Annotated in this window: 49 protein-coding genes; 28 read left to right on the top strand and 21 right to left on the bottom strand. The window is 68.8% G+C overall.

The features are described 5' to 3' along the window. The first annotated feature begins 194 nt into the window (after positions 1-194). Positions 195-1,316 carry an arginase family protein gene (locus QHF89_RS41700; RefSeq protein ID WP_136972033.1) on the top strand — a complete coding sequence of 374 codons (1,122 nt, stop codon included), beginning with the start codon at positions 195-197 and terminating at the stop codon, positions 1,314-1,316. Positions 1,317-1,439: 123 nt separating this feature from the next. Beyond that, a complete protein-coding gene (locus tag QHF89_RS41695; protein ID WP_284721624.1) occupies positions 1,440-2,084 on the top strand; it encodes a sodium/glutamate symporter family protein in 645 nt (214 codons plus the stop codon). Between the two features lies 1 nt (position 2,085). On the opposite strand, the gene QHF89_RS41690 is transcribed toward QHF89_RS41695, so the two are convergent. Beyond that, a complete protein-coding gene (locus QHF89_RS41690) occupies positions 2,086-2,481 on the bottom strand; it encodes a hypothetical protein (protein WP_136972035.1) in 396 nt (131 codons plus the stop codon). 348 nt (positions 2,482-2,829) lie between these two features. After that, positions 2,830-3,462 (bottom strand): hypothetical protein, encoded by a 633-nt coding sequence (locus QHF89_RS41685; RefSeq protein ID WP_284721623.1) that lies wholly within the window; start codon positions 3,460-3,462, stop codon positions 2,830-2,832. A gap of 128 nt (positions 3,463-3,590) precedes the next feature. On the opposite strand from QHF89_RS41685, the gene QHF89_RS41680 reads away from it, so the two are divergent. From QHF89_RS41680 to QHF89_RS41660, 5 genes are all read left to right on the top strand, one after another. Next, positions 3,591-7,160, top strand: coding sequence for a MopE-related protein (locus QHF89_RS41680; RefSeq protein ID WP_136972036.1), 3,570 nt, complete (start codon positions 3,591-3,593; stop codon positions 7,158-7,160). Next, complete coding sequence (locus tag QHF89_RS41675) at positions 7,157-8,602, top strand: MopE-related protein (protein WP_284721622.1); 1,446 nt, start codon at positions 7,157-7,159, stop codon at positions 8,600-8,602. The genes QHF89_RS41680 and QHF89_RS41675 overlap by 4 nt, the downstream gene beginning before the upstream one ends. A 33-nt stretch (positions 8,603-8,635) precedes the next feature. Beyond that, a complete protein-coding gene (locus QHF89_RS41670) occupies positions 8,636-9,469 on the top strand; it encodes a maleylpyruvate isomerase N-terminal domain-containing protein (protein WP_136972038.1) in 834 nt (277 codons plus the stop codon). A gap of 37 nt (positions 9,470-9,506) precedes the next feature. After that, a complete protein-coding gene (locus QHF89_RS41665) occupies positions 9,507-10,274 on the top strand; it encodes an SDR family NAD(P)-dependent oxidoreductase (RefSeq protein WP_136972039.1) in 768 nt (255 codons plus the stop codon). An 86-nt stretch (positions 10,275-10,360) separates the two neighbouring features. Then, positions 10,361-10,519: a hypothetical protein gene (locus QHF89_RS41660; protein WP_284721621.1), complete on the top strand. Its 159-nt coding sequence runs from the start codon at positions 10,361-10,363 to the stop codon at positions 10,517-10,519. A gap of 161 nt (positions 10,520-10,680) precedes the next feature. Here QHF89_RS41660 and QHF89_RS41655 read toward each other — a convergent pair whose 3' ends face one another. The 3 genes from QHF89_RS41655 to QHF89_RS41645 all read right to left on the bottom strand — a co-directional run bounded on the left by QHF89_RS41655 (position 10,681) and on the right by QHF89_RS41645 (position 12,722). Beyond that, positions 10,681-10,899 (bottom strand): hypothetical protein, encoded by a 219-nt coding sequence (locus QHF89_RS41655; protein WP_136972040.1) that lies wholly within the window; start codon positions 10,897-10,899, stop codon positions 10,681-10,683. Continuing rightward, positions 10,896-12,062: an acyl-CoA dehydrogenase gene (locus QHF89_RS41650; protein ID WP_136972041.1), complete on the bottom strand. Its 1,167-nt coding sequence runs from the start codon at positions 12,060-12,062 to the stop codon at positions 10,896-10,898. The genes QHF89_RS41655 and QHF89_RS41650 overlap by 4 nt, the downstream gene beginning before the upstream one ends. Before the next feature lie 153 nt (positions 12,063-12,215). Then, positions 12,216-12,722 carry a hypothetical protein gene (locus QHF89_RS41645; protein ID WP_284721620.1) on the bottom strand — a complete coding sequence of 169 codons (507 nt, stop codon included), beginning with the start codon at positions 12,720-12,722 and terminating at the stop codon, positions 12,216-12,218. A gap of 259 nt (positions 12,723-12,981) precedes the next feature. Between QHF89_RS41645 and QHF89_RS41640 the strand changes: the two genes are divergently transcribed. From QHF89_RS41640 to QHF89_RS41630, 3 genes are all read left to right on the top strand, one after another. Further along, positions 12,982-13,110: a hypothetical protein gene (locus QHF89_RS41640; protein WP_284721619.1), complete on the top strand. Its 129-nt coding sequence runs from the start codon at positions 12,982-12,984 to the stop codon at positions 13,108-13,110. 28 nt (positions 13,111-13,138) lie between these two features. Then, complete coding sequence (locus QHF89_RS41635) at positions 13,139-13,729, top strand: GDSL-type esterase/lipase family protein (protein ID WP_284721618.1); 591 nt, start codon at positions 13,139-13,141, stop codon at positions 13,727-13,729. A 315-nt stretch (positions 13,730-14,044) separates the two neighbouring features. Then, the gene (locus tag QHF89_RS41630) at positions 14,045-15,223 is read left to right on the top strand and encodes a hypothetical protein (protein ID WP_136972044.1); all 1,179 of its coding nucleotides are present in this window, start codon (positions 14,045-14,047) and stop codon (positions 15,221-15,223) included. Between the two features lie 25 nt (positions 15,224-15,248). Here the strand turns inward: QHF89_RS41630 and QHF89_RS41625 are convergent, their stop codons facing one another. Further along, on the bottom strand, positions 15,249-15,911 hold the full coding sequence (locus QHF89_RS41625; RefSeq protein ID WP_136972045.1) for a hypothetical protein: 663 nt from the start codon (positions 15,909-15,911) through the stop codon (positions 15,249-15,251). 136 nt (positions 15,912-16,047) lie between these two features. Here QHF89_RS41625 and QHF89_RS41620 point away from each other — a divergent pair, with 136 nt between their 5' ends. From QHF89_RS41620 to QHF89_RS41610, 3 genes are read left to right on the top strand one after another with little or no spacing between them, the layout of a single operon-like run. Further along, positions 16,048-17,736, top strand: a complete 1,689-nt coding sequence (locus tag QHF89_RS41620; RefSeq protein WP_136972046.1) for an amidase — start codon at positions 16,048-16,050, stop codon at positions 17,734-17,736. 45 nt (positions 17,737-17,781) lie between these two features. Further along, positions 17,782-19,035, top strand: coding sequence for an ABC transporter permease (locus QHF89_RS41615; RefSeq protein ID WP_136972047.1), 1,254 nt, complete (start codon positions 17,782-17,784; stop codon positions 19,033-19,035). Continuing rightward, a complete protein-coding gene (locus QHF89_RS41610) occupies positions 19,035-19,688 on the top strand; it encodes an ABC transporter ATP-binding protein (RefSeq protein ID WP_136972048.1) in 654 nt (217 codons plus the stop codon). Before QHF89_RS41615 ends, QHF89_RS41610 begins: the two co-directional genes overlap by 1 nt. Here QHF89_RS41610 and QHF89_RS41605 read toward each other — a convergent pair. Beyond that, a complete protein-coding gene (locus QHF89_RS41605) occupies positions 19,621-20,721 on the bottom strand; it encodes an acyltransferase family protein (RefSeq protein ID WP_136972049.1) in 1,101 nt (366 codons plus the stop codon). The two genes, QHF89_RS41610 and QHF89_RS41605, sit on opposite strands and share 68 nt — an antisense overlap. Then, entirely contained in the window at positions 20,721-21,692 is a 972-nt protein-coding gene (locus tag QHF89_RS41600; protein ID WP_136972050.1) for a hypothetical protein, read from the bottom strand. The genes QHF89_RS41605 and QHF89_RS41600 overlap by 1 nt, the downstream gene beginning before the upstream one ends. Positions 21,693-21,908: 216 nt before the next feature. Between QHF89_RS41600 and QHF89_RS41595 the strand changes: the two genes are divergently transcribed. Beyond that, the gene (locus QHF89_RS41595) at positions 21,909-22,253 is read left to right on the top strand and encodes a BPSL0067 family protein (RefSeq protein WP_136934359.1); all 345 of its coding nucleotides are present in this window, start codon (positions 21,909-21,911) and stop codon (positions 22,251-22,253) included. 186 nt (positions 22,254-22,439) lie between these two features. Here QHF89_RS41595 and QHF89_RS41590 read toward each other — a convergent pair whose 3' ends face one another. Beyond that, the gene (locus tag QHF89_RS41590; RefSeq protein WP_136972051.1) at positions 22,440-23,912 is read right to left on the bottom strand and encodes a flavin monoamine oxidase family protein; all 1,473 of its coding nucleotides are present in this window, start codon (positions 23,910-23,912) and stop codon (positions 22,440-22,442) included. Positions 23,913-24,151: 239 nt separating this feature from the next. Here QHF89_RS41590 and QHF89_RS41585 point away from each other — a divergent pair, with 239 nt between their 5' ends. After that, positions 24,152-24,514 (top strand): cupin domain-containing protein, encoded by a 363-nt coding sequence (locus QHF89_RS41585; RefSeq protein ID WP_136934361.1) that lies wholly within the window; start codon positions 24,152-24,154, stop codon positions 24,512-24,514. Between the two features lie 3 nt (positions 24,515-24,517). Here QHF89_RS41585 and QHF89_RS41580 read toward each other — a convergent pair whose 3' ends face one another. From QHF89_RS41580 to msrB, 3 genes are all read right to left on the bottom strand, one after another. Continuing rightward, the gene (locus QHF89_RS41580) at positions 24,518-25,213 is read right to left on the bottom strand and encodes a DNA-binding protein (protein ID WP_284721617.1); all 696 of its coding nucleotides are present in this window, start codon (positions 25,211-25,213) and stop codon (positions 24,518-24,520) included. Between the two features lie 47 nt (positions 25,214-25,260). Next, positions 25,261-25,929, bottom strand: coding sequence for a hypothetical protein (locus QHF89_RS41575; protein WP_136972052.1), 669 nt, complete (start codon positions 25,927-25,929; stop codon positions 25,261-25,263). A gap of 143 nt (positions 25,930-26,072) precedes the next feature. Then, positions 26,073-26,465 carry a peptide-methionine (R)-S-oxide reductase MsrB gene (msrB, locus tag QHF89_RS41570; protein ID WP_136972053.1) on the bottom strand — a complete coding sequence of 131 codons (393 nt, stop codon included), beginning with the start codon at positions 26,463-26,465 and terminating at the stop codon, positions 26,073-26,075. A gap of 143 nt (positions 26,466-26,608) precedes the next feature. On the opposite strand from msrB, the gene QHF89_RS41565 reads away from it, so the two are divergent. After that, positions 26,609-27,220 (top strand): Uma2 family endonuclease, encoded by a 612-nt coding sequence (locus QHF89_RS41565; protein ID WP_284721616.1) that lies wholly within the window; start codon positions 26,609-26,611, stop codon positions 27,218-27,220. Between the two features lie 6 nt (positions 27,221-27,226). Here QHF89_RS41565 and QHF89_RS41560 read toward each other — a convergent pair whose 3' ends face one another. From QHF89_RS41560 to QHF89_RS41545, 4 genes are read right to left on the bottom strand one after another with little or no spacing between them, the layout of a single operon-like run. Beyond that, the gene (locus QHF89_RS41560) at positions 27,227-28,387 is read right to left on the bottom strand and encodes a homogentisate 1,2-dioxygenase (RefSeq protein WP_136934364.1); all 1,161 of its coding nucleotides are present in this window, start codon (positions 28,385-28,387) and stop codon (positions 27,227-27,229) included. Further along, entirely contained in the window at positions 28,384-29,538 is a 1,155-nt protein-coding gene (locus QHF89_RS41555) for a 4-hydroxyphenylpyruvate dioxygenase family protein (RefSeq protein WP_136972054.1), read from the bottom strand. The genes QHF89_RS41560 and QHF89_RS41555 overlap by 4 nt, the downstream gene beginning before the upstream one ends. Before the next feature lie 58 nt (positions 29,539-29,596). Next, positions 29,597-30,256 carry a maleylacetoacetate isomerase gene (maiA, locus tag QHF89_RS41550; protein WP_136934366.1) on the bottom strand — a complete coding sequence of 220 codons (660 nt, stop codon included), beginning with the start codon at positions 30,254-30,256 and terminating at the stop codon, positions 29,597-29,599. Beyond that, positions 30,253-31,230 carry a fumarylacetoacetate hydrolase family protein gene (locus tag QHF89_RS41545; RefSeq protein ID WP_136972055.1) on the bottom strand — a complete coding sequence of 326 codons (978 nt, stop codon included), beginning with the start codon at positions 31,228-31,230 and terminating at the stop codon, positions 30,253-30,255. The genes maiA and QHF89_RS41545 overlap by 4 nt, the downstream gene beginning before the upstream one ends. Before the next feature lie 255 nt (positions 31,231-31,485). On the opposite strand from QHF89_RS41545, the gene QHF89_RS41540 reads away from it, so the two are divergent. Then, entirely contained in the window at positions 31,486-31,956 is a 471-nt protein-coding gene (locus tag QHF89_RS41540) for a hypothetical protein (protein WP_136972056.1), read from the top strand. 57 nt (positions 31,957-32,013) lie between these two features. Next, positions 32,014-33,579 (top strand): serine hydrolase, encoded by a 1,566-nt coding sequence (locus tag QHF89_RS41535; protein WP_136972057.1) that lies wholly within the window; start codon positions 32,014-32,016, stop codon positions 33,577-33,579. An 87-nt stretch (positions 33,580-33,666) separates the two neighbouring features. On the opposite strand, the gene QHF89_RS41530 is transcribed toward QHF89_RS41535, so the two are convergent. Further along, complete coding sequence (locus tag QHF89_RS41530; RefSeq protein ID WP_136972058.1) at positions 33,667-35,904, bottom strand: DUF3160 domain-containing protein; 2,238 nt, start codon at positions 35,902-35,904, stop codon at positions 33,667-33,669. 522 nt (positions 35,905-36,426) lie between these two features. On the opposite strand from QHF89_RS41530, the gene QHF89_RS41525 reads away from it, so the two are divergent. Together QHF89_RS41525 and QHF89_RS41520 are read left to right on the top strand one after the other, a co-directional pair. Further along, positions 36,427-37,980, top strand: a complete 1,554-nt coding sequence (locus QHF89_RS41525; protein ID WP_136972059.1) for an HNH endonuclease — start codon at positions 36,427-36,429, stop codon at positions 37,978-37,980. A gap of 337 nt (positions 37,981-38,317) precedes the next feature. Then, a complete protein-coding gene (locus tag QHF89_RS41520; protein WP_136972061.1) occupies positions 38,318-38,998 on the top strand; it encodes a hypothetical protein in 681 nt (226 codons plus the stop codon). Here the strand turns inward: QHF89_RS41520 and QHF89_RS41515 are convergent. Further along, positions 38,963-40,327: a cytochrome P450 gene (locus tag QHF89_RS41515; RefSeq protein WP_284721615.1), complete on the bottom strand. Its 1,365-nt coding sequence runs from the start codon at positions 40,325-40,327 to the stop codon at positions 38,963-38,965. The two genes, QHF89_RS41520 and QHF89_RS41515, sit on opposite strands and share 36 nt — an antisense overlap. Positions 40,328-40,428: 101 nt before the next feature. On the opposite strand from QHF89_RS41515, the gene QHF89_RS41510 reads away from it, so the two are divergent. From QHF89_RS41510 to QHF89_RS41490, 5 genes are all read left to right on the top strand, one after another. Then, positions 40,429-41,442 (top strand): NADP-dependent oxidoreductase, encoded by a 1,014-nt coding sequence (locus QHF89_RS41510; protein ID WP_136972063.1) that lies wholly within the window; start codon positions 40,429-40,431, stop codon positions 41,440-41,442. Positions 41,443-41,534: 92 nt separating this feature from the next. Further along, positions 41,535-42,842, top strand: a complete 1,308-nt coding sequence (locus tag QHF89_RS41505) for an efflux RND transporter periplasmic adaptor subunit (protein WP_136972064.1) — start codon at positions 41,535-41,537, stop codon at positions 42,840-42,842. Continuing rightward, positions 42,835-43,545 (top strand): ABC transporter ATP-binding protein, encoded by a 711-nt coding sequence (locus QHF89_RS41500; protein ID WP_284721614.1) that lies wholly within the window; start codon positions 42,835-42,837, stop codon positions 43,543-43,545. Before QHF89_RS41505 ends, QHF89_RS41500 begins: the two co-directional genes overlap by 8 nt. Further along, the gene (locus tag QHF89_RS41495) at positions 43,545-44,750 is read left to right on the top strand and encodes an ABC transporter permease (protein ID WP_136972065.1); all 1,206 of its coding nucleotides are present in this window, start codon (positions 43,545-43,547) and stop codon (positions 44,748-44,750) included. Before QHF89_RS41500 ends, QHF89_RS41495 begins: the two co-directional genes overlap by 1 nt. Then, complete coding sequence (locus tag QHF89_RS41490) at positions 44,743-46,281, top strand: TolC family protein (protein ID WP_136972066.1); 1,539 nt, start codon at positions 44,743-44,745, stop codon at positions 46,279-46,281. Before QHF89_RS41495 ends, QHF89_RS41490 begins: the two co-directional genes overlap by 8 nt. 3 nt (positions 46,282-46,284) lie before the next feature. Here QHF89_RS41490 and QHF89_RS41485 read toward each other — a convergent pair whose 3' ends face one another. Beyond that, positions 46,285-47,331: a hypothetical protein gene (locus QHF89_RS41485; protein ID WP_136972067.1), complete on the bottom strand. Its 1,047-nt coding sequence runs from the start codon at positions 47,329-47,331 to the stop codon at positions 46,285-46,287. A 315-nt stretch (positions 47,332-47,646) separates the two neighbouring features. On the opposite strand from QHF89_RS41485, the gene QHF89_RS41480 reads away from it, so the two are divergent. The 3 genes from QHF89_RS41480 to eutB are packed head-to-tail and all read left to right on the top strand — an operon-like array spanning position 47,647 to position 52,520. Continuing rightward, positions 47,647-48,873, top strand: coding sequence for a CehA/McbA family metallohydrolase domain-containing protein (locus tag QHF89_RS41480; RefSeq protein WP_136972068.1), 1,227 nt, complete (start codon positions 47,647-47,649; stop codon positions 48,871-48,873). A gap of 13 nt (positions 48,874-48,886) precedes the next feature. Next, on the top strand, positions 48,887-50,308 hold the full coding sequence (locus QHF89_RS41475; protein WP_136972069.1) for an ethanolamine ammonia-lyase reactivating factor EutA: 1,422 nt from the start codon (positions 48,887-48,889) through the stop codon (positions 50,306-50,308). Positions 50,309-50,321: 13 nt separating this feature from the next. Beyond that, on the top strand, positions 50,322-52,520 hold the full coding sequence (eutB, locus tag QHF89_RS41470) for an ethanolamine ammonia-lyase subunit EutB (protein ID WP_136972070.1): 2,199 nt from the start codon (positions 50,322-50,324) through the stop codon (positions 52,518-52,520). Positions 52,521-52,526: 6 nt separating this feature from the next. Here the strand turns inward: eutB and QHF89_RS41465 are convergent, their stop codons facing one another. Together QHF89_RS41465 and QHF89_RS41460 are read right to left on the bottom strand one after the other, a co-directional pair. Next, entirely contained in the window at positions 52,527-53,096 is a 570-nt protein-coding gene (locus QHF89_RS41465) for a hypothetical protein (RefSeq protein WP_284721613.1), read from the bottom strand. 105 nt (positions 53,097-53,201) lie between these two features. Further along, positions 53,202-54,758, bottom strand: a 1,557-nt coding sequence (locus QHF89_RS41460; protein WP_284721612.1) for a WGR domain-containing protein, incomplete at its 5' end; no start/stop codon positions are given.

The raw sequence follows: 54,758 nt of genomic DNA, 5'->3' as shown, positions 1-54,758 counted from the left end.
CGGCGACCCAAGCTCGACCACGGGCTCGAAGACCCAAGGGGCCACGGTCTACCGCGCCCTCTGCCTCCAGACCCCCGAACCCTAGCGCAGCCTTCAGATACAAGGGGGCGGACAGCCCCCCGCGGGGACCGGGGCAGCGCCCCGGCGAGACCCAAGTGCGCGCCTGGGCCTTCTGGCCTACGCTAGGCCCTGCCATGACGCCGATCGAAGAGCTCGCCGTTCTCCTTCGGCCCGCGGGGGGCGGGCTCCACCTGGTCTCGACGGGGCGTGCCGAACAGCTCGCCTTGCAACGTGCGCTCTACCAGGTCGCGAGCGACGAGGCTGTGCAGGCAAAACACCTCGACGCGCTCGCGCGGATTCCGACGGCGCGGGTCGTCGTGCTCGGCGTGCCCTCGGATGTTGGCGCGGGGTTCCGGCGGGGGGCGAACCTCGGCCCCCAGGCGATCCGCTCGCGCTTGCTCGAAGAGCAGCCTGATTTTCCGGTGCGTGCGGCTGAACGCGGCGTCGTTGACATCGGCGACGTTTTCGTCGTCCCGCAGCTCCTCTCGGATGACATGCTGAACGAGGCGCAAAAGGCTGCCTCGCGGAAGGCGCTTTACCCGAACGTCCCCGCGGCTGTGGCCGAGCGCCTGCCTGTCTCGCCGCTCTCGATCGCCGAGCGTGCGCTCGATCTCGTCTTTCAGATGAACCCCACCGTAAAACCCTTCGTCATCGGCGGGGATCATTCGACGGCCTGGCCTGTCGCTGCTGCGCTTGCGCGTGTTCGTCCGCCGGCGAAGGAGCGCTGGGGCATCGTCCAGCCGGATGCGCATACCGATCTTTTGCCCGAGCGCCTCGGGGTTCGGATGTGCTTCGCGACCTGGTCGTACCACGCGAATGAGCTCTTTGGCCGGGATGGACGGCTCGTGCAGGTCGGCACGCGGGCCTCGCGGCACGAGCGTGGCCACTGGGAGCAGGGCCTCGGCGTGCGGCAATTCTGGGCGGACGAGTGCCTCGCCAAACCCGAGGCTACGCTCGACGCGCTCCTCGCGCACCTCAAATCGCATGGCGTCACGGGCGTTTATTTCTCGAATGACATCGACGGCACCGACGAGCGGTTCGCCGATGCGACGGGGACGCCCGAGCCTTTTGGGCTCGAGCCGGATTTCGTGGTCGAGCTGATCCGGCGGCTCGGCCGCGAGGTGGGGATCGTCGCGGGGGACGTGATGGAGGTCGCGCCTGTGCTTGGCCCGAGCCCGGAGAGCCAGCGGCGCACGGTGGGGCTCGCGGTGCGCTATCTCGACGAGACGCTCCGCGCGATGCTCGCGGGGGCCTGAGGCCATTCCTCGCGGACCCGTTGACAGCTTTACGTCGCTGCTGTCTCCTCCCGGAAAGTCGGAGGGTCCATGAGTCGTCGTAACAAGGGTTGGAGCGCGGTTCCCGTCGTGATGGTCCTGGCCATGGGATCTTGGGGCTGCGCGCACCTGCCCAAGACGGGCACAGAGTCCACGGGGGAGCCGCTCAACGTCGAGGTCCGCACCGAGACGCACACGTACGTCACGCAGGCGAAGGTCGGCGAGGTGCAGCACCGCGACTCCTCCGGCCGGCTCGTCGGGACGTCGTCGCTCTACGAGAATCAGGTCGGCTCGTACGACGTCACGCGCTGGCAGGTGTTCCAGGGCGAAATGAACATCGACGATCAGGACTTTTACAGCATCGCGGGGGACGCGGATGCGGCGGCGCAGATCGCCGACTACCGCTCCACCGGCGTGACGATGAACCGTGTTGGCATCGGGCTCGCGATCGCTGGCGGCGCGGCCATGCTCGCGGGGATCATCCTCGGCTCCTCGCTCTCGACGAAGGACGAGTATGGCATCGCGTCGCGCCCGACGTGGACGACGGCGGCGGCGACGGGTGGCATCATCATGGGCCTCGTGGGGGGCGGCGTGGCGTGGGCCGGGTATGCGCGGACGAAGCGCGAGCACCCGATCGACGACCCGCAAAAGGCGGCCAACGCTGCGCGCCGGTACAACAAGCAGATCGGCGAGCAGCCCGAGCCTGAACCTGAAGAGGAAGTGCGCCCGCGCCGCAAGCGGCGGCGGTGATCTAGGGTTGAACTTTGCCGGCGAGATCGAACACCGGCGCGTAGAGCCCGTAGAACGAGAGCCCGACCGCGCCGAGGGCGAGCGCGATCCCGCCGCAGAGGAGCGCCACTGCGAGCCTGCCTCTGCCTCGTTTGCGTACAAACATTCCCGCCACGGCGAGCGCGATCGCTCCCGCGGCCCCGCCGAGCGGGGTCACGTGGGCGACCACGGCGCGCGTCACGAGCGGCAAGACTGCGTTGCTGCCGAACTCGTCGTACATCTTTGCGAAGGCCGGGAGCACGAGCCTGTCGAGCAGCACGAGGGCCGTCGCGAGCGAGGCGACGACCAGCGCGAGCACGAAGTCTACGGGGTTCAGGCCCACCACGCGGGCTTCCTGGGGTTCTGCCGGAGTCGTCACGTTCGTTCGTCGCCTCGGGCCGGGGAGTGTACGCGCCCGCCTGCCTCGCGCGCGAGGCCCGCGCCCATGTCGGACCCCCTCCGGGTCTCGCCGACGAGACCCGCGCCCATGTCGGACCCCGCCGCTTGCCTCGCGCGCGAGACCCGCGCCCATGTCGGACCCCCGCCGGGTCTCGCCGACGAGACCCGCGCCCATGTCGGACCCCCGCCGGGTCTCGCCGACGAGACCCGCGCCCATGTCGGACCCCGCCGCTTGCCTCGCGCGCGAGACCCGCGCCCATGTCGGACCCCCTCCGGGGTCTCGTCGACGAGGCAAACGGGTGAACTTACGTTGTGTTGAGATGTAGGCCTAACAGCCGCCTTCGACCGCGAGCGCATCGACGTCGAAGGGCTCGCTCGCCGGGACCCACGGATCTTGGGCCTCGAACGAGAGCGTGCCGTGGAGCGAGATCGAGCAGGGGAACGTCCCTTCGACCACCAACGTTCCGGCGCCGGAGACGGCCGGCGCGGCGCTCATCGGTTGCGGGGGAAAACCTCCCGGCGTCGTGCAGTCGCTCGCCTGGTTCGTGACGTCCGCCTGCGAGATGACCCACGGGGCCGTGGCCTCGATGGCGATCGTCGAGGTCGTGCCCATCTCGACGAAGAGGCGGAAGCAGACGTTTCGCGTGGCATCGGCCTTGAAGATGATGAACCGCGGGACGTGCGTGAAGAGGTTCGACGCGGAATAGCCGTCGCCTCCTCCGCCCGCGCCGCCGCTGCCGCCTTCGCCGCCGCTGCCGCCTTCGCCGCCGCCGCCGCCTTCGCCGCCGCTGCCGCCTTCGCCGCCGCTGCCGCCTGCGCCCCCGCTGCCGGTTCCGCTGCTGGTCCCGCCCCCGCTTCCGTGGGTCGTGTTCGTGACTTCGGTCCCGCAGGCGAGCAGGGCCAGGGCGAGGGCGGCGTTCGCCATGAGAAACCGCGTGGATCGAAAGGAAGAAAGGTGCATCGAAGATCCTCCGGCTGTTCCTCGCCGATGATACGCCGCGAAGCGAAGGGCGTCACTGTCGCGACGCGATCACGCGGCCCTTCCACCATGGACAAGGGGACGTCGTTTCTCTAGATTGCTCTGTTGGCATGTTACGCTTTCGCGCTTTCGCGTGCGCCTTCGCTGCGCTCGCCGTCCTCCTCCTCCTCGGCCCGCGTGCTCTCGCCGCGGACCTGATCCTCAACGGCAGCGCTGCCGGGCCCGCGGTGTGCCCCGACGGCGGAACGGCCGTGGATCGACTCTGCCAGGTCAACGCGACCGCCGCGCAGAACAACGCCTGTCGTTACGGCGGCGAAAAAACGTTCGGCGTGGTGTCGTTGACCAACGGCGCCCTCGTCTGCGTCGCGCCCTATGACGGGACGAGCAAGACGAACACGGGCAACCTCATCCTCAAGGCCAACCAGATCACCATCGACGCAACCTCGCGGATCCTCGCGAAGGGCGCGGGCTACCGCGGCCTCCTTTGCAACGACGGCGAGGGGCCCGCGACGTTCCCGCTCTCCGGCGGGCGCGGCGGCTGCTCGGTGCTCGACTCCGGCGGCGGCGGCGCGCATTTCGGGCAGGGCGGGCGCGGCACGAAGGACTGCCAGATCATGGGATCGGCGACCGCGTGCGAGTTCCCGCAGGAGTGGGAGGAGGACTGCGGAAACCTCAATGCGGCCGGCAACGCCTGCGTCGCGGCGAACGATCCGAACAAGGCCGTCTGTTACGGCACGACGAACAGCGCGAACGGCGCGGGCGACGGGTTCCCCACGGTCGCGGGCCAGCCGTATCGGCACAGCATCTACGAGGTCGAGTTCGGCGCGGCCGGCGGCGACAAGGGGTGTCGCGACGGCTACGAGGCGGGGCTCCGCGCGGGACGCGGCGGCGGTCGTATCGTGCTCTTCGCCGCGACGGCGGCGCAGGATGGCAAGATCGACATCGCCGGCGGCGTCAGCTCCGACGGGCACCGCGGCTGCGCCGTGGGCAACGACTCGGCGGGCGGCGGCGCGGGCGGGTCGATCCTGATCATCGGCGATCACGTGAACGTGCAGAGCTCTGCGCGCATCAGCGCGCACGGAGGCCGCGGCGGCGACTCGCAGCCGAAATGCCTGCCCTGCACGGCGAACGGCGACTGCGAGACCGGACAAACTTGCCAGGCGGGCCGCTGCGGCCCCTGCAACTGCACGCCGTGCACCTCGAACGCGCAATGCAACACGCTCCTCGGGCAGACGTGCAAGAACCTCGGCGGCCAGCTCGGCATGGTCTGCGCGAACGCGTCGAACCAGTGCACGCCCGTCGACCCCATGGACAACGAGGTCGAGTGCCGCGCCACGCAGAACAACGGCACCTGCGACGATTGCGCGGGCGGCGGCGGCGGCGGCATCATCAACGTGCAGTCGCGCATCGGCACCATCCACCCGCAGGCGATCTTCGACGTGCGCGGCGCGAACGGCGGCATCTGCCCGATCTGCGCCGGCGAGGCGGGCGGCGGCGCGGGCGAGCTCCAGATCGACAGCGCCTACGTCGGCGAGATCTGCGACGGCTGGGACAACGATTTCGACGGCATGGTCGACGAGGACCTCGGCGTGATCCCCTGCCCGGACGGGTCGATGATCCAGGCGTGCTTGAACGGCGTCCCGCAGATCTGCAACTACGATCCGGCGCAGTGCCTCGTGCCGGCGTCGGATGCGCGTCCGCGCTTCGCGCTCGTGCTCGACACGTCGGGCTCGATGCTGAACGACCTCGCGGGCAACCCCACGTTCGGCGACGGCTCGGCGGCGCACCCGGGCGTCGACACCGGCAGTGATCCCGACACGCTGGCGGGCAACAACGCGCGCCTCTTCATCGCGAAGCAGGCGCTCACGCAGGTGCTCAGCGCCTTCCCGGAGAGCGATTACGCGCTCGCCCGGTATTACCAGGACGTCGGTGTCAACCGGAGCTGCCAGTCCGCGGCGAACTTCGAGTGCGCGCAGAGCTGCTGCTCGTACGACGATCCCTCGGACAACCTCCCGCCGCCCTACCCCTCGGTGTACCCGGACAACCAGTGTGTCCTCTCGCAGCTCTATCCGGGCGCGGGGTACCCGAACAACGCGACGTTCACCGGGAACATCCCGATCGGCTGGCCCCAAGAGGCGATGGAGATGACGCCGACCTCGGACTGCATCAACTACGCTGGGTCCTGCGGGCCTCCGCGGCGCGGCGCGCAGTTCCTCGTCGGGTTCAACCAGCCCGTCAACCGGTATTTGCGGTGGCTCGACGGCGTCGAGGACGCCGACGCGATGTTCGACGCGAGCACGCTGGAGGGCAACCACTGCGCCATGGGCAACTGCGAGGTGCGCGGCTCGGGTCCGACGCCGCTCGCCGGCGCGCTCCAGGCGACGCACGATTACCTCAAGCCCGTCGTCACCTGCGACAGCGCCGCTGCGTGCCGCTCGTACGCCGCGATTCTGCTCACGGACGGCGCCGAGAGCTGCCAGGGCAACCCCCAGGCGGCCGCGGCGGCGCTGCTCGCCGGCATCAATGGCAAGCCCATCCCGACCTACGTGATCGGCTTCTCCGTGCTCGCGAGCGAGCAAACGCAGCTCAACCAGATCGCGGCCGCCGGCGGCACGGGGCAGGCGTTTTTCGTGTCGTCGAAGAGCGAACTCGCGAACGCCCTCGCGCAGATCATCGGGCAGAACCAGAAGTTCGAGCTCTGCAACGGCCTCGACGACGATTGCGACAACCTCATCGACGAGGATTTCCCCGAGAAGGGGCAGCCCTGCACGGACGGCGAGATCGGCGCTTGTCTCGGCGTCGGCACGTACGTCTGCAAGGCCGACGGCTCGGGCACCGAGTGCGGCATCACGGATCCGGGCGCTTCCCCGATGACCGAGGTCTGCAACAGCATGGACGACGATTGTGACGGCCTCGTCGACGAGGACGCCGCGGGCCTGCCGCTCGATTGCCCGAGCTGCATCCCTTCGCCCGAGATCTGCGACGGCGTCGACAACGACTGCGATTTCAACATCGACGAGGAGCCGGACGTCTCGATGAACCAGCCGATGGTCTTCGGCGTGCCCTGCGGTGAGCTGACGGCGCCGAACGATCAGAGCCCCTGCCAGCTCGGCACGGTGCTCTGCATCAACGCGATGCCCGTGTGCGTGGGCTTCGTGGGACCGAAGGAGGAGCTCTGCAATGGGCTCGACGAGGACTGCGACGGCGTGGGTGACAACATGGCGCCGTGCCCCGGCGACAGCAAATGCATCGAGGCGCAATGCGCGATCCCCTGCACGGGCGGCGAATTCCCGTGCCCGCCGGGCCTCTCGTGCAACGACGACGGCTATTGCCTCAAGGTGACGTGCGACCAGGTGAACTGCGGCCCGGGCCAGGTCTGCATGGACGGCGTCTGCTACAACGCGCCCGACGGCGGCATGGGCGGTTCGGGCGGCGACGGCGGTTCGGGCGGCAGCGGCGGTTCGGGCGGCAGCGGCGGGGATCCCACGAGCAGCTCGGGCAGCGCAGGCGCGTCGAACGACGACGCGTACGGGTTGGCCACGGGCGGCGGCGGCTGCACGTGCGGCATCGCGGCCGACGAGCGGCAAAACGCGTGCGTTTTCGCGGGGCTCGTCGCCCTCGCGGCGCTGGGTCTCGGTCGTCGCCGCGGCGCGCGCGCGTCGCGCAAGGAGGCGGCATGAACACGGGACGAACGAAGCGGCTCGGGGTGGCCCTTGCCTTGGTGCCGGCGATGTTCGCCGTCCTGCTCGGGAGCGGCTGCGTCGACGACGCGTTCTGCTTCTCGTGCGGCGCGGAGCCCTCTGGCAGCGGCGCCTCCGGCGGCATGGGCGGCGTGGGCGGCGAGGGCGGCGAGGGCGGCATCGGGTTCGGCGGGTTTTCGCAGGTGGGCGGCGGCCCGCCCTGCGACGCCGACCTCTTGAACGACGTCGACAACTGCGGCGCGTGCGACAACAAATGCCTCCTGCCGAGCGCCTTCCCGCGCTGCGAGCAGGGCGTCTGCGTCGTCGACACGTGCGTGGCCGGCGCCTACGACGTCGACGGGGATCCGAAGAACGGCTGCGAGTACGCCTGCCCGGTGCCGGTCCTCGGCCCCGAGCAATGCAACGGCATCGACGACGATTGCGACGGCAAGGTCGATTCGGCCGACCCCGATCTCGTCCCGCCCTCGAACCTCTGCACCGTGACGGCCGGGACGCCCTGCGAGGGGACGATGGTCGTCTGCAACGGCTCGTCGGGCTGGTCGTGCGTGTATCCGCCCGAGGTCGAGGTCGTCTCCGGCTTCGTGCGGATCACCGAGACCCGCTGCGACGGCGTCGACGGCAACTGCGACGGCAGCGTGGACGAGTGGTTCCAGGAGCTCGGCTCGGCCTGCGACGACGGCGGCCTCGGCAAGTGCGCCGATGTCGGCGTGGTCGTCTGCGACCCGACGAACCCGGCCACGACGACCTGCGATCTCTCGGTGCTGCCCGACGCGCTCCCGCCGACGGCCGAGTCATGCAACGGCGCCGATGACGATTGCGACGGGTTCATCGACGAGGAGTTCGATCCTTCCGCGTTCGACATGGATCCCATTCCCGGCTCGAACCCGCCCGCCTTCGTGGATCGTTACGAGGCCTCGCGGCCCGACGCGAACATGCAGGCGGCCGGCATCCTGGAAACCGTGGCCTGCAGCAAAGGCTCGGTCTTGCCCTGGACCGGCGGGTCGTACACCGAGGCCGCGGCCGCATGCGCGGCGCGTGGACCGGGCTTCCGGCTCTGCTCCGCCGTCGAGCTCGAAGCGGCCTGCCGTGGCCCTGCGAGCATGTTGTATCCGTATGGCGCGACGTACGACGGCATGGCCTGCCTCGGCGTGGACAACCCCGCGGCCATGGGCGGGGCCGCCGCGACGGGCAGCCTCGCCGCGTGTGTCTCGGGCGCGGGTCCGCGGGATCTCTCGGGCAACGTGACCGAATGGACGCGCACCCAGACGAACGCCGCGGCCGCGCCGAACCGGATCTTCCAGCTTCACGGCGGTTCGTACCTTTCTCCGCAGCTCGGCCTCGCCTGCACCATGGAGCTCCCGGCCCGCGCGGCCGAGGGGACCCTCCTGCCGAACATCGGCTTCCGCTGCTGCCGGCAATAGTTTTCCCCCGACGAGCGGGGTAGAGTCGCGTCCGTGACGCCTCTGCCCCCCATCGCCACCAAGCACCTCTTCCGTGACGTCTCCGCGGCCCTGCACGAGCTGCTCGGTTCGCTCGGCCCGGACGACTGGAGCAAGCCGACGGTGCACGCGACGCGGGACGTGAAGGACCTGGCGGCGCACCTGCTCGACGGCTCGTTCCGGCGGCTCTCGTTCCAGCGGGATGGGCAGTTCATCCCGGCGCCCGAGATCCGCTCGTTCGAGGCGATGGTCGAGTTCATCCAGCGCCTCAACACCGAGTGGATGCTGGCGGCGCGGAGGCTCTCGCCGCGCGTGCTCATGGACCTGCTCCGCCGCGCCGACGAGGAGGTCGCCGTGCTCTTCGACGGGCTCGATCCGGAGGGACCGGCGATCTTCAGCGTGGCCTGGGCAGGCGAGGAGTGGTCGCAGAACTGGTTCGACGTGGCGCGCGAGTACACGGAGAAGTGGCACCACCAGCAGCAGATCCGCGACGCCGTAGGCCGGCCGGGCCTGAAGGAGCGGCGCTACATGCACCCTGTGATCGACGCCTTCCTGCGAGGCGCCCCGCACGCCTATCGCAATGTCCCGGCTGCGGACGGCGCGGGGGTCGACTTCGTGATCACGGGCGAAGCGGGCGGGACGTGGCACCTCGCGCGCGCAGCAGATCGGTGGGAGCTCGTGACCACACGGGAGACGCCGGCGCAAACGACGGTGGAGCTCGACGCGGACAGCGCGTGGCGGCTCTGGACGAAGGGTCTCGACGCGGAGAAGGCACGGGCACAGGCTGTGGTGCACGGGGACGAGGCGCTCGCGGCGCCGATCTTCCGGATGGTCACGATCATGGCCTAGCGTGCATCTGAAGCACACTCGTAGTAAGGCCTCGGCCATGCACGTCGCGATCACGGGTGCGTCCGTTGGCATCGGGGAGGCCTTGGCGCGCGCGTTCGCCGCGAAGGGCGCGGTCGTCTCGCTCGTCGCGCGGCGCAAGGAGCGGCTCGACGCCATCGCACGGGAGCTCTCGGGCCAGGCCTTCCTCCACCAGGCCGACCTCTCGCGCCCGGAGTGCGCGACCGACTGGATCGCGCCGGCCGAGAAGGAGCTGGGTCCCATCGACGTGCTCGTGAACAACGCGGGCGTGCAGACCGTCGAGCCGACGGAGCTTGCCGGGGTCGACGCGGGCGAGATGCTCCTACGCTTGAACGTGCTCACGCCGCTGCGCCTCACGCGCGCCGTCCTGCCGGGCATGCTCGCGCGGCGGAGCGGGGCGATCGTCGACATCGCCTCCATGGCAGCCATCACGCCCATGCCAGGCATGTATTATTACAATGCCTCGAAGGGCGCGCTGGCGAATGCCTCGGAGGGCCTGCGGGGCGAGCTGCGCGGCACGGGCGTGCACGTGGTCACGGTGTATCCGGGCCCGGTCGACACGGACATGGGGCGCAAGGGCTACGAGAAGTACGAGCCCTCGCTCACGGCACGGCTCTCACCGGTGGGCACGGCAGACGGGCTCGCGCGGCTCGTGGTGCGCGCTGTCGAGCGGAAGAAGGCGCGCGTCGTGTACCCGCGTTCCTATGGCGTGGCGCTCTGGTTCCCGCGGATCGCGCGGTGGGTGACGTCGCGGTTCTCGCCGCCGATCAAGCGGCTCTCGGCTTAGCTGGGGCCGCTGCGCCGGGGCGCTGCCCCGGACCCCGCGGGGGCTGTCCGCCCCTCGACCCGGACCAGGCACGGCCTGGACCGAAGGTGGAAGAACTGCGCGATGCGCAGTTCTTCCAACGGGCCGGTGGCAAGACCATGGAGGTGGGTTTCAAGCCGGCGACGTGCACGCTGCCGGTTGAACCTGCAGCGCCGCGCTTTGCGTTGGCAGGGTCGTCGCAGGTCTTGACCCTGGCCGTTCGATGAACTGCGCATCGCGCAGTTCATCGACCCCGGGTCCAGCGCCTCGCTGGTCCGGGTCCAGGGGTGGACAACCCCTGGGTTTGGGGCGTAGCTCGGCTTGCCGAGCGTAGCCCCATCGTTGACCAGACGGGGCCCGGGGTGAAACCCCGGCGCTACGCCATCTCTTAGAAAAAACCGCCTTCGAGCATCGAGGCGAGCAGCTCCTCGTCCTCGGGGGATTTGTCCGTGCGGGCTTCGGCTGTGGACGGGTCCTTCGACGGGGGCGTGTCTGCGGGGGGAGCGGGCGGGGGCTCCCGGAAGTTGGGGCAGCCCCGCGTCGCGCACTCCACCGTCAAGACCCCCACGTAGGTCACTCGCGCGCCGCAGCGGGGGCAGACGGTCATCCCTTCACCTCGTACTCGCTTTGCAGGAGCTTTGCGATCGTGGCGAGCTGCATGTTCGACGTGCCTTCGTAGATCTTCCCGATCTTCGCGTCGCGGAAGAACTTCTCTGCGGGGTACTCCTTCGTGAAGCCTACGCCGCCGAAGAACTCCACGCAGAGCGACGCCGTCCGCTCGGCGACCTCGGACGAGAACAGCTTTGCCATCGCGGCTTCTTTCAGGAAGGGCAGACCGGCGTCCTTGCGGCGCGCGGCGTTGTAGACCATCAGCCGCGCGGCTTCGATCTCCGTCGCGACGCGGGCGTACTGGAACTGCATCCCTTGGAAGCTTGCGATCGACTGACCGAACTGCTTGCGCTCGAGCATGTACCGCATCGCTTGGTCGAACGCGCCTTGCGCGAGGCCGATCATCTGTGCGCCGATGCCGATGCGACCTTCGTTCAGCGTCTCGATCGCGATCTTGTAGCCCTTGCCGACCTCGCCGAGCACGTTCTCTGCGGGCACCTCGCAGTCCTCGAGGACGAGCTCGCACGTGCTCGACGCGCGGATGCCGAGCTTGTTTTCCTTCTTGCCCACGGAGAAGCCCGGGAAGTTGCGCTCCACGAGGAAGGCCGTGATGCCGCGGTAGCCCTTGCTCGGGTCCACGTTTGCGAGGACCAGGAAGAGCGAGCTCTCGTTGGCGTTCGTGATCCAGAGCTTGCGCCCGTTCAGCACCCAGCGGCCGTCCTTCTGCGTCGCGCGGGCTTGGAGGGCGAACGCGTCGGAGCCGCTGCCGGCTTCGCTGAGCGCGTACGAGCCTACCCAGTCCTTGCAGAGGCGGGGCAGGTACTTCTCCTTCTGCGCGTCGTTTGACCAGCGCAGCAGCGCGTTTGCGACGAGCGTGTTTTGCACGTCCACGAGCACGCTCACGCTTGGGTCGACGACGGCGAGCGCCTCGACGGCGAGGATCGCGTTGAAGAAGCTCGACCCGGCGCCGCCGTAGGTCTCGGGGATCTCGACGCCCATGAGGCCGAGTTCGAAGAGGGACGGCAGGAGCGCGGGATCGAGCGCGCCTTTCTCGTCCATCTCGCTGACGAGCGGCGCGACGCGCTTCTTCGCGAAATCGAGCACTGAGTCGCGGAAGAGCGTCTCTTCCTCGGACAGGTGCGTGAGGGGGGGATGCGACACGTGTGATCTCCTTGGTAGCCCCAGGCGTCGAGGGGTCGGGGGCTCGGGGGCTCTGCTCGGCTTGGCCGGGTGGAGCCCCTGAACGTTGAAAGCGGGGGCGGATTATGGGGGGGCGTGTGCGGGGTCGTCAACCGAGCCGACGGGGCGGCGGGATTACCATTGCCAGCGCAATCGCACCATCGTCCCGGGGACGAAATGGAACGTCTTCTGGCCGTTGATGGGGGCGTCCTTCTCGTCGAGCACGGTGACTTCGACGCTCTTGCCTTGGACCCAGGTCTCGCCGACCTCGCCTTCGGCCACGAGCAGCCAGTCGCTCTCGGCGCCGTTTTTGCCGATGACGCGGAAAATCTCGGCCTTGTTGCCCTTCTGCGGCACGGTTTGGCTCGTCGCCACGAGGGGCTCGATGAGCAACTTCTTGCCGGCCTTCAGCTTGACTTTGCCGTGGATTTCCGCTTGGTGGATGACGATCTCGGTCGTGTACTTGCCGGGGGGCGGCTCGGGGTTCGCGGCCGTGGCGGATGGCGTGGCCTTGGGCGGGGGCGGCGTGGGGGCGGTCGCGACGGGCGGCGGGGGCGTGACGTGCGGCTGCGGCGGGGGCGGGGGCGGCTGCCCGCCGCCGCAGGCTGCGACGCCCAGCGCGAGCGCGAGGGAAATCCTCATTGAAAAACTCCACGTCATCGGTCGCATCTTCGTCCCTCGCCTCCCCGCGGCTCTGTGCCAGCGTCCTTGGTACAGCAAGTCGGGCGGGCCACGCTAGCAGGATTTTGACCTCCCTCGGGTGACGCAACGGCAGGTGGGAAGAGCGTGGATCAGAGTCGATTCGTTGACGGATCGAGGCGCCGCGTCTCGACGGCGCTGGGGCCGTGATAGAAGGCGATTCCATGCGTCGCCTCCGCTCCGCCTCGATGTTCGTCGCTGCGTGCGTTTGTTCTTCCGGCTGCGCGGAGAGCGCCTCGAATCCGAAGACATCGCCCAGCGCGGAGAGCGCGCCTGCGGCCGCTTCTGCTTCCGCCTCCGCTTCCGCTTCCGCCTCCGCGCCGCCTCCTGATTCTCGCCGCGCCTACATTGTCGCGGCGATGGGCGATTCCCTCACGGATGCCCGCTCCCACGGCGGCAAGTTCCTCGACTATCTCCACGCGCATTGCCCCGAGAGTCGATTCGACAATTACGGCATCGGCGGACAGATGGTGAACCAGATGCACCGCCGCTTCGCGCGCGACGTGCTCGGCGAGCCCCCGCCTTCGGACAAACTGGCGTACACCCACGTCATCGTCTTCGGCGGCGTGAATGACCTTTACAGCGACGAGACGGCCTTCCGCACGCCCAAGCTCATCCAGAACGACCTCGCGGGGATGTATACCCTCGCGAAGGGGCGCAAGATGCAGGTCGTCGCCTTGACCGTCGCGCCCTGGGGCGGTTTTTCCAAATACTGGAACGACAAGCGCGCGGCGGCCACGGCGCAGGTGAACGAGTGGATTCGCGCGCGCAAGGCCGCGGGCGAGGTCGATCACGTGGTCGACGCTTTTGTGTTGCTCTCGTGCGGCAATCCGAACCGGCTTTGCCCCGAAGATGCGGCGCCCTTCAAGGACGGGCTGCATTTCGGGCCGAAGGGACATGAAAAGCTCGGCGAGGTGCTTTTGCGCGAGGTGTTTGCGGATTGCCGCTGAGGGAAGCGCGCCAGGCCCCTCGAAGAAACGGAGAGCCCACATCTCCCCTTCGCGACCCCCGCGAAGCCGTCCCGCATCGAACGAGCCCGCTTCCCGACCCCCGTGAAGCCGTCGCTCTGTGTGCGGAACTACGGACCGGCCGCCGCGAAGCCTCTCCGTGACGTACGGAACGCCGTCGCGGGCGTCGGTGTCGCGTCCTCTTCTCTACGTCACGCCCGCGCGACGCGTCCGGGCTGGACACGGTCGGGCCGTGGCGCGTGAGGTTCCTCTCTCGAACGAGGCGTGGGCGCATCGGATCACGTACATTGCCCCCGCATGGGGTTCGTCGAGGAGCTGAAACACGGACGGCGTGGCGTTCGATTCGCCGTGCCGCAGGGGTTCGAGGTCTCGGAGGAGACCGACCGCTCCGCCCTGCTCGTCGACAAGGCCCGCGGCTTTTCCCTCTCGCTCGGGGTGTTCACGCACCGCCTCGACCTCCTGCCCGCGCACGACGCGCTCCTCCGCCGCGACGTCGAGCGGCACGCCCGGGACCTCTTCGAAACGTGCTTCCGATCGACCCCGCCCGCGGATCCAAAGGCGCGTCCCCGCACGGACGACAAGGCCTGGTCGCCGGTCGTCGAGGTCGCGCCGGTCACGATCGGCGCCGCCCGCGCGCTTCGCGTGGTGCATCGCCTCTGGTACGAGCCGGGCCGCGAGACGTTGATGGGCCACCTCCTCGTGCCGCTCGCGCGGGGCCTCTTCGAATGCCGCGTCCTGCCGCCCACGTCGCGGCTGACCGGCGTCCGCGAGGCGGCCGTGGCCGATCGCGCGGCCGCCTCCCTCGCCGGCACGGATCCCGCGGCCTTCTTGCGGGCCATCGATCAACGCGCCTCCGACGATCCCGCGCTCGACGCCTCGTTCCCGCGGCATCCGCTCAGCGTGGCGCGAAAGGGACTTCAGCTCCTGCTCGAAGAAGCCGCGCTCGAAATCCTCGAGCCCGACGTGGCGACGCGCCCCGGCGAGGTCGAGATCACGGCCGCCGGATTCGCCGTCACGCCGCCGCCTCGGTATCGGCTCGTCGAGAAGGATCCGCCTTCGCCGAAGCTCGCGTCGTGGAGCCGCGTTTCTTTCTCGGGGACCGATGGAATCCAGCTCCTCACGGTCTCGCGGACGGGGACGCGCCTGCCCGCGCGCAAGGGTCGACAGCTCGCGCGGATCGCGGAGGAGCTCACGCGCGCGTCCGTGCCCGCGGGCGCCGAGGCCGTACGCGTGAGCGCGGTCGCGCTCCCGGACGAACGCGGGCGTTCGCATGCGGAGACGTATCACGCCTATTCGAAGGGCGCGTCGCGGCAACAATCGCTCTTTCGCTGGTTCACCGAGCCCGATGGCGAGGTCGTGATGATCGCGCTCGGCGCGGCGATGTGCGTGCCCCTGGACGAGCTCGCGGAGGACGCGGAGGCCGTGGTGCGATCGTTCCGGCGGCTCGGGGCGAAGAAATGGTGGCAGATTTTTTGAACCGCCGGCCTTTCGGCCATGCGCATCAATCCGAGCTGGGGCACGAGAGGGAGAGGTTTCCGTCTTCGTCCTGCATGCAGATCGGGCACATCGCCAGGTCCTTCCAGCAGGTGCAGTCCTTCGGCATTCCTTGCGGCTGGCATTCGGCGGGCAGGGTCACGCACGCGTACGAGAAATAGACGGGATCGTTCGTGCAAGCCTCTTGCCCGACGGCACAGAAGAACGGTCCACACGCGAAATGCCCCGCGGGCGCCGCGCAGGTGCCCGTCGTGCCGAGGTCGACCCCCGCGGCGCGCGCGGCGCATGCGTCGGGATACACGGTCCCGTCGCATCCGCACACGGGCTTTGCGTCGGGCGTGCACGGGGGAACCACCTTGCACTCACTCTTCTCGCCCTCGGACCCGCAAGCGCCGAAGCTGTCGTACGCGCAATAAGACCCGTCCGCGCAAGGGGCCTCCGGGCCGCATTGTTGTCCACCGGGATCGCCGGGGTCGAACCCGCCGCCGCCTGCGCCGCCTGCGCCGCCCGTGCCGCCCGTGCTGCCCGTGCCGCCCGTCGCTCCCGATCCGCCCGCGGAGCTGCTCCCCGTGGACGCAGGTTCTACCTCCGGCGCACACGCCCCGATCGTCGCCGCGCTTCCCAGGAGCCAAACCAGCCACGTCGCCCCGATGCATCTCGCGTATCGCATGACACCCTCTTCCCGCGGATAAAGTAGCGCGGATCCTTTCGAGCGGGACGACGATTCGGAGGCCCCCACGACGGACCTGTTGCGCACCGCGGTTCGAGGACACTACGATGCGTCCCTCGCTCCACCGCGTTCCGCCATGACGTACGATCTCAAGACCGCCAATGCCCCCCGCATGACGGGCCTCGCGCTCGAAGCCGCAGCGCTCGCCCTCGAAAACCCGGCCACGGGGCACCTCCTCGGGCAGAAGCTCCTGAAGGACCTCGGCATCCTGGAGCTCCGGTACTCGCTCCTCCCCGAGGCGCCCTCCGTCGCGCCGACCCTGCCGCGCCCCGCGAGCTTTTCGGCCGCGGCCGCGCCGCCCGTCGACCTCGAAGGCCTCGCGCGCTCCGCCCGAAAGACCCCGGGGTTCGCCTTCGAGTCGGCCGTGGACTTCGTCGCCGCCTACCGCGAGGGGCGAACCGATCCGGTGGAGGTCGCCGAGCGTTTCCTCGCGGCGGCTCTGCGTCTCGACACCGGCGAGCGCGCGCTCCGGGTGTTCATCGAGCGAAACACCGATCGCCTGCTCGCCGCGGCGCGCGAGAGCCGCGAGCGCTATCGCAAAGGCGCGCCCCTCGGCCCGCTCGACGGCGTGCCCGTGTCCGTGAAGGACGAGCTCGACGCGGAAGGGTATTGCACGACCGTCGGCACGCGGTTCTTGAAGCTCCGGCCGACCGAGGACGCGACCACGGTCCGCCGCCTGCGCGAGGCCGGCGCGTTGATCCTCGGCAAGGTCAACATGCACGAGATCGGGATCGATACCTCGGGCTTCAATGCCCACCACGGGACGCCGACGAACCCGTATGCGCCGGGGCATTACACGGGCGGCTCGTCGAGCGGATCGGCCGCCAGCGTCGCGGCCGGGTTTTGCCCGATCTCGATCGGCGCCGACGGCGGCGGCTCGATCCGCATTCCCGCCGCGCTCTGCGGCATCGTCGGGCTCAAGGCCACGTGGAGCCGCATCAGCGAGCACGGCGCTTATCCGCTCTGCGCCAGCGTCGGCCACGTCGGCCCGCTCGGCGCCACGGTGCGGGACGTCGCCCTCGCGTATGCCCTCATGGCCGGCCCCGACGCAAAAGATCCGAATTCGCTCCATCAGCCGCCCCATCACCTCGACGGCCTCGGCCGCGAGGACCTCGAAGGCGTGCGCATCGGCGTGTATCGCCCCTGGTTCGAGCACGCCACGCCCGAGATCGTCCGCGCCGCGGAGGGCGCGATCGAGCTTTTCCGCTCCCGGGGCGCGAGGATCGTCGAGGTGGAGATCCCCGAGCTCGAGCGTGCGCGCGTGGCGCAGGGCGTCACCATTCTCTGCGAAATGGCGTCGGGCATGGCGCGGCTCGACGCCGAGCACCGGAAATCGTTCGGGCTCGGCGTGCGGATCAACCTGGCGATGGGGCGGGCGATCGCGGGCATCGATTACGTGCAAGCGCAGAAGGTGCGGACGCGTTTCTCCGAGCACCTCGCCCGGGTGTTCCAGGCGGTGGACGTGATCGTCACGCCGACGACCGCGCTCACGGCGCCGCGCATCGCGGACGACGTGTTTCCGCGCGGCGAGAGCAACCTGGAGGTGACGAGCGGGCTCATGCGGTTCGTATATCCGGCGAACCTCACGGGCAACCCCGCGCTCAGCGTGCCCGGCGGGTATGGCGCGAGCGGGCATCCGATCGGCATTCAGCTCCTCGGGCGTCCCTGGGAAGAGCACCTCCTTTTGCGTCTGGGGGAGGTGCTGGAGCAAAACGTGCCGCGGAGGGCGCCGTCGATTCACGTGCGGCTGCTCGAAGGGGCCTGACGCGCATTGACAACGAGCCCACGCCCCGGAGACGATGCCCCGCGCATGGAGGCAGCCCCGCTCCCGCGTTCGCGCTCTCGCCTCGGGCCGCTCCTCTTTCTCGCCCGAAAGAGCCTGCTCGGGAGCCGCTTCACGTTCGCGCTGCTCGTCCTTTCGGTCGCCGCGGGCGCAGGGTTTCAGATTCCCAATACGGCGAACCTCGCCGGCTTCTCCGAGGCCCTGCTCGAAGAGGAGCTGCGGCACGGGGGCGGTGACGTGCGCGTCGAGCCACGGGAGAAGCGGCACTTCGAGGACGGCGCCGCCGCGGCCGCGCGGGTGTCCGAGGCCGCAGGCGCGTCCGTCCGCGCCGCCGTGCCCGTCCTCGTCCTGCCTGGCGCGGTCGGCAAGGGCGGCCGGTTCCAGAATGCGCTCGTCTACGGCTACGACTTCCCCGGGGAGCCCGCGCTGCGGCCCTTTCACTTGACGAGCGGCGCGCTCCCCGCGCCCGGCGATACGAACGGGGTCCTGCTCGGCACGTCGCTCGCGAACCGGCTCGGTGTGAAGGTCGGCGACGCCGTCGACCTGCGGATCATCCTCGGCGGCCCGCCCGGCGGCGCCGGCGAGGCTGTGGGCGGTCCGCCCGGCGGCGCCGGCGAGGCTGTGGGCGCGACCGTCATGACCGTGCGGGGCCTCGTCTCGGGCAGCGCCGGCGCCTACCGCAGCGCCTTCCTCGACCGCGCCTCCCTCGCCGAGAAGACCGGCGCCCGGGCCGCCGCCTCCGCCATCCACGTCCACCTCGACGACCACTTCGCCGCCTCGGACCTCGCCCCGCGCCTCGAAGCCCGCCTCCCCGAGGCCCGCGCCGTCGGCTGGAAGGAGGACGACCCCTACGTCACGAACTACCTCGCAGCGAACCGCACCATCAACGCCGTCTCCTACGCGATGGTCGTCGCGGCGATCAGCATCCCGGTCTGGGCCCTCTTCCACATCCACGTCCTCGGCCGCCGCCGCGAGATCGGCATCCTCGCGGCGCTCGGCTTCTCCCGCCGCGAGATCTTCGGGCTCTTCCTCCTGCAGACCCTCGTCGTCGCGCTCGCCGGGCTCAGCGCGGGCGCGGCGCTCGGCTACGGCATGTTGCTCTACTTCGACGCCTACCCGATCTTCTCGTGGGAGGCGCTCGTCGTCCGCCCCGTCGTCACGGCGGCCGTGCTCGCCGGCCCTTGCCTCGCCGTCCTCGCGACGACGTTGCTCGCCGGCAGCGTCCCGGCCTGGCGCGCGGCCCGCACCGACCCGGCGCGGGTTCTCCGAAGGATCGACTGATGCCGAAGGTTCTGCGCTGCGAGAGCCTCGTGCGCCGTCTCGGCGGGCATGACGTCGTCCGCGGCGCGTCGCTCGACCTCGACGAGGCCGAAGCCGTCGCGCTCGTGGGCCCGAGCGGCTGCGGCAAGACGACGTTGCTCCAGATGATCGGCTTGCTCGATCGACCGAGCGCCGGTCGTGTCGTCCTCGCTGGTCACGACGCCTGGTCACTCGACGATGCAGTGCGCGCCGAGGTGCGGCTCGCGTGGATCGGGTTCGTGTTTCAACAGAACAACCTCGTCGAGGCGCTGAGCGCGCGGGAGAACGTGGCGCTGCCCGCGTGGCGGCTCGGCTCGTCGCGCCGCGAGGCCGAGCGCGCGGCGGACGCGCTGCTCGAACGGTTCGGCCTCGCCGCGCGCCGCGACGCGCCTGCATCACAGCTCTCCGTGGGCGAGGCGCAACGCGTGGCCATCGCCCGCGCGCTCGTGAACCGCCCGCGCCTCGTGCTCGCCGACGAGCCAACGGGCAGCCTCGACAGCACGTCGGCCGACGTCGTGATGGAGGCGCTCGCCGCGGCCTCGGCCCTCGGCGCGGCGCTGCTCGTGGTCACGCACGATCTGCGGATCGCGGCGCGAGCGGGCCGGACCTTGGAAATGCGCGACGGGCGGTTCTGAGGAGCAGGAACGCGGCGAGACAAATGGCCGCCGTGAGCGTCACGACGCCCGTGTACTTCAAGGGACCCGGCCACGCGAGGCGTGCGGCGGCGATCTGGAGGAGGACGACGATCGGCAGGTGCGTGACGTACACGAAGTACGACGCATCGGCGAGCAAGCGGACGAGCGGGCGCGCGCGGGTGACGAGCCGGCCGCACGTGCCGAGAAAAACCGCGACGGCGAGGCACGAGAACGCCGCGCTCGTGACGAGCGCCCACGCGGGCGCGCGCGCAGGGGCGCCCGCCGCCGTGCTCGCGAGGAGCGGGGGGACGAGCGCGGCGAGCAGCACGAGCGCGAGCCCCACGAGCCACGGGAGCCTGCGCGTATACGCCGCGAGGCCTTCGGGATCGAGCAGCCACCCCCACGCGAAAAATACGGCGAAGTAAGCTGCGATCTGCGGTTCGACGAGGAACGAGAGCGGCGTGTCGAGCTGGAGCTTGCCCGCGACGAGCAGGACGACCGACACGGCGGCGATCGCGATCGCGGGCAAGGCGAGGGGCGCGCGCGCGGGGCGACGGGGCAGGACGGCGGCGAGCGTCGAGAGCAGGAGCAGGTAGTAGAGGAACCAGAGGTGCGCGAGCGTGACGGGGAGCTCGGAGGCATGCAGCGCGGGCACCTGGCTGCCCACCGCGGCGCGGCCTTCGAGGGTTCGTCCGTGGTCCCAGAGCGCGTTCATCGCCGCGGAGACCGGCACGAGCGCGAGGAGCAACGGGACGAGCACACGCGTGGCCCGCTCGCGGGCAAACCCCCGGAGGCCCCGGCGCGTGACGATGCCGCGCGAGACCATGCCGGAGAGGAGGAAAAAGACCGGCATCAGGAACGCGCGGCCCACCCACACCACGAAGTCCGCGGCGAGGTGCGTCGACCGATCCTTGATCGCCCAGCCGATCGGCGTCTCCAGGAACGAGAGCAGGCCGTGCAAGAGGACGACGAGCCCCGTGGCGAAGGCGCGCGCGCCGTCGAGCGCGTGGATGCGCCCCTCCTCGCGCTCCATCAGCCGCGCGGCCCCTGGGGGCGTTCGGCGTGCTCGCAGAGCAGACCTCCGAGCAGGTGATACTCGAGGTAGGCCCGCGCGACGTCGATCGCGCCGTCCATCTTGGCGCTCTTGCCGCCGAGCCCGATCTCGCCTTCGCCTTTCTGGAAACGAAACGCGAGCGTCTCACCCGCGCAAAACCCGCGCGTCATCACGGGTTCGAGCAGCGGCTCTCGATCGAGCCCGAACAGGAACAGATCCCGCTGCACGATCGACGAGAGTTTGTCCGAGAGCGCCGTGAGCGAGAGCTCCCACGCGCCCTCGCGTAGCATCGCGGCGACGGAGCCTTGGCGGATGAGGTCGGCGTTTGCTCCATCGAGGGATCGCAGCTCCGCGCGCACGAGCATCCAGGCGAGCCCGAGCGCGCCGAAGCCGAGCGAGAGATCCGCGACGCGATAGCCTTTCCGGTGCGGATCCTGAAACGAGCCGCGCGTGTTGTCGCGCATGGCCATGAGCGCCTTCACCACGCGATGCGCGATCGATGGCGCACGCACGAGCGCGCGCGCGCGTTCTTCCGTGTAGACCGTCTCGGGCCGCGGTCCTCCCTCGACGACGACGTCGAAGGGCTCGAAATCGGCGTCCGCGAGCGGCTCCTGTGTGCGCAGGTGCCGGTGCAGATCGAGCGACAGCGCGTCGCCTTTCTTGAAGATTTCGAGGTGGATCGCGATCGGCGTGCGCGCGCCCGTCGTCGTCGTGCCGTCAGCGAGGAACTCGAGATCGGCGATCAGCGTCTTTTCCAGGTAGCGGCGCGTGTTCTTCACCGTGATGCGCCGCGCGCGCCGATCGATCGTCACCTCGGTGTCGTCGTTCTCCAGCGCGAGCCGGTTGCTCTCGTTCGCGCCACGTCTGCCGACGCCCGCGAGCGGGCAAACGATGCGGCCGGGAAAATATCGTACGCCGCGTCTCCCATGGGTCTCGATGTCAGGCAACATTACGATGGTCCGGCTGGAATCATGCCGCGAGCGTGGTCCTGATCGTGTCGAAAAGCATAACGCACCTTGTCGAAGTTGTGTCGGTGTTAGATGTCTAACGAATAAATCGTTATCGAGGCGCGCGCGCGGCTTGTGGGTCGGCTTTGATCGCTTGTAACCTTTTCAAGTTCCGTGGCGCCATGTAGCGCCACCACAAACTCAAGAGAGGAGCCCTTCATGGCGTATCGCACGAACACCCCGGAGCTTTACGAAGGCAGGCATTACGGCGAGAGCGAGCAGTGCGTCGCGCTCGTCAAGTTCGCCTGCGGCGCGCCCCACACCTCGGCGTGGAAGAAGGGCGCTCTCGTTCTCGGCAACGCGGCGATCCTGCCCGGCACGGCGATCGCGTGCGGCTGGGAGGACGGTCGTTACATGAGCCGCGCGCGTGGCAACCACGCGGCGATCTACCTCGGCCAGTTCGGCAACACGATCGAGGTCGTCGATCAGTGGTCGGGCGAGCCGGCGAAGCGCCGCTACAAGACGCACAAGCCCGAGAAGGCGTACTACATCATCGAAGGCTGAGAGGTGTATTCCCCAGGCTGCTGCGCGGCTCGATGCGTCGGTCGGCCTCGCTCGACGTACAGAGTACGCCTCGCTCGGCCTTCCTAGCCTCGAGCCGCTCGCGACGCCTGAGGAATACCCCTGGAGACGAAAGCCCGCTCGTGCTGGAAGGCGCGAGCGGGCTTCGTGTTTTTCCGGGGCGGGCGATCAAGCCTTCTGCAGGATCTCGTCCGCGGCGCGTTTGCCGCTCTCGATCGCGCCCTGCATCCAGCCGGCCCAGATCGAGGTGTGCTCGCCGGCGAAATGGATCCGGCCCTCCGACCGCGGGATCACCGCCATCATCCACCACTGGTTCGGCAGGATCTCCGTCCACGCGCCCTGCGACCACGGATCCTCGGCCCAGACCTTCATGTGGAACGAAAGCTTCTCGGCCTCGATGTCCGGGAAGAACTTCGCCATCTCAGCCTGGATGTACGCCTCGCGCTCGGGCGCGGCGAGGGCTGCGAAGTCGTCGGCATTCTCGCTTTGCATGTACGCGAGCAGGAGGCCCGTGTCGCCAGGCTGGGTCGCGCTCAGATCCCAGACGCGCTCGGCCTTCGTGTCCGTCTTCGCGAGCTTGAGCCCGCCGAGCTCGCCGAGCGGATCGTTCTTCCAGAATCGCGTCTTCGTCTGAAACATGGCGCGCGACGCCGTCATCATGTGGACCTCGTCCATCGCCTTCTGCTTGTCGTCCGGCAGCGCAGGCGAGAACGCGACGTCACGCAGCGGCTTGAAGGGGATCGTGCAGACGAGGTAATCGGCCTCGTACGTCTCCGACGTACCCTTTGCGTCGACCGTGACCGAGACCTTCGTGTCGTCCTGCGTGATCGATTTCACGACCCGCTCGAACTTCACCTTGCCGTCGAGTTTCTCGGCGAGCTTCTGCGCGATCTGATCGTTGCCGCCCTGGACGTGGTAGGTGAGGTCCCAGTCCTGGTCCGCGACCTCGAGCGCCATCCACGCGAGGCAGCCGATCTTGTAGACCTCGGTGCCGTTGTCCGACACGTAGAGCGGGAGCCACGCCTCGGTCGCGCCCTTTTCCTTGAGGAAATCGGTCATGACCATTTTGTCGTATTGCTCGAGGATGCCCTCGCGCGGGAAGCTCCCGTCTCGGGGATTGCCGAACGCCTCGAAATTGGCCGCGATGTACGTCGACCACATGCCGAGGCCTTCCATGGCCTCCTCGGGCGAGAGGCCCGCGAGCGGCCAGGGCGTGCCCTCCGTGTGAACGAAGCGTTGGCCCCCCAGGTAATACAGCGGCGTTCCGCCCGGGAACTCTTCGAGCTTCAGGCCGAGCTCCTCGACGTAGGCGATCGTGTGATCGTGCACGTCTGGAATACGCGTCGCCCCGAGCTCGGCATACTGGCCGTTCTCGAAGCCATCGCGCTGGGTCAGGACGCGGCCGCCGGCGTGGGCTTGCGCCTCCAGCACGGTGACGTCCCATCCCTTCTTTTGAAGCTCGTACGCCGCCGAGAGCCCGGCGAGACCGCCGCCGAGGACGAGCGCCTTTTTCGTCGATGCAGGCGGATTCGCCGGCGGTTGCCCGTCGTCCGACCCGCAGCCCGGCAGGTACACGGCGACGCCGGCCGCAGACAGGAGCTCGAGGAAGCGACGGCGATCGAACCTGGTCTTGCTTTTCATGAGGACCTCTTTGCGTTGCGCCGCATCCGCGCCGGGCGCCACGCGACCTCCCCCATGCCCCAATCCCGTCCCTGCGGCAATCAGGGTCGCACGGTATCGGCGTATCCACGAACGCTCCTATGTGTTCAAATTTACTAGGTAATTGTACTGCGCCAAACGCATGGCGTGAGCGTGGTTCCCCCTCTCACGTCGTCGCGAAAGGATTGACGCGGATGTGCGTCTCGGTTTACGCCCCTCGTATGCCGACCTTCATCGAGAAGCCGAGCCGCATCGAGGCGGCCGGGAACAAGCCGAAGCTCATCGACGAGTACGTGGGGCGCATCAACACGCGGACCGAGGGCGCGAGCGTGGCCCACATGCGGAGCCCCGGAGGCTGGGTGGAGCCCGGCCAGCGGCCGGCGTTCGACGAGTTCACGGTCGTGCTGCGCGGGTCGCTGCACGTCGAATACGAGGGAGGAGCGGTCGACGTGCGCGAAGGGCAGGCGATCATCACGCACAAGGGAGAATGGGTCCGCTACAGCACGCCCGGCGACGAGGGCGCGGAGTACATCGCGGTCTGCCTGCCGGCCTTCTCGCCCGCGACGGTGAACCGCGACGCCTGAGCCTCAGGGAGAGGGCGGCGGCACGATCACGAGATCCACCGCGCCGCGCGGGGCAATCTCGTACCTGTCGAGGTATTGCTGGGCAAACCCCGTGATCTCCACGGCGGTGCCCTTCGTGAGCTTCGTCGTATCGATGAGGGGTTTGTTGCCCGCAAAGCACACGTAAATCTCGACCTCGCCGGAGCCGTCGTCCACGTACGCCTTGATCCCATAGGGTTTGTCCTCGACGATGGGATTCGATACGATGCCCTTCACGCGGACGAGCAGGCCCTCGGTTGATTCGTTCACCTCGCCCGTCGCGACGTCCTTCGGCGTGACGGCCTCGATTCCCTGCAGGAGCTCGGGGCCGGTGACATTCGTGACGAGCACGGTCTGCTTGGAGACCTGCGCGATTTTGCCGATGACGCGGATCTTCGCCCCGATGAGGATCTTCAGCTCCTCGTAGAGGCTGACATAAATGCCGCCGGTATCGTCCTGGATCGCGAATCCGAAGTCCCCCGTGGCCGTGACGAACGTGCCCGCCGGGACGCTGACGAACCCCTCGATCTGCGTGTATTCATCCACGGGCAGGGCGCGGGCTTCGGCGATGGGGACGACCTCCGGAGCGGGGAGGGGCTCCGACGTCGGGAGCTCGTCGGAGCCGCAGCCGTTGAGAAGCGCGGCGAGGGGAACCACGAGGAGGAGAGCGCGGGGGTGCATCCGCAGGATCTACCGCGCCGGGGTCGTGCCGCGCAAGGCAGAGGGCTTCAGGGATAGACGGGGCAGCGCGGCGCGGTGTATTCGCCGTTGGGATTGGCAGCCCAGAGCGGGCCCGTGAGCTCGATCCGGAAACGCACCTCGGTGTCGTCGATCGAGAGGATTTCCAGCGTGCCCGCGCCGATCGACCCGCCGCCCCACGGGCAATCCTCGGGGTTCGGCGAGTTCATGTCGCCGGTCTCGGACATGTAGCTGTACGCCAAAAGCTCCGGGCTCTCGAGGTCGTAGACGCCGACCTGCTGCAGCGCCGGGGGGAGCGCGATGCTGAGCTGAAAATGACCGCCGCAGGTCAGGTCCGTGGTGGGAGAGCCGCAGGAGGTGCCGAGGTCGGAGATGCGAAGGAAGAGGTCGTCTGGATTCAGCTCCGGCTCAGCGCCCGAGCTGACGGAGGTGCCGCCGGTCGGATCCTGGTTGGCCCAGTATTCGTCCCAAAGAACTTCGAGCTGCGCGCGGGTGAGGGCGACCGCGGGCTGCGCCGGATCGGGGGTGTCGTCGCCGCTGGAGGTGCTGCCGCCGGCACCGCCGGCACCGCCGGTGCCGCCCTGGCCGCCGGTGCCTTGGCCGGCGTTTTTCTCATTGCTGCCACCTTGGACGACGTAGTTGCCGCAGGCGGCGAGGAGGATGGGGAGGAGAACGAAAGGAAGGCGCTTGAGGTTCATGCCCGCGACATGAGCACGTTCCGGGCCAGGCTGGAGAGCTTGGGATTTCGCGGCTTTGTGGGGATCTGTGCCAGGTGTGTCGGCACATTGTGTCCAGGTGTGCCGAGATGGGACGGGAGAGGTGGGCGCTTGGCCCAACCGCTTTACCGCGGCACGAAATCCAGCGACGCCGAATTGATGCAATAGCGCATCCCCGTCGGAGGCGGGCCGTCGAGGAAGACGTGTCCGAGGTGGGAGTCGCATTTCGCGCAGCGGACCTCGGTGCGGTGCATGCCGTGGCTCGTGTCTTCGATCTCCTTGACGATGTCCTTCGCGATCGGGGCCCAGTAGCTCGGCCAGCCGCTGCCGGAGTCGTATTTGGTGGTCGAATCGAAGAGCGGCTCGCCGCAGCAGACGCAGACGTAGCGCCCGTCGGCCTTGTGGTTCCAGAACTTGCCCGTGAAGGCCCGCTCGGTGCCGCCGCATCGGCTGACGCGGTATTGCTCGGGAGAGAGGCGCTCGCGGTAGGGATCCTCGCGCTCGGGTTGGCTCGACATGAGAAAGGTCCTCCGGCCCGCATCCTAGCGCGAGGCGCCCCGCCGTTCGAGCCCCGCCGAACGAGCAGGGCCGAGGCGCGCTTGACGGGCCTCGGGGGAGGCTGTAGCGGCTAGGAGGCCCCTGCTGATGGAGGTGTGACGCCGTGGCTGCCAAGATGCCCCTCGTGACCGAGGACGAGTACATCGAGCGCGAGCGCAAGAGCCTGGTCAAGCACGAGTTCTGTCGTGGTGTGATCACGGCGATGGCCGGCGCCTCGGCGCGGCACAACGCGCTCTGCGCGAACATGATCGGGCTCCTCTTCGGCGCCCTTCGTGGAGGCCCATGCGCCGTCCTGACGAGTGATCAACGCGTCCACGTCGAGGCGACGGGGCTCTTCACCTACCCCGACGTCGTGGTCGTCTGCGGCGCGCCGCAGTTTCACGCGAAGTACCGCGAGAACCTCTTGAACCCCCGGGTCCTCGTGGAGGTCCTCTCGCCCACGACGGCGCGGCACGACCAGACGTCCAAGTTCTCCCATTATCGGATGATCCCCTCGCTCGTCGAGTACGTGCTCGTGTACCAGGACGAACGACGGATCGAGCACTACCGGAAGCTTCCCACGGGGCAATGGTTGCTCACGGAGTGCACGGGCGAGGAGGCGAGCGTGGAGCTGCCCGCGCTCGGATGCACGATCCAGCTCACCGACGTGTATGCAGGGGTCGACCGGTTCGCGCCGGAGGCAGAGCGCCAGGGAAATGAGGGGAACGAGCCCTGAGCGGGCTCACCCCTCGACGAAGCTGTCCTGATACCCCGGATCCTCCGCCCCGAGCGCGGCCTCGGTCGGGAGGAGCGGATCAAACGTATCGATCATGACCGCGAGCTCGCTCGTCTCCTTCGTGCCGATGCTGGCCTCGTAGGAGCCCGGGTGCGGGCCGTGCGGGATGCCCGCCGGGTGGTGGGAGATGCTGCCCGGTCCGACGCCGCGGCGGGACGTGAAGTTGCCGCGGCAATAAAAGAGGAACTCGTCGCAGTCGTACGACGAATGCGGGTACGGGCAGGGGATCGCCTGCGGGTGGAAATCGACGACGCGCGGGACGAAGCTGCAAATGAGCGCGCCGCGCGCGGCGAAGGTCCCGTGCCAGTCGGGCGGCAGGTGCACGAGGCCCGCCCGCGGCTGGAAGTTCAGGATCGGGAAGACGAACGGATAAACCGTCCCGTCCCAGCCGACGACGTCGAGCGGCGAATGCGCCATCGAGAAGCCGTGGAAGCCGCCGTCGCGCTTGACCACGAGCTTGCGGATCCCCTCGTCCATGGGCCCGACGAAGCTCGGCTTCTTGAAGTCGCGGTGGCAGTACGGCGCGTCCATGCGGAGCTGCCCGACGTCGTTGCGCCATTTCGAGGGGATGTGGATCCCGCCGATGGCCTCGATGCACAGCCACGATTGCAGGCCCGCGTCGGGGATGAAGCGATAAAAGAGGCCCCGCGGGACGTAGATGTAATCGTCCTTCTCGTACCGGAGGTCGCCGAGCATCGTCCGCAAGAGGCCGCTGCCCTCGAAGACGTAAAAGAGCTCGTCGGCGTCGGCGTTCGAGAAATAGACGGGATCGGGCGCGTCCGGGCGGGCGATGCCGAGGACGACGTCGCCGTTGTAGAGCAGAGGGACGCGCCCGTCGATCTGCGGGCCGCTCGGCGTCGGGACCGAGGTCGATCGATAATGGCGCTTCGCCAGGGGGCGCTGCGGGGCCGGCGTCGGGAGCGCGAACCCGTGTTCGGCGGGCGCGACGCGGTGCTCGTGCGGGCGCCGCTCGTGATACGCAATGGTGTAGGGCCCGTCGAACCCGCGACGCGTCAGGCACTCCTCCCAGCGGAGCGCGCCTTTCGCGTCGCGGAGCACCGTGTGGTGCTTCGGCGGCAGCTCCCCGAAGGCGAGGCGCTCGATCACGCGACCTTGCCTTCCGTCTTCTGCTGCCGCTCGATGCTCTCGAAGAGCGCGCGGAAATTGCCGCCGCCAAACCCGCGATCGCCCTTGCGCTGGATGATCTCGTAGAAGAACGGACCGGCGTGCGGATCCCCGTGCGTCCCGGAGGACTCCTTGAGGAAGATTTGCAGCAGGTATTTGCCCTCGGCCTCGCCGTCGACGAGGACTTCGAGGTTGCGCAGCACGTTCACGTCCTCGTCGATCTGCTGGACGCCGAGCGACTTCAGCCGCGCAGGCAGCACGTCGTAATACGAGCCCGGCGTCGGCATGAACTGGATGCCGAGCTCGCGCATGTGCTTCACGCTGGTGAGGATGTCCTTCACCGCGATCGCCGCGTGCTGGACGCCGTCGCCGCGGTGCTCCTCGTTGAAGATGTTGATCTGCGAGCTCTTGAAGTACGGCCGATACGGCTCGTTGTTCGCGAACTTCACGCCCGAGGCCGGATCCCACATGACGGCCGAGCGCAGGCCGGAGCCGTGATCGCCGCCCTTCTTGACGTCCTCGGTGTGGAACTGGATCTCCCAGAACCGCTCGAACCCGAGCACGTGCTCCATCCAGAGCAGCGCGGGCGCCATCGTCTGGAAGTTCGTCGTGATGTGATCGAAATGCGTGAAGCCGAGTGAGTTCTTGCCCCCGCGCGGCGTGTCGTAATGCACCGCGCCCGGGAAGAGCTTGCGATACCCCTTGCGCTCGACGAAGCGGAACGTCGTGTCGCCGAAGGGCGACGTGACCGAGAACGAGGCGAACTCGCCGCCGTCCTCCTTCACGCGTGTGATCTCGTCGATGGGCGTGCCGCCACGCCCGTCGAGCAGGCGGAACGCGCGCTCGATGTCCTCGACCTCGAAGATGAGCGTGCCGACGCCGTCCGGGTGCTTGCGGAGGTACCGCCACGCCCGCCCGCCCTCGCCGAGCGGCTGCGAGCACATGACGATGCAATCGCCCGCGCGGAAGACGACCGAGCGCTGCTTGGCCGCCTCCTCGAGCTCGGGGCTCGAATGGGCGATCTCCTCGAAATCCAGCTTCTCCGTGTAGAACTTGCGGCTCCGCTCGAGGTCGCGGACGTAGTAGTGAAGCGCCTCGAGGCGCTTGATCCCGATGGATTCCACCTTCGACATGATTTCGATGTCTCCTTCAGCCATGCAACGTTCGGGGGCTACGCTCGGACGAGCCGAGCTACGCCCCCGACCCCCCGACGACGGCATCAATCTGCTTGTCCGGATGAGCGGCCTGGAAGGCCGGTAACGACGCGCATTGCTCCTCGATGCGCACGAGCGAGGGGAACGTGGTGACATCCACGCCGAAGCGCCGCGCTGCAAAAAGTTGGGGCACGAGGCACGCGTCCGCCACCGTGGGCGTGTCGCCCACGGAGAATCGACCCTGGACGGGCTCGGCGAGCGCCTGGAATGCGGCGAGGCCCTTCTCGATGAAGCGGCGCGCGAACGCCTGCTCGTCGCCGCCGAGTTCGGTCTTCACGAGCTTGAGCACCGAGAGGTTCTGGAAGGGCTGGATGCCGGCGTTGATGGTCTCGGCGAGCTGCCGCGTCCGCGCGCGGAGGAACGAATCGGCCGGCAAGAGCCGCGGCTCGGGATATCGCTCCTCCAGCCATTCGATGATCGCGAGCGATTGCCCGAGCTCGTGCGTGACGCCGCCTTCCTCGACCACGAGCGTCGGCACCTGGGCCATCGGGTTTTTCGCGCGGTAGTCGTCCCGGAACTGCTCGCCGCCGTCCTTGACGAGGTGGACGGGGATATACTCGAAGGGGACGCCTTTGAGGTGAAGCGCGATCCGCGCGCGATAGCTGCAGGAGCTACGCCAGTATCCGTAGAGCTTCATGGAGAGACCACCTTCTGCTCGATGCGGCCAAAGATGTCGCGCCCGTCTTCGCCCCGCATCTCGATGGCGATGGTGTCACCGGGCTTCATGAACGGTGTCTTCGGCGCGCCCTCGTCAATGGTCTCGATCATGCGGCGCTCGGCGAGGCAACTCACGCCGCGCGCGCGATCGACGTTGGAGACGGTGCCGCTGCCGAGGATCGTCCCGGCGCCGAAGGCGCGGGTCTTCGTGATGTGCTCGATGAGCTCGAAGAACGAGAAGTGCATCTCGGGCCCCGCCTCGGGATCACCGATGAGCGCGCCGTTGTAGGTCGAGCAGAGCCGGAGATGGACGCGGCCGTCGCGAAACGCGCCGCCGAGCTCGTCGGGCGTGACCGCGAAGGGCGAGAACGCCGTGGCGGGCTTCGATTGGAAAAAGCCGAATCCCTTGGCGAGCTCGGCAGGGACGAGGTTTCGCAGGGTGATGTCGTTCGCGAGGCAGAGGAGGCGCACGAAGCGCCCGGCGTCTTCCTTTTTGGTGCCGAGCGGGACGTCGCCGAGGATCACGCAGACCTCGGCCTCGAAATCGAGCCCCCAGCGCGCGTCGTGGAGGACGATGTCCTCGCGCGGGCCGAGGAGCACGGAGGAGCCGCCCTGGTAGACGAGCGGATCGGTGCGGAGCGTCTCCGGCGGCTCGGCGCCGCGGGCTTTGCGGACGAGGACGATGTGGTTGATGTACGCGGAGCCGTCGACCCACTCGGAGGCGCGCGGCAGGGGCGACGCGAGCTTCGTGAGGTCGAGGGGCTCGCCGGGGATCTCGCCCCGATCGAGGCGGGCGGCGAGGTCCCGCAGGCGCCCCTCGCTCTCGTCCCAGCGATCGAGCGCGGCCTGCATCGTGGGGATGTCAGCCGGCGCTGGGGTGAAGACTGCGCCGTCGCCTCGGACGACGATGAGCGTGCCGTCCCTTCCCGGTCCTCGTAGGCTCGCGAGCTTCATGCGTTCCGTTCTCTCCGCCGTGCTTGGCGTGGGTCGGGTAGCACGAAGGGGGAGGGAGGTTCAACCCCGGAGGCGGGGCCCTTGCAACCGTGTGGCGGGCATCCCGAGACCGTCGCAACCGTGGGGCGGGCATCCAGCGACCCTCTCCAGGACCCTCCAACCATCTGCAATTGCGTTCTCCGACCGTGTCGGGTAGGTCGCGTGCGCACGTTCGGGGGGCGGTCCCCGAGCCAAAGCACCAGGAAGACGACGGACATGAACAAGCTCGTTTTTGCATTCGCAGCGCTCGCACTCTTCGGTTGTGGCAAAGAGGAGGCGGCCCCGAGCCCCGCCGCCGGCTCGTCCGCGAAGGCCGCCGCCCCGGCTGGCTCCACCACGCCTGCGACGGCCGGGGCCACGCCGGAAGCCAAGCCGGAAGCCAAGCCCGCCGCGCAGAAGGGCCTCGAAGCGGGGCAGGTCGTCCTCGGCTACCTCCGCGACCCGAAGGACGAGGGGCAGTGTGCCGCCCTCGTGGCGCCCGAGGCCGAGAAGGCGAAGTTCGACGAAGCCAAGATCGCCGATCTCGCCAAGACGCTGAAGCTCGACGTCGCGAAGTCCTGCCCGAGCGAGGGCGTCGTGGGCGTGTGTTATGCGATGGGGATGCTCGTGAATTACAGCGGGCCGCAATACACCAAGGAGTCGGCCCAGGCGGATTGCACGAAGGGCCGCGGCAAGTTCATCGAGTGAGGTTCGTGCCGCCGAAGGGGCTATCGCCACGCCCACGGCGGGTTTAGGGTCGGGGGCGTGTTGCGCCGCTCCGCGATCCTCGTCTCCGCCCTCCTGGCGTCGGCCTGCGCGTCCGCGCCGCCGCCCCTCCCGCCTGACAAACCCGCGCCGCCGCCGCCCGTCGAGGCCTCGCCCGCGCGCGTGGATCCGCTCGCCGGCCTCGACGTGTACGCGGCGGAGACGCTCGCAGCTTGGAAGGCGCCGGGCATGGCGATCGCCGTCGTGCGCGGCGACGAGGCGGGGGGCCACGTCGTGCTCGCCCGCGGCTACGGGACACGCGAGCTCGGCGGTACGGCGCCGGTCGACGCGCACACGCGTTTCCCCGTCGCGTCGCTCACGAAGACCTTCACGGCCGCGGCCGTGGGCAAGCTCGTGGAGGACGGCAAGCTCGGCTGGGACGACCCGATCAAGCGCCATTTCCCCGGCTTTTGCGTGAAGGACCCGCACGTCGGGGCCACGCTCTCGATCCGGGACGCGCTCGCGCACCGGAGCGGGCTCGAAGAGTCCGCGGATCTCTTGTGGCTCGGCACCGGGTTCGACCGCGGCGAGGTGATCCGGCGCCTCTGCGAAGTGGGCCAGGAGGCGCCGCTCCGCGCGAAGTTCAGCTACAGCAACGTGCTTTATACCGTGGCCGGCGAGCTTTCGGCGCGCGCGTCGGGGCAGACCTGGGAAGAGCTCGTGACCTCCCGCCTGCTCGACCCAGCCGGGATGCGCGAGAGCGGCTTCGGCGCGCCCGCGCCGGGCGGCGAGAACAGGGCGAGCCCCCACGCCGAGCGGGACGGCGTCCTCGCGCGGATCGCGCCGCGCGACGTCACCAACATCGGGCCCGCGGCAGGGCTCGTGACGAGCGCACACGACCTCGCGCGCTGGCTCTTGCTTTTGCTCGGACGCGGCGCGATCGAGGGCAAACGTGTCCTCGCGGCGGAGGTCGTCGATGCGCTGTTCACGCCGACGACGATGGTCGGCCTCCGGCCCTGGCAAAAGGAGCTCTACCCGGAGAGCCATTTCCTCGCGCAGGGGATGGGCTTCATGCTCCAGGATTACCGCGGCCGGCTCGTCGCCTGGGGGACGGGCGGGATCGACGGGTATTCGTGCTCGATGGCGCTCCTCCCCGAGGAGAAGCTCGGCATCGTGGTCCTCACGAATGTCCCGTTCACGGGGTTGCCCGAGGGAATGGTGTTCCGGCTCGTCGACGCGCACCTCGGCGCGCCGCCGAAGGACTGGAGCGGGAAACGCCTCGCCTTGTCGCTCGCGAGCCGGGCGCGGGGCGCAGCGGCGCGCAAGGAGCGCGAGAGCAAACGCGAGACGACGGCGTTCCCCGTGCCCATGGAGAAGTTCGGAGGGGTGTACGCCTCCCCGAGGTTCGGCGACGCCGTGATCGAGCCTCGGGACGGGGGGCTCGGCTTGCGCTTCGCGAAGGCGGCGCGCGCGACGCTCGAGCCCTTTCGGCCCGGGGCGCTCCTCGCCCGCTTCGAGGACGCGGACCTCGGGACGTCGCTCGTGACGTTCACGGTGGATGCGCGTGGCGTGGTGACGAGCTTTTCGCTGGAGGATCACGGGGCGTTCACGCGCGTCACGCGGTGAGGGGGCGCCGTCCGCGCCGGATGTGCCGCCGTGTGCCGCCCGGCGTCGAATCCGGGCGGCCACGTCAGGGCAGGCGGGAGGCGTCTCTCAGCGGGAGACGAGGTCCGTCATCCACGGCACGTCGGCGGGCGTCGCGCCCTGGAGGCCCTGCGCCCATTCTTCGTCGGTCATTCGCTCGAAGTTCGACGTGATCTTCTCGAAATAGGACGAGGCCAGGCCCACGAAGGCCCGCGGCGTGCCGCACGGGTCCGCCGTCACGACCATGAGGCGCGGCAGGCCCGTCCCCACGTGCAGGACACGGCCGACGGGGTTGCCGACCTCGTCGGTCGGCTGCGTGTGCACGTCGGCGATCGTCGGATCCTCCTGGACGCTCTGGAAGTTGTCGAAGAACAGGTTCGCATACCAGCCCGTCGCGCCCTCCGGATCGCCGCAGCCCATTTGCACCTTCACGGCCTGGTTGATGAAATCGAGGTGCTCTTGCGTGAGCGGGATGCCCTCGCGCTCGTTCTTCGTCATCTCGCCGAGCTTCTGCGCGATGTCGCGCAGCGTGGCGAAGTATTCCGGCAGCCGCTGGGCGAGGTAGGCGCTGCTCGAGAGATCGAGGGTCCCGACCATTGCGGAGCCGTGCTCGGCGAGCTCGGCGATGCGGGCATAAAAGCCCGGGTACGGGTCCACGAACGCGTCCGGGAACTGGCACGAGGCGCCGCCCGTGTACGATTGCTTCGCGTAGAGCAGCGTGTCGTGCCGGAGCTCGGCCCAGGACGCGAATTGCGTGTTCATGAGCCTGCGGCCCCAGGCCTCCGTCTTCGCGACCCCGGGCAGGCCCGCCGTATCGCCCTCGAGCGTCTTGTTCGGCGAGAGCTCGCGGAGCGAGACGAGCCAGCGGTTGTAGAGGTTGTCGTTCCAGAACGATTCGGGGTGCGCGTCGACGAGGACGCGCATCATGTGGAGGTCCGGCGCGTACTTGAACTGCTCGAGCTCGGGGAGCAGGAGCTGCCCGGCCTGATCGTTGCCGAGCGCGGCGAAGCCGACGTCGAGTGGGTTCGGCATCATCCGCTTGACGGCGCCCTTCTGCACGCGGTCGTAGACCACGTTCGAGAAGACGTGCGAGTCGACCACGTACCGCTGGCCGAAGAGCGCGAAGCTCGACGAGAGCGGCAGCGTGCCTTGCCCGAGGCCGTTGATCATGATGTGGCTCGAGATCCGCTGCGTGCCGTAGCCTTTTTGCAGCACGGTCTGGGCGATCTTGGCGTCGTCGAGCCCGGCGAGCCCCGCGGCGTCGGCCACGCCGAGATCCACGAGCAGCTTGTCGAGCTGGGGCAAGGTCATGTAATCGCTTTCGCCCACGAAGGAGCGGATCGCGTTGTCGATGCGGCTGTGGCGCTTCTGCTGCTCGCCCTGCGCGAGGGCGTGGAGGACGTAGGCGCCTTCGAGTTGCCTGCGCTGGAAGAGCTGCGAGCCGTCGCTTTGGGTCTCGACGATGCGGAAATCGATGCGGCCGAGCCACATCATCGCGCGGAAGTAACGCTCGAGCTCGGGCGAGTCCGTGTAGTGGCCGCGCGGCTCGAACTGCGAGTAGTCCACGAGCCGATCGCTGCCGAAGAGGCGCGTCTCGCCCATTCCCTGGTGGGCCTTCGCGCCGTCCACGAGCGCGACGATGTTCGACTCGTTCGCGCCCGCGACGGGCGGGACCGCCTGGTCGGTGAGGAGCGAGAGCGCCACGGCCGTGAAGAGGTCCGCGTCCGCGCGTGCCTCGACGCCGAGCGCGGAGCCGCCGCCGGCCGCGAGCTCGGCGCGCATCGATTCGAGCAGCGTCTTCAGCTCGGGCGCGAGGGACGCGAGCTCGACGGCCTTCAGGATCGCGTCGTAGGAGCGGTGGACGGCGTAGAGGATCGAGTCCGCCGACACGTAGAGCGGCAAATCGAGCGCATAAATGCTCTCGTAGCCGTACACGAACGTGGGGAATTTTTTCTTCTCCGAGATGACGAAGCCATTCTTCTGGAGCTTCTGCATCTCGTCGGCGTCGAGGCCGAGCGAGGAGGCCTGGATCAGCGGGAGGCCGTCGGCCTGCGTGGGATCGTAGGAGAGGCCATTCGTGAAGGAGACCGCGTATTGGTTCGTGAAATCGGCGGCGGTCATGTTCGCCGATTTTTGCGCCTCGGCGAGGAGCGCGTCGAGCTCGGCCTGTTGATCCGGCGCCATCGGCGTGGGCGGGATGGCCGTTCCGTCGGGCTTCCTGGGTTGATCTTCGAATGTCGTGAAGCAGGCGGTGGCGAGGACCGCGAGGAGCGGGACGGAGCACAAGCGAAGCAGCGGCGTGCGCATGTTGGATTTCCCCTTTCGCGGCGGCTCGAATCGCCGCGCGCGCCGTGGGCCTAGCAAGGCGCGTGCCCCGCGCGCTCGCCTGGTATGTTCAGCTTGAACCGATCTTCGCCTGGCAGCGCACCGGACCCCGCGTGCGCGTGTTGCAAACGCGGATCGCGGCGCGTCGGACCCCGCGTGCACGCGTTGCAAACGGGTTTTCGACCGTGCACGAGCCGTCTGCACGCGTTGCAGACGGGTCTTCGACTGTGCATGGAGCCGTCTGCACGCGTTGCAAACGGGTCTTTGACCAACATAGAGCCGCTTGCACGCGTTGCAGACGGGTCTTTGACCATACATGGAGCCGTCTGCACGCGTTGCAGACGGGTCTCCGACGTAGGTCGTGCCGTTTGCACGCGTTGCAGACACCTTTCGGAGCGCGCCGAGCGCCGATTTCACGGGGAGGGGAGGTCAACGGTCGTCGGTCGTGGAGCGTACGTCGGCAGCCTTGTGGGCTTGCACGCCATCTTCTAGCGTGGCGTCGCCATGACGTCGCGCCGCGCGTTCGTTTCGTCGTTGCATCTGCGTCTGTGGATGCTCGGGGCCCTGCGGTTCTTTCGGCTTGGGCTGCTGGGGCTCGTCGCTTTGGGCATTTCGGCATGGCTCCTCGGGTGCGGCGCGGCGACGCGTGTGCTGACGGAGGCTTGGGCGCAGGAGCTGCACGGCAAGAGTGTATTTCGCGTCTGCCGGCGGCATCCCCGCGTCGGGGCGAATGCGCGCTACTGGTACGAGATCGGGGACGGGGTGCATCGACCGGCGTTCGAGCCGCTTGAAAAGCTCCTGGAAAACCCTTCGGTCAATGCGGTCTTCATCCATGACCCCCACGCGCCGCCGGAGAGCCGGCGGCTCTTGGGGCTCGCGTACCAGGAACTGCCCTGCGACAAGCCGCCGCCGCCGCCACCGCCACCGCCGCCTCCAAAGAAGATTGCGGCAAAAGAGCCGGATGCCGCGCCGGCCAAGCGTACGACGGTCCGAACCGAGACGCGGACGTCGGCGATAAGGCCCTGCGAGAGGCCGCGCAATGGGCCACCCGATCCGCGTTACCTCGGGCAAACGGCGCCCACGCCTGCGCCCGCGCCGGGGATGAGCGCGCCGTGTCCGCCGCCTCCGCCCGGGAGTACATACGAGGAACAGAAAGTCAACCTGGCGCGGCGGGAGGCCGAAGAGGAGGCGAGGCGCATTGGCGAGCGGATCGGGCGCGAGTGGGGGGTGACGCTCGGCAAGGCGGCTGGGGTGAAGGACTCCATCAACGTCGTCTATCTGGGAAACTTTGACTACGACATTCGGGACAAACCGGATGCCGAAGTCTTCGAGACCATTCGGACGAATCTGGCCAAAGAACTGAATGCAATCCCCGACCTGCCGACGTACGACGACGAGGGGCTTGCAAGGATCGCCTGGGAGGGCTTCCTCAGGGGGTATGGGAAAGGCTGGGCGGACGCCGAGGCCAAGTACGCAATTGTGAACGCCCTGGCGGACGTTCTGTTGATGGTCGCCTCCGGGGGAGCGGCGGCCCTGGAGACCGCAGGGGCGAGGGTGCTGCGGGCAGCCCAGCAGAGGCTCCGGAGCATGCCGGTGTTCCTGCCGAGCGCTGCGGGCGGACCGGGCGGGTTCTTGCGGCGGCCGAAGCTGCCGAGCCCGCCGGCCGCGAGCCCGCCGAAGGCAGCGGCGCCGCCCAGCGGGACGACGGTCACGACGACGACGAAGCCGGTCACGGCGACCCCGAACGTGTCGAAGCCCAACGGCGCGCAGAGTACCCCCGCTGCCGCCCAAGGAAATCCACCAAGTGATAAAAGACGATTCACTCCGTCAGACCGGGCGAAAGGGCTTGAGCGGGCGAAAGATGCCGACGGAGTTCCCCGTTGCACCTACTGCGGCAAAGAACTAGAGCCTAAAGCCGGGAAGCCAAACTCCTATGAACCGGACCACCGCATACCCCATGTCAGAGGCGGACCGTCGACGCCAGACAACCTGGTGCCTTCCTGCCGGACGTGTAATCGGTCGAAAGGCGCGAAGACTCCCGAGGAGTGGAAGCCATGAAGAGCACCGAAACACCAGCCTATCTCTGTTCACACATCTTCGAACGCACGCGACCTGTCTTGCTGGTTTCGCGGTCTGAAGGCGACTGGCAGTTTCTCTGCGGAGACACCCATCCTCAGGAGGAGGTGCCGCATGTCGTTGGGGTAAACCATCTTTTCGAGGATGACCCATCGCTCGCCGAACTGGCTGACCTTCCCCCTGATTGGGAGGCTGAGAGGGACGCCGCAGCATCTCCGTGGCGACGACTACGAATTGCGGACTAGCATCGCGAACGCGGCGGCTAACGCCGTGGAGCTTGACCCCGACAAACCTGCCGAGTAGGATGCGCGGCAGAGACATGGACGACCAACTCGACCTCGGCCCGGCGTATGCGCCGCCTGTCGCGTCGCCTCCCGCCGCGTTGCCGCCCGACGTCCTCTCTCCCTACGACAAGCTGGTGAAACTCTCTTTCCCGATGAGCGCCGGGGTCGGGCTGGTTCTCGGCAGTGTGGACTATCTCCAAAGCGCCTACGCGCTGAGCATGTTCAATGCGCAGAAGAGCACCCCGGGGATCCTATGCGTCGCCGTGCTCCGCGGGTGGGGCGCCGCCTGCGCCGTGCTTGCCGCATCCCTCACGGCGGTCATCCTCCTCCATCGCGCGGGGCGCAGGGCGAGTGGACCCCTCAAGGTCGATCACGCGCGCGTGTTCCTCGTCCTGGCGACGCTCCCCCTTCTCAGCGTCGTCACGGCTCCGTTCTGCATGCTCGGCGCCCTGCTTCTGTGGCTGGCAGAACCCGCGGGGACGATGAGCGAATTTGGGGCATCCCTGTCCGACTTCGTGCGATGGGCCGATTTCAAGTACCTCCCGGCCTATGGCGCGCTCGTCGGGCTTTGGCTCACGTGCCTGCTCCGGCTCGGGGCAGGCTGGCTCACCACGAAGAAGCACGGCCTCGCCCTGAAGCTCTTTGTCGCGTACGCCTCGCTCGCGATCCCCAATGCTGTTCTACGCGCTGTCTTTTTGATCGTGGATCCGGCTTGAGTCGCGCCGCTCCATGACGAGCGGCATCCCGCGGGAAGGCGCAATCGTCACCCCGCGACGGACCTCATGCACCTTGCCGAAGAGCGGCAAACGCAGCTCCGTGCGCGCGAGGATCGTAGCGAGGATCATCTTCATTTCATAAAGCGCGAACGCCATCCCAATGCAGCGGCGAATGCCGCCGCCGAAGGGGAGCCACTCGTGGGGCGCGAATCGCTGGCGCAAAAAGCGGTCGGGATCGAAGCGCGTCGGATCCGGGTAGAGGTCGGGCCTTCGGTGAATGAGGTAAATCGAGACGAGCGCGGGCGTGCCGGCTTCGAGATCATAGCCGCCGATGCGCATGGGCCGCTGGAGGAGCCTCCCGACCATCACGACCACGGGCTGCAAGCGCAACGTCTCCCGCGCCGTCGCGTCGAGCAGCGCGCAGCGGGCGATACGCTCGGGCGCGAGATCCGGCAGCGCGCCTTCCGTTTCGAGCTCGCGCACGAGGCGCGCGACCAGGCTCTTCGACGAGAGGATCCACCGCAGCCCCCAGGAGAGCGCGGTCGCCGTGGTCTCGTGGCCCGCGGCGAGCAGGGTCATGAGCTCGTCGCGTAGCTCGCCGTCGCTCATGGGCTCGCCCGCCTCGTCGCGCGCGTCGAGCAGGAGCGAGAGGATGTCGTCCCCACGCTCGCCCGAGGTCCGGCGGCGCCGGATCTCCCCATAGAGCATCTCGTCGGCCTTGTGGAGGGCCCGGACCAGGCTGTTCCAGCGCGTGAGGGGGCCGAGGTCCCGCTGGAACATGGGCACGAGGAAGATCGGGTTCGTCGTGAGCTCGAGGATCTCCACGAGCCGCTCGCGCAATCGGTGGAACAGCTCGCCCTCGCCGATGCCGAAGACGACGCGCAAAATGACGTCGAGCGTGATCGCCTGCAGCCGCTCGTGCACCGGGAAACGCTCGCGCGCGGGCCAGCCGGCGATCGAGGCCTCGGTGAGGGCGATCATGCGCGCGCCGTAGGACGCCATGCGCTCGCCGTGCAGGGGCGGCATGAGCAGCTTGCGCTGGCGCAGGTGCTCCTTGCCATCGAGCAGGAGGAGCGAGGCTTTGCCGAGGATCGGCCCGAGCACCGCGTTGACCTGCCCCGCGTGCGCGTCGTCCGGGCCGAGCGCAAAAATCTCCTTCGCGGCGTCGGGGTGGTGGAAGACCACCGCGGGCTTGGGATTGGCCGGAAACCGCATCGTGAAGGCGTCCGGGTACCGCTTGGCCATGGCCTCGAGGAAGGGGAGCGGGCGGTAGAGGAACGGCAGGAGGGTGAGGGCCGAGGGCAGGGGCAGTCCGGGCAGGCGGGGCATGGGGCGCAGCATAGGGGGGATCGCAAAGGAGGGAAGGGGCGGCGCGGGCCGTTGCTCGGCGCGCCCCGGCCGGATAGGGTGCGCCGCGAGAGGAGCTGACGATGACTGAAGTGAACCGTTCCTGGCGGCTCGCCGCGCGCCCCGAGGGGATGATCAAGGACAGCGATTTCACCTGGCACGAGGAGCCTTTGCCGGCCGAGCTCGGGCCGGGGCAGATCCTCGTCGAGACGTTGTATCTCTCGGTGGATCCGACGCAGCGGATCTGGATCGAGCGTGACTCGTACCTGCCGGCGGTGGCGATCGGCGAGGTGGTGCGCGCGGGCGGCGTCGCGCGTGTGCTCCGTTCGAGCCTGCCCGGCTTCTCGCCGGGGGATCTCGTGTTCGGGATGACGGGGTGGCAAACCCACGCCGTGATCGAGCCCTCGATCCGCGGCCCGCGGAAGCTGCCGGAGGGCGTGTCGCCGACGATGGCGGTCTCGCTCTTCGGGCTGACGGGGCTCACCGCGTATTTCGGGCTGCTCGACGTGGGGCAACCGAAGGAAGGGGAGACCGTCGTCGTCTCGGGCGCGGCGGGCGCGACGGGCAATGCAGTGGGTCAGATCGCGAAGATCAAGGGGTGCCGGGTCGTGGGGATCGCGGGCGGCCCGCAGAAGTGCGCGTGGCTCAAGGACGATCTCGGGTTCGACGCGGTGATCGATTACAAGTCCGAGGACGTCGCCAAGCGGCTAGGCGAGCTCTGCCCGAACGGCATCGACGTGTATTTCGACAACGTCGGCGGGTCCATCCTGGAGGCCGCGCTCTCGCACCTCGCCATGCGCGGGCGGGTCGTGCTCTGCGGCTCGATCGGCGACTACAACAATGCGGCGGGCTCGACCGGGCCGAGGAACCTCATGAACCTCGTCATGAAGCGTGGCCGCATGGAGGGCTTCCTCGTGAGCGACTACGCCGCGCGGTTCGGCGAAGCCATCGGCGACCTCGCGCGGTGGGCGGCCGAAGGGCGCATCAAGGATCGCGTCGACGTCGTGGAGGGCCTCGAGAACGCGCCCGCCGCGCTCCGGCGCCTCTTCACCGGGGCGAACACCGGCAAACAGCTCATCAAGGTGGCGGCAGGCTGACGCCTTTCCGCGGGGGGCGCGCCTCGCCCTCCGGCGAACGCCACGTCCCCGCGTAGGGAGCCCGCCTCGGGCACCGTCCAAGGGGAACGATCATGACATCTCCTCGAACCAACGAGCCGACCGGCGGGGATCCCGAGGTCCTCAAGGTCGTCGCGCGCGGCAAACGGCGGCGGCTGCCGTGGGTGCTGCTCGCCGCCGTCCTCGTCGCCGGCGGCGGGGGCGGCTTCTACATGTGGAAGAAGAAGACCGCCGCCGCCGCGGAAGGCACGAAGTACCAGTCGCAGAAGGTCGAGCGCGGCGACCTCCGGGTGACCGTCACCGCCACCGGCACGCTGAAGGCGCGCAACACCGTGGAGGTCGGCGCGGAGATCACGGGCCGCGTCCTCGAAGTCCACGTCAATTTCAACGACAAGGTGACGAAGGGCCAGATCCTCGCCGAGATCGACACCGAGCAATACACGGCCCGGATCGAGGAGGCGACGGCGCAGCTCGCCTCGGCGAACGCCTCGCTCATGAACGCGCGCACCACGGCGAGCGAGAACAAGCTGAAGCTCACGCGGGCCGAGGGGATGCTGGCGCAAGGGCTCGCGCCGGCGCAGGACGTCGAGACCGCGCAGGCGAACTACAAGCGCGCCGAGGCGCAGGTGGCGTCGTCGTCCTCGCAGGTGACGCTCGCGCACGCGTCACTCAAGGTCGCGAAGACGAACCTTTCGAAGGCGGTCATTCGCTCGCCGATCGACGGGGTCGTGCTGAACCGCGCGGTCGAGCCGGGCCAGACCGTGACCTCGGGCATGCAGACGCCGGTGCTCTTCGTGCTCGCGGCGGACCTCGGTCAGCTCCAGCTCAACGTGCAGGTCGACGAGGCCGACGTGGGCTCGGTGAAAGAGGGACAGGAGGCGAGCTTCACGGTCGACGCGTACGCGCAGCAATCGTTCGTGTCGAAGGTGCTCGCCGTGAAGAACATGCCGACGACGGGGACGACCGTGGTCACGTACGAGGCGTGGCTCTCGGTCGACAACACGAAAGGATTGCTCCGGCCCGGCATGACGGCGACGGCGACGGTCGTGGTCGACGAGCGCAAGAACGTGCTGCTCGTCTCGAATGCGGCCTTGCGGTTCAACCCGAACCGGAAGACGACGAGCACGCAGCAGCAGGGCATCTCGGTGAACCAGTTCCTGCCGACGGGGGGCCGGCCGGGGATGGGGCAGCAAAAGCGCCCGACGGGCACGGGCACGGGGGCGCCACGTGAGCCGGCGCTCTGGCTGCCGACGGGCGGTGAGCCTCGCCGCGTGAAGGTGGAGGTCGGCGCGACGGACGGCATTCGCACGGAGGTCCGCTCGGAGGAGATCTCCGAGGGGACCGACATCGTGGTGAGCATGACCGAGGCGCCGCGTGGCTGAGCCGCCTCGCGCGGACGCGCCCTCTCCGATCGTCGAGTTCCGGCGCGTCGAGAAGATCTACGGCGAGGGCGAGTCCGAGGTGCGCGCGCTCGACGGCGTCGACATGCGCATCGAGCGCGGGGAGTTCGTCAGCATCATGGGGTCCTCCGGCTCGGGCAAATCGACCGCCATGAACATGATCGGTTGTCTCGACGTCCCCACGTCCGGCGCGTACCTCTTCCGCGGCGTCAACGTCTGCGACCTCGATCAGGACCAGCGCGCGCTGCTCCGGCGCCATTTCATCGGCTTCGTCTTCCAGGGGTTCAACCTGCTCGCGCGGACGACGGCGCTCGAGAACGTGGAATTGCCGCTCGTCTACCGGCGCGTGCCGGCCGAGGAGCGGCGGCAGCGGGCGCTCCGGGCGCTCACTCTTGTGGGGCTCGCGGAGCGCGCGGGGCATACGAGCGCGAAGCTCTCGGGCGGCCAGCAGCAGCGCGTCGCCATTGCGCGGGCGCTCGTGACCGAGCCGTCCTTGCTCCTCGCGGACGAGCCGACCGGCAACCTCGATACCGCGCGCAAGGCCGAGATCATGGAGCTCATGGTCCAGTTGAACCGCGAGCACGGCATCACCGTGGTCATGGTGACGCACGAGCCGGACATGGCCGAATACGGGACGCGGACCATCGTGTTTCGTGACGGCAAAATCATCTCGGGGAATGGCTGATGCTCTGGGCGACCTTGGTCATGTCGGTGCGCGAGGTGCGGAAAAACGCGCTTCGTTCGTTCTTGACGATGCTGGGCATCATGATCGGCGTCGGCGCGGTCATCGCCATGGTGACGATCGGCGAGGGCGCGACGCAAAAGGTGCGCAGCGACGTCGGCGCGCTCGGCGAGAACATGCTCGTCGTCTCGCCCGGCGCGGCGCGGCGCGGGCCGGAGCGCACGGCGGGCAATCCTTTCCAAAAGGAAGACGTCGAGGCGATCGAGCGCGAGGTGACCGGGATCAAGGCCCTGTCCCCGACGTCGCAATCGAGCACGACGGTGGTCGTCGGCAACCAGAACTGGCCGACGAGCGTGATCGGCGTCGATGATGGGTATTTCGAGGTCCGCGGCTACAAGGTCGAGCTCGGGCGGAGTTTCTCCGAGGTCGAGGCCGCCTCGGGCACCCCGGTGTGTATCATCGGAAAGACGGTCCGGGACAACCTGTTTGGCGGGGCGATGCCCATGGGCCAGCGCATCCGCGTGAAGCAGGTGTCCTGCCTCGTCGTGGGCGTGCTCGCGTCGAAGGGGCAGGCGGCGATGGGCGGCGATCAGGACGACGTCGTGCTCATGCCGCTCCGCGCGTTCCAGCGGCGCATCGCGGGCAACAACAACATCAGCTCGGTGTATCTGCAGGTGGCGGACGCGCAGATGACGAGCTCGGTGCAGGCGCAGGTCGAGGACCTCCTGCGCGAGCGGCGGCGCATCCAGCCTGGCGGCGTCGACGATTTCAACGTGCGCAACATGCAGGAGATCGCCGATACGATGAGCAGCGTCACGGCGTCGATGACGGGCCTGCTCGGCGGCATCGCGGCGGTGAGCCTGCTCGTCGGCGGCATCGGCATCATGAACATCATGCTGGTGAGCGTCACCGAGCGGACGCGCGAGGTCGGGACGCGGCTCGCGATCGGGGCGCTCGCGAGCGAGGTGCTCCTGCAGTTCCTCGTGGAGGCGGTGGTGCTCGCGCTCCTCGGCGGGATCCTCGGGATCCTCTTCGGGCTCTCGCTCTCGTACGCGGCGACGCAGAGCCTCTCGCTCCCCTTCGTCATCTCGCCGGGCACGGTGGCCGGGGCCTTCGCGTTCTCCGCGGCCGTCGGCGTCATCTTCGGCTATCTGCCGGCGCGCAAGGCGGCGCGCCTCAACCCCATCGAGGCATTGCGTCATGAATAGAACGTCGAAATGGTGCGTCGCCGTGTGTTCGCTCGCGCTCGCCCTCTCCTCCGCGGACGCGCTCGCCCAGCAGACGCCGAGCGCGTCGAGCCGGCCGGGCTCGCCCGTGGTCCACGAGATCACGGAGAACGACGTCATCATGCTGGTGCTCCGGCACAACCCCGACGTCGCTTCGGCCATTCTCTCGGAGAAACAAGCGGCGGTCTTGGTGCGGGCGCAGGAGGTGCGGTATCCGTTCGTGCTCACGGCGAACGGGGGATACACGCACAGCGCGTCGCCCGCGCTCGGGCGGGATGGCCAGGTCTCGGTCGGCGAGCGTGACGTCTTCTCGCTGAACGCGGCGCTGCGAAAGGATTTCGCGACCGGCACGGTGGTGTCGCTCTCGGTCCAGAGCAGCCGCAGCTCGACGTCGAACCCCGTCGGTGAGCTCGTCACGGCGGGCGCGGCGGGCGTGGGGTATTCGATGTCGACGCGGCTCTCGCTCACGCAGCCCATCCTCCGCGGCGCGGGGACGCGGATGGGCGAGGCCGGGCTCCGGGCCGCGGAGCTCGATCGCGCTGCGGCGCACGAGGGGCGCGAGCGCGTGGCGAGCGAGGTCGTGCGTGACGCGCTCACCGCGTACTGGGAGCTCTGGTATGCGTCGCGCTCGCTCGGCATCGAGCAGGCCGCGCGGGACTTCGCGAAGGTCGAGCGGGACGCGGCCGATCAGCGGCGCGAGAGGGGCGCGCTCGCGGCCGTCGACGTCCTCTCGTACGAGACGCGTATCGCGACGCTCGGCGAGTCGGTCACGTCGGCGGAGCTCTCCGAGCTTCAGCGGGGGCTCGAGCTCTCGCAGATCCTCGCCGTCATCGATCCAAACGTACGCCTGCGCGCGGCCGGCAGCCCCGACAGCCCGCCGGTGCCGACCGTGGCGGAGGTGGAGAAGGCGCTCACCTCGCTCTCGCCGGAGCTCAAGGAGCTCGAGGCGCGCGTCGCCTCGGCCGAGTCGCGCGCGCAGGTGGCGGGCGACGCGTATCGACCGCGGCTCGACGTGGAGGGCTACGTGGAGCTCCGTGGCCTCGGCAATGGGAGCATCGCGCCGGCGTTCGCGCAGATCGGGACGTTCGGCGCCGTCGGCGGGTACGTGGGGTTCGTCTTCGAGGCGCCGCTCACGACCGCGCGGGAATCGGCGGAGGTCGAGAATGCGCGCATCAACGCGCAGATCTCGAAGAACCAGCTCGAATCGGCGCGCAGCCGGATCCGCATCCTCGCGCTCCGCCTCGTCGCGCAGCTCGAATCCGCGGAGGCCCGGCGCGCGGCGGCGGCGCAAACGGTGGCCATCGCCGAGCGGCAACTCGAAGCCGAGCGCGCGCGCTTCGCGCTCGGTGCGTCGACGCCGCTCCAGGTGCAGCAAGCCGAAGACTCGCTTCGCACCTCGCGTCTGCGCGTCACGCGGGCGACGGTCGATCGCACCCAGGCCTTGCTCGCGCTGGAGCACGCGATGGGGCGCATCGCGGCGCGGATCGGCGACGGCTCCACGCCCTCGAAGTGAACGTCAGCGGGGGGGCCGGGACGAAAACGGGCGCCGCGGCCGCACGCGGCCCGTGAGCGCGAGCCACTCCGCGGCGCTGAGGGGTTCTTCGAAGAGCGACGCGTCGCTCCCGTGCAATCGGAACAGCTCCACGATGAAGCGCATGCGATCGGCGAGCGCGTCCCAGCGCTCGGCGCGGCTGCCGCACGTCGACGCGATGTCGGCGTCGAAGCGCAGGACGAACGTGACGAGCTCCGGGTCTTCGAGCGCTTCGAGGTGCTCGCCAAAAGGCCCATCCGGCAGATCCGCGCCGAGCCGATGGATCGCCGTGCCGCCGCCGAGCTCGAGCTCCAGCATCGCCTTCGTGACGAGCGCGCGCGTGGTCGGGCCGCCGGGCATCGCCGCCGCGATCCGGCCTTGCAGGCGCGTCTGCTCCTGCAGCGCGACGTACAGGTTCGCCGCGTAGAGCAGCTCGGCTTTGCGTTTGCCCGCGGGCGCGCGGGCGGCTTCGAGGTAACAGTCGAAGGCGCGGCGCAGGATGTCCTGTCCACCACGATCCGGCGGGCCTTTCGTGAACGAGGCGAAAAAGGCGGCGAGGGCCTCGTCTCCTTCGCGGAAGGCGCGCGCGAAGCCGGCGAAGGCCGGCGCGACTTCCAGGAACACCTCGCGGTTGCCCTCGCCGACCTCCCGCGAGACGTCGCGCATGGTATCGACGAGGAACCGCGCGCCCGGGACACGCGCCGCGGCGCGGGCGACGTAGTGTTGTCCCGGGAGATCCTCGCCGCGAATGGACTGTCCGGCGCGGCGCGAGGCCCAGGCGGCCATCGTGCACCAGTTGATCCCCGCGCCGCTGCCGAGGAGATCCGCGATTTCGAGCGAGAGATCGCCGTAGGCCTGGGTAATGAGCAGGTTGCGCGCGGCGGCGTCCTGCATCGCCACGACCTGCGTGATGTACGCCTCCGTCACGACGCGCTCGACGCGCTCGCCTGCCTCGGCGAGGCGCGGGGATTCCTGGAGAGCGGGCCGACGGGGGAGGACGTCCCATGCAAAGCTGAGGAGGAGCGCGATCATGCCGTTTCTTCAAGCACGCCCCGGGCCAGCCCAGCTCGGCCCGCCGGCCCGCGGTTTTTTCGCGAATGGGCCCGACGCCGCGGTTTTCGGCGTAGAAAATGTGCTCGGGTGCAGGCCCGAGCCTGCAGCGTTGCGGGGTCCGGTGCGCAGGCAGGACTTCGTTGAAGGGCCGTGATTCGACGAGAAAGCACCCTTTCGCGCCTCTTTCCGTCTCTCCGAGGTTTGCCCAGGCTCCAGGGTCCTCGTTTGCCGATCCGGCGCCCAAGCTCCGCGCTTGCCGCGCCGTCCAAGCCCGGCCATGACAAAGAGAACCCCGTGACACGCGCGCCCGAGACGACGGCCCTCCTCCTCGCCCTGACGCTCCTCGCCGGCTGCGGCCGTTCGATCTCGCATCACCTGCTCGACGCCGGCATGTCGAGCGCCCACCGGCCGGCCCGGCCCGATGTCGCCGCGGCGGTCCTCCCCGCGGCGAAGAGCCCGTATCAGATCCTCGGCGGGGACATGCATTGCCACGTGAGTCCTCCCGATTCGCCCCGGCACGTGAGCCGCGGCATGGAGGAGACGGTGGAGCTCGCCCGCGCCGAGGGGCTCGATTTCGTGGTGCTCACGCCCCACGTGCCGGCGCGTTTCTTCCAGAACGATCGGCTGCGCGAGGAGGTGCGCGAAGAGCTCGCGGCGCTCGAACGCGCCGTGCCGCGCGGGGAGGGGGAGCCGATTTTCATCGTGGGCTTCGAGTACACCGATCATCGGTATGGCCACATCGGCGCCTCGTTCGCGGACCTCGGCGTGGTGCTCGCGGAGGTCTCCGCGCCCGCCGCCGTCGAGGCGCCGGCGCGGTTTTTCCAGGCGTATCTGCGGCGCGGCGGCTTGCTCGTCGTCAACCACCCGCTGCTCACGCCGGTCGACTCGATCATTCGAATGGCGCGGGCGAACCTTTCGTGGCGCCCGTTCACGGCGCCGGGGCCGTATCCGGCGGAGATCGTCGATCTCGACCGGACCGCGCAGGCGTTCGAGGTGTACAACCTCGCGGTGACGGAGCTTCGGGATCGCTTCCTGCTCGGGGACTCCATGAGCACGCTGGAGGCGACGCTCGCGCGGCTCGATCAGGAGGTCCCGCTGCGCGCGCGGCCCCTCGTGCCGGTCGGGGGCTCGGACAGCCATAGCGGCCATTTGCGGGCGGCGACGTTCGTGCTCGCGGAGGAGCGCTCGGCGAAGGGCGTGCGCGAGGGCATCATCGCGGGGCGCGTCTGCGTGCGGGATCCAGCGGCGTGCTCGTTCGAGGTGCGCGCGGCGGGAGGCGCGTGGCTGCCGCCGGGGAGCGTGATCCGCGACGCGACGATGGTCGAGGTGCGCGCCCGGGGCGAGGAGATCCGCTTTTACGCGAACGGCGCCGTCCTCACGCCGGAGGCGCCGGGGCATACCGTGTTCGTCCCGGTCACGCCGGGCCAATGCAGCGTCCTCCGGGCGCGGGTCGACGCGGGGTATTCGGGGCCCGTCTACGTGAATTGCCCCTTTTCGCTGGGCGCGGGCCTTTCGCCGTGATGTATTTGCCCGGGTGAGCGGTACCGTCAGCCTGCTCGGTCTCGATTTCGGCAGCACGACCTGCAGCGCGATGGTCGCGTCCGCCACGATGGTCCGCAATTGCGTCACCGGCCGCATGGAGCTGAGCCGGCTCACCGAGGAAGTTCGCTCCGTCCCGGTCTTCACGCCCCTCCGCGAGGGACGTATCGACGAGGCCGCGGTCGCGGCGCTGCTCGACGGGTGGCTCGCAGGCGGGGGGCTCGAAGGGAAGGCGATCTTCGGCGGCGGCGCGCTCATCACGGGGCTCGCGGCCCAGCGGGAGAACGCGGCGGCGCTCGCGTCGCTCCTGCGTGCGCGCCTCGGTGATGCCATTCTCGTGGCGACGGGCGACGCGAACCTCGAATCGTGGATGGCGTTCCTCGGGAGCGCGGCGAGGCTCTCGCGACGTCATCCGGAGGTCGAAATCCTCAACCTCGACATGGGCGGCGGGACGACGAACCTCGCGCTCGGGATCGATGGAGACGTCCGCCGCACGGGGTGTTTGTTCGTGGGGGCGAGGCATGTGCAGGTCGAGCCCGGGACCTATCGCATCGTCTCCCTATCGAGATATGCCCGGGCGCTCCTCGATCACCTGGGCATGGCCCGAGGGCCCGGGGACGAGCTCTCCCCGGGCGATGTCGACGTGGTGCTCTCGTTTTACGTCGCGCTGCTCGAAGCCGCGGTCACCGGGCACGCCGAGGCGTTCACGACGGACGCCGCGCGTTTGCATCTGCACACGGACATCGCGCTCGAACCCCCCGCGCCGCACGTCCCCCGCATCGTCACGCTCTCCGGCGGCGTGGGCGCGCTCGTGTACGACAAACTCCGAGGCGCGCCGTGGCCCTCGACCACGTTGTTCGGGGATCTCGGCATTGACCTTGCCCAGCGAATCCTCTCGTCCGACGTCCTCGCGCGTGATCTCTCCGCGTGGATCCCCGACCATTTCGGCCGCGCGACGGTCTTCGGAATGATGCGGCACAGCATGGACATCTCCGGCGCGACCGTCTTCCTCTCGTCGCCGGACGTCCTGCCCCTGCGTGATCTGCCCATTCTCGGCCGCCTCGGAAGCGACGCCGATGCCGGCCGCGTGGACACGCTCCTTCGTCTCGTGCGCGAGAGCCAGGCCGGCGGATGCTTGCGGATCGAAGGGGCTGGGCCCTCGCTCGCCGCCCTTCGCCGGCTCGGCGCCTTGCTCGGCGACGTATTGAGGGCGCATCCGCTGCGGCCCGAACAGACCTTGGTTTTGTTCGTGGCCGAAAACGTGGGCAAGACCCTCGGCCACTACGTCAGCGATTGGGGCAAGAGCCCCCTCAAGCTCGTCGTCATCGACGAGGTCGCCGTCAAGGACGCCCGCTTCGCGCAGATCGGGCGCATGAAGGGTCACGTCGTTCCTGTGTGGTATTACGGGCAAGAGTGAGAGCGAGGAAGCGATGGAGAAGGTCACGGAGGCGCTCGTGCCAGGGTCGGACATCGTCGTTCCCCCGCCCGGGCCGCCGGAGCGGTATCGGGCGACCGTCCTCGACGAAGAGATTTCGTTCCTCGGGCTGAAGGCCCTCCTCGGCGCTGCCGACGAGACCAAGGCGGGCGACCGCAATGCAGGGCTCGCGGCGAAGAGCGCCCGGCACCGCGAGGCCGCCCGGACGATCCTGTCTTCGTTGACGCTGCGGCACCTGTACGACCACCCGCTCACCGACGACGACGGGAATGTCGATTCCGTCATGCGGGTCAATTACGCGATCGATCTCGCCGTCTTCGCCGAGATCGAATCGCTGACCGTGGGCGGGCTGAAGAACCATCTCCTCCGCTCGCCGGGCGCTACGATCGCGCGCGTGGGCAAGGCGTTGACCGGCGTGATGGCGGCCGCGCTGGCGAAGATCTGCGACGTGCACGAGCTCATCTTCCTGGCCCGGCGCATCTCGCGGCCCACGAAGGCGCGGACGAACCTGGGTTTGCCCGGGACCTTGTCCTCGCGCTTGCAGCCCAACCACCCGACCGATGACCTTCGCGGGATCTCGCTGCTCTTGTATTGGGGGCTCTCGGTGGGCGCGGGGGACGCGCTGCTCGGCATCAACCCCGCCATCGACACCGTCGAGAACGTGTCCGGGCTCCTGCGCCACCTCGACAAACTTCGCCAGAAGACCGGCGTCCCCACGCAGATCTGCGTCCTCAGCCATATCAAAACCCAGCTCGCTTGCCTCGAACGAGGCGCGCCCGTCGAGATCCTCTTTCAGAGCTTGGCCGGCACGGAGAAGACGCTCACGTCCGAGTTCGACGTGACCGTGGAGCTGCTCGATCACGGCTATCGCACCATGCGTGAAAAGGGGCCCCTCGGGCCGGACGCGCGGCAGTTCATGTATTTCGAGACCGGCCAGGGGAGCGAGTTCACCTACGGCAAGCACCATGGCATCGACATGACGACGACGGAGGCCCTCTGTTATGGCCTCGCGCGTCGGTACGATCCTTTCATGGTGAACAACGTCACCGGCTTCATCGGGCCGGAGACGCACCTCGACAATTTCGAGATGATCGTGTCGAACCTCCAGGACCATTTCATGGGCAAGCTCCTCGGGTTGCCCATGGGCATGGCGCCGTGCTTCACGCTCCACTCGCACATCACGCTCGAAGGCCAGCAGATGGCCACGCAGATGCTCACGGCGGCGGGCGCGAATTATTACATGGATGTCGCGCTCAACACCGATCGAATGCTCGCCTATTTCGATACCAGCGGCCACGACGACCAGACCTTGCGCGAGCTCTACGGCAAGCGCGTGACGCCGGAGTACGAGGCGTGGGCGATCGAGCGGGGGATCTTCCGCAAAGACGAGGACGGCAGCCTCGCCCGCGGGCCGAACTGGGGAAATCCTCGGCTGTTTCTTTCGTCGGACGCGGAGCTCCAGGGGCTCGTCGCGACCACGCCGGCCCTGCATGGCTTCGAGAATGCCGGGCCGCGGCCGGCCGACGAGGTCAGCCGCCGCGTTCGCCTGCATCAGGCGGTGGGCCGGGAGGCGACGCAGAGCGAGCTGCGCGTGGGCGAGCTGCAAGAGGTCGTCGATTTTCGCGTGATCGCCACGGAAGCGCCTTCCAAGGAAGCGCACCTCCATTCGCCGCACCTCGGCGCGCGGGTCGCCGCCGCAGACCGCGCCGCGCTCGTCCCGGAGCACCGGAAGGTGCAGATCCTCGTCTCCGACGGCCTGAGCGCCGAGGCCGTCCACCACAATGCCGGCGACCTGCTCCCCGTCCTCCTCGACGGCTTGAACGCCCGCGGCATCCCCATGGGCAAACCAATCCTGGCCCCGAACGGGCGGGTGAAGCTCGCCGAGGACGTGGCCGAGCTCGTCCAATGCGAGCTCGTGATCTGCCTGATCGGCGAGCGCCCCGGCGGCGACGCCCTCGCGTCGCGTAGCCTCTCGGCTTATCTGGTGTATTGCCTGCGGGAGGACGAGACGAGACGGAGAGCCGTCGCCTTCAGCGGCAATCCCGAGGTTCGTTTCGAGGTGACGGTGATCTCGAACATCTATGCCGGCGGGCTGCCGCCGCTCGAAGCGGGCGGTGCCATCGCGGAGAAGGTGTTCGAGGTGCTGGAGCGTCGCGCGGCGGGCAATCGCCTGGAGGCGTTGCTCTTGGCTTGAGGCGGGTCAGGGCACGCGCTTCGCCGTGGCCTTCACCGTGATCGGGCCGGAGCCGGGCGTCGGGCACCCACACTTCGAGTACACGAGCGTGCCCATGGCATCGTCGCCCGCGAATTGCAGCGTGAGTTCGCGCTTCTCGCATTGATCCTCGCCGGAGAAGCAATACGACGTGTCGCTTTCGGCCGTGAGCGTGCATCCGTCCGCCGAGACGGATCCGGTCGCCGTATACGAGGCGGGCTCGGGGGGCATCGGGTTGCACGTATGCATGGGCATCGGGTCGTCGCCCTCGAACGTGACGCTGATCGAGACGTCGGACGCGTTGGGCGTGATCGTCAAGAGATCCCCCGCGGGGACGCAGCCGGCCATGTCTTTTTCGTACGTGATTTCCCATTTGCCGGCGGCGGAGCAGGTCCCTCCGCCGCCCGCGCCGCCGGTGCCACCGGTGCCACCGGTGCCGCCGGACGCGCCGGCGCCCCCATTGCCGGTATCGCCGCCGTCACCCCCACAGGCGGGGGCCCCGAAAAGCGCGAGGGTTGCTGCAAGAAATGCCGAAGAGAACGCAAGAGAAGGTCGCATGGGGCCGAGGATAGCCGCCGGGGGCGGATCTCGCCAGGCCACAAAACTGCTCTCGCGTGGGATTAGGAAGGGGACGGGAAGGGGACGGGAACGAGGCGCTTCGTTTTACTGCGCGAGGCGGCGAATCTCGCCGAGCACGCGGTAGAACCCGCCGCCCGCGACTTCGCGCACCTCGTCGACGACGTACTTGGCGCCCTCGACGCGAATGTTGCGCGGGAACTGGCAATTGTATGACGACTTGAAGCCCGGCGAGACGACCCGCACGCGGAGCTTGCCGGCTTGCTTCACGCATTCGACGATCACGCCCTTCGACGTGTCGCGCGTGGTCTCGAGTTGCGTCGAGGGGATCTCCTCGACCTTCGCCGGGGCCTTGATGTCGCGCGGCGTGGGCACCTCGCCCGCCTGCGCCTTCTGGATCGCCTCCTCGCTCGCGTCGATGCAGGCGAGCGAGCCGTCGGTCGTGACGATGTAGAGCCGCTCGTCGCGGTATTGCATCGAGTACGCCGAGCCGCACCCGGTCGCGAGCTTCCACAGGCGCTTGCCGGTCGCGTCGAAGCAATAAATCGTGGAGCTCGAGTCGCCGCCGAAGATGTACTTGCCGCCGGGCGAGGCCGCGCAGGAGTAGACCGTGTCGTCGCAATCGCAGACCACGCCGGGCTTGCCGCCCTTCGTGAAGACGTAGACCTTGTCGTCCGTCGTGCCGGCGTAGACGTCCGAGGCCTCCTGCCAGCCGAAGAGCACCGAGCCGCCCGTCTTCGCCTCCCAGACCGATTTGCCGTCCTTCCAGGCGTACTTCGTCACGCCCCCGGAATGGCCGTGGTAGACGCCGTTCTCGTCGGCGCGCACCATCCAGCCGCTCGAACCCTTGCTCTTCTTGCGCCAGTTCGTCTCGTTCTCGTGATCGAAGATCGCGAGGTTGCCGTCGGCGTCGGAGACGCAGAGCTTGCCGCGGTAGATGTCGATCCAGAAGATGTCGACGTTCTCCTCGACCTCGTACGCGAGGCGCGGGACGTGGCCGCCGAGGTCGTAGACGTTGCCGTCGTCGCAGCCGGCATAACGCCAGTCGTCGTCGGCGATGATGCATTTCACGCCGTCGGGGAGCTTGTATTGCTGCTCGATCGTGCCGTCGGCCGTCACGGCGAACACGGCGCCGCGCTGGTTGCCGACCCAGAAGAGCTTCGTGTCGATGTAGATGCCGAGCGCGGCCGCGCCCGAGTTGAACTTCCACAGGACGGGCGCGCGCTTCGCCGTCGAGGGCGAGGGCTTGCTCATGATGGTCCGGCGCGTGACGGCGCGCTTTTGCCGCACGCCCATCACGGCCGCCGCGTAGCCCTTCTTCTTTTTCTCGTTGATCTTCTTCTGCGCGAACGCGGTCGCCTCGGCCGCCGTGCGGAACTTCTGCTCCTGCTTCTGCCCGCCGTCGCCGATCCGGCCATATCGAATGGAGACCTTCGTCCCGTCGATCAGCACCTCGTAAAACTTGTGCGAACCCCCGCCGTCCTCGGAGAGCTCGAGGTACGTCCGGTTCGCGTCCGCGGCGGCGGGAGCGGCAGCGGGCGCGGCGGCGGCAGCGGGAGCGGCAGCGGGCGCGGCGGCGGCCGTCGTGGTGCGGCCGGAGGAGGAAGCGGCGCGGCTGCGTTTGGCGGCCGGGGCGGGGGCGCG

It is taken from the genome of Polyangium sorediatum, from assembly GCF_029946465.1.
GTDB classification, from domain to species: Bacteria; Myxococcota_A; Polyangia; order Polyangiales; family Polyangiaceae; genus Polyangium; species Polyangium fumosum.
Note: the sequence above shows the minus strand (reverse complement) of the source record. Positions and strands in the feature narration are given on the sequence as shown.

Bases quoted from the DNA above. Each gene is read 5' to 3' on its own strand.
- QHF89_RS41600 (WP_136972050.1), bottom strand. From the start codon at position 21,692: ATGTTGCCTGACATCGAGACCCATGGGAGACGCGGCGTACGATATTTT.
- QHF89_RS41505 (WP_136972064.1), top strand. From the start codon at position 41,535: ATGACATCTCCTCGAACCAACGAGCCGACCGGCGGGGATCCCGAGGTC.
- QHF89_RS41675 (WP_284721622.1), top strand. From the start codon at position 7,157: ATGAACACGGGACGAACGAAGCGGCTCGGGGTGGCCCTTGCCTTGGTG.
- QHF89_RS41700 (WP_136972033.1), top strand. From the start codon at position 195: ATGACGCCGATCGAAGAGCTCGCCGTTCTCCTTCGGCCCGCGGGGGGC.
- QHF89_RS41490 (WP_136972066.1), top strand. From the start codon at position 44,743: ATGAATAGAACGTCGAAATGGTGCGTCGCCGTGTGTTCGCTCGCGCTC.
- QHF89_RS41520 (WP_136972061.1), top strand. From the start codon at position 38,318: ATGGACGACCAACTCGACCTCGGCCCGGCGTATGCGCCGCCTGTCGCG.
- QHF89_RS41665 (WP_136972039.1), top strand. From the start codon at position 9,507: ATGCACGTCGCGATCACGGGTGCGTCCGTTGGCATCGGGGAGGCCTTG.
- QHF89_RS41645 (WP_284721620.1), bottom strand. From the start codon at position 12,722: ATGAGGATTTCCCTCGCGCTCGCGCTGGGCGTCGCAGCCTGCGGCGGC.
- QHF89_RS41585 (WP_136934361.1), top strand. From the start codon at position 24,152: ATGCCGACCTTCATCGAGAAGCCGAGCCGCATCGAGGCGGCCGGGAAC.
- QHF89_RS41635 (WP_284721618.1), top strand. From the start codon at position 13,139: ATGGGCGATTCCCTCACGGATGCCCGCTCCCACGGCGGCAAGTTCCTC.
- QHF89_RS41655 (WP_136972040.1), bottom strand. From the start codon at position 10,899: ATGACCGTCTGCCCCCGCTGCGGCGCGCGAGTGACCTACGTGGGGGTC.
- eutB (WP_136972070.1), top strand. From the start codon at position 50,322: ATGGAGAAGGTCACGGAGGCGCTCGTGCCAGGGTCGGACATCGTCGTT.
- QHF89_RS41495 (WP_136972065.1), top strand. From the start codon at position 43,545: ATGCTCTGGGCGACCTTGGTCATGTCGGTGCGCGAGGTGCGGAAAAAC.
- QHF89_RS41630 (WP_136972044.1), top strand. From the start codon at position 14,045: ATGGGGTTCGTCGAGGAGCTGAAACACGGACGGCGTGGCGTTCGATTC.
- maiA (WP_136934366.1), bottom strand. From the start codon at position 30,256: ATGAAGCTCTACGGATACTGGCGTAGCTCCTGCAGCTATCGCGCGCGG.
- QHF89_RS41515 (WP_284721615.1), bottom strand. From the start codon at position 40,327: ATGCCCCGCCTGCCCGGACTGCCCCTGCCCTCGGCCCTCACCCTCCTG.
- QHF89_RS41510 (WP_136972063.1), top strand. From the start codon at position 40,429: ATGACTGAAGTGAACCGTTCCTGGCGGCTCGCCGCGCGCCCCGAGGGG.
- QHF89_RS41545 (WP_136972055.1), bottom strand. From the start codon at position 31,230: ATGAAGCTCGCGAGCCTACGAGGACCGGGAAGGGACGGCACGCTCATC.
- QHF89_RS41590 (WP_136972051.1), bottom strand. From the start codon at position 23,912: ATGAAAAGCAAGACCAGGTTCGATCGCCGTCGCTTCCTCGAGCTCCTG.
- QHF89_RS41485 (WP_136972067.1), bottom strand. From the start codon at position 47,331: ATGATCGCGCTCCTCCTCAGCTTTGCATGGGACGTCCTCCCCCGTCGG.
- QHF89_RS41580 (WP_284721617.1), bottom strand. From the start codon at position 25,213: ATGCACCCCCGCGCTCTCCTCCTCGTGGTTCCCCTCGCCGCGCTTCTC.
- QHF89_RS41695 (WP_284721624.1), top strand. From the start codon at position 1,440: ATGGGATCTTGGGGCTGCGCGCACCTGCCCAAGACGGGCACAGAGTCC.
- QHF89_RS41575 (WP_136972052.1), bottom strand. From the start codon at position 25,929: ATGAACCTCAAGCGCCTTCCTTTCGTTCTCCTCCCCATCCTCCTCGCC.
- QHF89_RS41620 (WP_136972046.1), top strand. From the start codon at position 16,048: ATGACGTACGATCTCAAGACCGCCAATGCCCCCCGCATGACGGGCCTC.
- QHF89_RS41615 (WP_136972047.1), top strand. From the start codon at position 17,782: ATGGAGGCAGCCCCGCTCCCGCGTTCGCGCTCTCGCCTCGGGCCGCTC.
- QHF89_RS41605 (WP_136972049.1), bottom strand. From the start codon at position 20,721: ATGGAGCGCGAGGAGGGGCGCATCCACGCGCTCGACGGCGCGCGCGCC.
- QHF89_RS41610 (WP_136972048.1), top strand. From the start codon at position 19,035: ATGCCGAAGGTTCTGCGCTGCGAGAGCCTCGTGCGCCGTCTCGGCGGG.
- QHF89_RS41625 (WP_136972045.1), bottom strand. From the start codon at position 15,911: ATGCGATACGCGAGATGCATCGGGGCGACGTGGCTGGTTTGGCTCCTG.
- QHF89_RS41525 (WP_136972059.1), top strand. From the start codon at position 36,427: ATGACGTCGCGCCGCGCGTTCGTTTCGTCGTTGCATCTGCGTCTGTGG.
- QHF89_RS41555 (WP_136972054.1), bottom strand. From the start codon at position 29,538: ATGTCGAAGGTGGAATCCATCGGGATCAAGCGCCTCGAGGCGCTTCAC.
- QHF89_RS41685 (WP_284721623.1), bottom strand. From the start codon at position 3,462: ATGCACCTTTCTTCCTTTCGATCCACGCGGTTTCTCATGGCGAACGCC.
- QHF89_RS41680 (WP_136972036.1), top strand. From the start codon at position 3,591: ATGTTACGCTTTCGCGCTTTCGCGTGCGCCTTCGCTGCGCTCGCCGTC.
- QHF89_RS41465 (WP_284721613.1), bottom strand. From the start codon at position 53,096: ATGCGACCTTCTCTTGCGTTCTCTTCGGCATTTCTTGCAGCAACCCTC.
- QHF89_RS41540 (WP_136972056.1), top strand. From the start codon at position 31,486: ATGAACAAGCTCGTTTTTGCATTCGCAGCGCTCGCACTCTTCGGTTGT.
- msrB (WP_136972053.1), bottom strand. From the start codon at position 26,465: ATGTCGAGCCAACCCGAGCGCGAGGATCCCTACCGCGAGCGCCTCTCT.
- QHF89_RS41530 (WP_136972058.1), bottom strand. From the start codon at position 35,904: ATGCGCACGCCGCTGCTTCGCTTGTGCTCCGTCCCGCTCCTCGCGGTC.
- QHF89_RS41595 (WP_136934359.1), top strand. From the start codon at position 21,909: ATGGCGTATCGCACGAACACCCCGGAGCTTTACGAAGGCAGGCATTAC.